The 56,884-nt window shown below is 61.0% G+C and carries 55 protein-coding genes and 1 pseudogene (2 of these 56 cut by a window edge); 26 read left to right on the top strand and 30 right to left on the bottom strand.

The features are described 5' to 3' along the window. From FNL56_RS20100 to FNL56_RS20085, 4 genes are all read left to right on the top strand, one after another. Positions 1–1,309: the 3' portion of a hypothetical protein gene (locus FNL56_RS20100; protein ID WP_143582282.1), read on the top strand. 329 nt of this gene lie to the left of the window's left edge; the window shows 1,309 of its 1,638 coding nt (coding positions 330–1,638); the start codon falls outside the window, past its left edge; the stop codon is at positions 1,307–1,309. A gap of 100 nt (positions 1,310–1,409) precedes the next feature. Then, positions 1,410–1,997: an SIS domain-containing protein gene (locus FNL56_RS20095; RefSeq protein WP_143582281.1), complete on the top strand. Its 588-nt coding sequence runs from the start codon at positions 1,410–1,412 to the stop codon at positions 1,995–1,997. An 86-nt stretch (positions 1,998–2,083) separates the two neighbouring features. Further along, entirely contained in the window at positions 2,084–3,025 is a 942-nt protein-coding gene (locus FNL56_RS20090) for a lysylphosphatidylglycerol synthase transmembrane domain-containing protein (protein ID WP_143582280.1), read from the top strand. A gap of 125 nt (positions 3,026–3,150) precedes the next feature. Continuing rightward, on the top strand, positions 3,151–3,954 hold the full coding sequence (locus FNL56_RS20085) for a class I SAM-dependent methyltransferase (protein WP_168204680.1): 804 nt from the start codon (positions 3,151–3,153) through the stop codon (positions 3,952–3,954). Between the two features lie 35 nt (positions 3,955–3,989). On the opposite strand, the pseudogene FNL56_RS28630 reads toward FNL56_RS20085, so the two are convergent. From FNL56_RS28630 to FNL56_RS20055, 5 genes and pseudogenes are all read right to left on the bottom strand, one after another. After that, positions 3,990–4,742 (bottom strand): annotated as a pseudogene (locus FNL56_RS28630) (class I SAM-dependent methyltransferase). Positions 4,743–5,188: 446 nt separating this feature from the next. Then, positions 5,189–5,983: an IS21-like element helper ATPase IstB gene (istB, locus tag FNL56_RS20070; protein ID WP_143582276.1), complete on the bottom strand. Its 795-nt coding sequence runs from the start codon at positions 5,981–5,983 to the stop codon at positions 5,189–5,191. Further along, positions 5,980–7,479 (bottom strand): IS21 family transposase, encoded by a 1,500-nt coding sequence (istA, locus tag FNL56_RS20065; RefSeq protein ID WP_143582564.1) that lies wholly within the window; start codon positions 7,477–7,479, stop codon positions 5,980–5,982. The genes istB (FNL56_RS20070) and istA (FNL56_RS20065) overlap by 4 nt, the downstream gene beginning before the upstream one ends. Before the next feature lie 79 nt (positions 7,480–7,558). Then, positions 7,559–8,425, bottom strand: a complete 867-nt coding sequence (locus FNL56_RS20060; protein WP_143582275.1) for a hypothetical protein — start codon at positions 8,423–8,425, stop codon at positions 7,559–7,561. After that, positions 8,425–9,087 (bottom strand): acetyltransferase, encoded by a 663-nt coding sequence (locus FNL56_RS20055; protein ID WP_143582274.1) that lies wholly within the window; start codon positions 9,085–9,087, stop codon positions 8,425–8,427. The genes FNL56_RS20060 and FNL56_RS20055 overlap by 1 nt, the downstream gene beginning before the upstream one ends. A gap of 138 nt (positions 9,088–9,225) precedes the next feature. On the opposite strand from FNL56_RS20055, the gene FNL56_RS20050 reads away from it, so the two are divergent. Next, positions 9,226–9,588 (top strand): EamA family transporter, encoded by a 363-nt coding sequence (locus FNL56_RS20050; protein WP_168204679.1) that lies wholly within the window; start codon positions 9,226–9,228, stop codon positions 9,586–9,588. Between the two features lie 135 nt (positions 9,589–9,723). On the opposite strand, the gene FNL56_RS20045 is transcribed toward FNL56_RS20050, so the two are convergent. From FNL56_RS20045 to FNL56_RS20020, 6 genes are all read right to left on the bottom strand, one after another. Then, the gene (locus tag FNL56_RS20045) at positions 9,724–10,506 is read right to left on the bottom strand and encodes a class I SAM-dependent methyltransferase (RefSeq protein WP_143582272.1); all 783 of its coding nucleotides are present in this window, start codon (positions 10,504–10,506) and stop codon (positions 9,724–9,726) included. Between the two features lie 597 nt (positions 10,507–11,103). Further along, a complete protein-coding gene (locus FNL56_RS29010; protein ID WP_441351307.1) occupies positions 11,104–11,523 on the bottom strand; it encodes a DUF968 domain-containing protein in 420 nt (139 codons plus the stop codon). Positions 11,524–11,648: 125 nt separating this feature from the next. Next, complete coding sequence (gene istB, locus FNL56_RS20035) at positions 11,649–12,458, bottom strand: IS21-like element helper ATPase IstB (protein WP_143581712.1); 810 nt, start codon at positions 12,456–12,458, stop codon at positions 11,649–11,651. Next, complete coding sequence (gene istA / locus FNL56_RS20030; protein ID WP_143581927.1) at positions 12,455–13,963, bottom strand: IS21 family transposase; 1,509 nt, start codon at positions 13,961–13,963, stop codon at positions 12,455–12,457. Before istA (FNL56_RS20030) ends, istB (FNL56_RS20035) begins: the two co-directional genes overlap by 4 nt. Before the next feature lie 144 nt (positions 13,964–14,107). Further along, on the bottom strand, positions 14,108–14,977 hold the full coding sequence (locus tag FNL56_RS20025) for an ERF family protein (RefSeq protein WP_143582271.1): 870 nt from the start codon (positions 14,975–14,977) through the stop codon (positions 14,108–14,110). Beyond that, positions 14,964–15,770, bottom strand: a complete 807-nt coding sequence (locus tag FNL56_RS20020; RefSeq protein ID WP_143582270.1) for a YqaJ viral recombinase family protein — start codon at positions 15,768–15,770, stop codon at positions 14,964–14,966. Before FNL56_RS20020 ends, FNL56_RS20025 begins: the two co-directional genes overlap by 14 nt. Before the next feature lie 487 nt (positions 15,771–16,257). On the opposite strand from FNL56_RS20020, the gene FNL56_RS20010 reads away from it, so the two are divergent. The 5 genes from FNL56_RS20010 to FNL56_RS19990 all read left to right on the top strand — a co-directional run bounded on the left by FNL56_RS20010 (position 16,258) and on the right by FNL56_RS19990 (position 20,338). Further along, on the top strand, positions 16,258–16,635 hold the full coding sequence (locus FNL56_RS20010; protein WP_168204678.1) for a transposase: 378 nt from the start codon (positions 16,258–16,260) through the stop codon (positions 16,633–16,635). A 235-nt stretch (positions 16,636–16,870) separates the two neighbouring features. Further along, positions 16,871–17,272, top strand: coding sequence for a sugar 3,4-ketoisomerase (locus FNL56_RS28870; RefSeq protein WP_168204677.1), 402 nt, complete (start codon positions 16,871–16,873; stop codon positions 17,270–17,272). A 2-nt stretch (positions 17,273–17,274) separates the two neighbouring features. After that, positions 17,275–18,375 (top strand): DegT/DnrJ/EryC1/StrS family aminotransferase, encoded by a 1,101-nt coding sequence (locus tag FNL56_RS20000; protein ID WP_143582266.1) that lies wholly within the window; start codon positions 17,275–17,277, stop codon positions 18,373–18,375. After that, positions 18,372–19,028, top strand: coding sequence for an acetyltransferase (locus FNL56_RS19995; RefSeq protein WP_143582265.1), 657 nt, complete (start codon positions 18,372–18,374; stop codon positions 19,026–19,028). Before FNL56_RS20000 ends, FNL56_RS19995 begins: the two co-directional genes overlap by 4 nt. Further along, the gene (locus FNL56_RS19990) at positions 19,028–20,338 is read left to right on the top strand and encodes a glycosyltransferase (protein WP_143582264.1); all 1,311 of its coding nucleotides are present in this window, start codon (positions 19,028–19,030) and stop codon (positions 20,336–20,338) included. Before FNL56_RS19995 ends, FNL56_RS19990 begins: the two co-directional genes overlap by 1 nt. Before the next feature lie 204 nt (positions 20,339–20,542). On the opposite strand, the gene FNL56_RS19985 is transcribed toward FNL56_RS19990, so the two are convergent. Continuing rightward, entirely contained in the window at positions 20,543–21,025 is a 483-nt protein-coding gene (locus FNL56_RS19985; RefSeq protein ID WP_143582263.1) for a hypothetical protein, read from the bottom strand. Between the two features lie 150 nt (positions 21,026–21,175). On the opposite strand from FNL56_RS19985, the gene FNL56_RS19980 reads away from it, so the two are divergent. The 4 genes from FNL56_RS19980 to FNL56_RS19965 all read left to right on the top strand — a co-directional run bounded on the left by FNL56_RS19980 (position 21,176) and on the right by FNL56_RS19965 (position 24,295). Beyond that, positions 21,176–21,838: a hypothetical protein gene (locus FNL56_RS19980; protein WP_143582262.1), complete on the top strand. Its 663-nt coding sequence runs from the start codon at positions 21,176–21,178 to the stop codon at positions 21,836–21,838. 5 nt (positions 21,839–21,843) lie between these two features. Then, entirely contained in the window at positions 21,844–22,272 is a 429-nt protein-coding gene (locus tag FNL56_RS19975) for a hypothetical protein (RefSeq protein WP_143582261.1), read from the top strand. Between the two features lie 272 nt (positions 22,273–22,544). After that, positions 22,545–23,627, top strand: coding sequence for an AGE family epimerase/isomerase (locus tag FNL56_RS19970; RefSeq protein WP_368039314.1), 1,083 nt, complete (start codon positions 22,545–22,547; stop codon positions 23,625–23,627). Between the two features lie 26 nt (positions 23,628–23,653). Then, on the top strand, positions 23,654–24,295 hold the full coding sequence (locus FNL56_RS19965) for a TVP38/TMEM64 family protein (protein WP_143582259.1): 642 nt from the start codon (positions 23,654–23,656) through the stop codon (positions 24,293–24,295). Here the strand turns inward: FNL56_RS19965 and FNL56_RS19960 are convergent. After that, on the bottom strand, positions 24,240–24,635 hold the full coding sequence (locus FNL56_RS19960) for a GtrA family protein (protein WP_246661593.1): 396 nt from the start codon (positions 24,633–24,635) through the stop codon (positions 24,240–24,242). The genes FNL56_RS19965 and FNL56_RS19960 overlap by 56 nt on opposite strands. 767 nt (positions 24,636–25,402) lie before the next feature. On the opposite strand from FNL56_RS19960, the gene FNL56_RS19955 reads away from it, so the two are divergent. Then, on the top strand, positions 25,403–26,044 hold the full coding sequence (locus FNL56_RS19955; RefSeq protein WP_143582257.1) for a hypothetical protein: 642 nt from the start codon (positions 25,403–25,405) through the stop codon (positions 26,042–26,044). Positions 26,045–26,058: 14 nt separating this feature from the next. Further along, the gene (locus FNL56_RS19950) at positions 26,059–26,460 is read left to right on the top strand and encodes a hypothetical protein (RefSeq protein ID WP_143579120.1); all 402 of its coding nucleotides are present in this window, start codon (positions 26,059–26,061) and stop codon (positions 26,458–26,460) included. Between the two features lie 133 nt (positions 26,461–26,593). Here FNL56_RS19950 and FNL56_RS19945 read toward each other — a convergent pair whose 3' ends face one another. From FNL56_RS19945 to FNL56_RS19880, 14 genes are all read right to left on the bottom strand, one after another. Further along, complete coding sequence (locus FNL56_RS19945; RefSeq protein ID WP_143582256.1) at positions 26,594–27,817, bottom strand: phenylacetate--CoA ligase family protein; 1,224 nt, start codon at positions 27,815–27,817, stop codon at positions 26,594–26,596. A gap of 112 nt (positions 27,818–27,929) precedes the next feature. Continuing rightward, positions 27,930–28,772, bottom strand: a complete 843-nt coding sequence (locus FNL56_RS19940; protein ID WP_143579118.1) for an ABC transporter ATP-binding protein — start codon at positions 28,770–28,772, stop codon at positions 27,930–27,932. 219 nt (positions 28,773–28,991) lie between these two features. Next, a complete protein-coding gene (locus FNL56_RS19935; protein WP_143579117.1) occupies positions 28,992–30,272 on the bottom strand; it encodes an ABC transporter substrate-binding protein in 1,281 nt (426 codons plus the stop codon). A gap of 58 nt (positions 30,273–30,330) precedes the next feature. Continuing rightward, entirely contained in the window at positions 30,331–31,404 is a 1,074-nt protein-coding gene (locus tag FNL56_RS19930; RefSeq protein WP_143579116.1) for a branched-chain amino acid ABC transporter permease, read from the bottom strand. A gap of 5 nt (positions 31,405–31,409) precedes the next feature. Further along, a complete protein-coding gene (locus FNL56_RS19925) occupies positions 31,410–32,303 on the bottom strand; it encodes a branched-chain amino acid ABC transporter permease (RefSeq protein WP_143579115.1) in 894 nt (297 codons plus the stop codon). Between the two features lie 247 nt (positions 32,304–32,550). Continuing rightward, on the bottom strand, positions 32,551–34,479 hold the full coding sequence (locus tag FNL56_RS19920) for a long-chain fatty acid--CoA ligase (protein ID WP_143582255.1): 1,929 nt from the start codon (positions 34,477–34,479) through the stop codon (positions 32,551–32,553). Next, entirely contained in the window at positions 34,476–35,294 is an 819-nt protein-coding gene (locus FNL56_RS19915) for an ABC transporter ATP-binding protein (RefSeq protein WP_143578145.1), read from the bottom strand. Before FNL56_RS19915 ends, FNL56_RS19920 begins: the two co-directional genes overlap by 4 nt. 223 nt (positions 35,295–35,517) lie before the next feature. Then, positions 35,518–36,213 (bottom strand): ABC transporter ATP-binding protein, encoded by a 696-nt coding sequence (locus FNL56_RS19910; protein WP_143578608.1) that lies wholly within the window; start codon positions 36,211–36,213, stop codon positions 35,518–35,520. A gap of 14 nt (positions 36,214–36,227) precedes the next feature. Further along, complete coding sequence (locus FNL56_RS19905; protein ID WP_143578144.1) at positions 36,228–36,992, bottom strand: ABC transporter ATP-binding protein; 765 nt, start codon at positions 36,990–36,992, stop codon at positions 36,228–36,230. Further along, positions 36,989–38,290: a branched-chain amino acid ABC transporter permease gene (locus FNL56_RS19900; protein ID WP_143578143.1), complete on the bottom strand. Its 1,302-nt coding sequence runs from the start codon at positions 38,288–38,290 to the stop codon at positions 36,989–36,991. The genes FNL56_RS19905 and FNL56_RS19900 overlap by 4 nt, the downstream gene beginning before the upstream one ends. Continuing rightward, entirely contained in the window at positions 38,287–39,234 is a 948-nt protein-coding gene (locus FNL56_RS19895; RefSeq protein WP_143578142.1) for a branched-chain amino acid ABC transporter permease, read from the bottom strand. Before FNL56_RS19895 ends, FNL56_RS19900 begins: the two co-directional genes overlap by 4 nt. A 228-nt stretch (positions 39,235–39,462) precedes the next feature. Next, positions 39,463–40,695 carry a branched-chain amino acid ABC transporter substrate-binding protein gene (locus tag FNL56_RS19890; RefSeq protein ID WP_143578141.1) on the bottom strand — a complete coding sequence of 411 codons (1,233 nt, stop codon included), beginning with the start codon at positions 40,693–40,695 and terminating at the stop codon, positions 39,463–39,465. A 216-nt stretch (positions 40,696–40,911) separates the two neighbouring features. After that, positions 40,912–43,350, bottom strand: a complete 2,439-nt coding sequence (locus tag FNL56_RS19885) for a CaiB/BaiF CoA transferase family protein (RefSeq protein WP_143578140.1) — start codon at positions 43,348–43,350, stop codon at positions 40,912–40,914. Positions 43,351–43,410: 60 nt separating this feature from the next. After that, positions 43,411–44,253, bottom strand: a complete 843-nt coding sequence (locus FNL56_RS19880) for a uroporphyrinogen-III synthase (protein WP_143574698.1) — start codon at positions 44,251–44,253, stop codon at positions 43,411–43,413. Positions 44,254–44,397: 144 nt separating this feature from the next. Between FNL56_RS19880 and purU the strand changes: the two genes are divergently transcribed. Then, entirely contained in the window at positions 44,398–45,261 is an 864-nt protein-coding gene (purU, locus tag FNL56_RS19875) for a formyltetrahydrofolate deformylase (RefSeq protein WP_143574697.1), read from the top strand. Between the two features lie 57 nt (positions 45,262–45,318). Here purU and FNL56_RS19870 read toward each other — a convergent pair whose 3' ends face one another. Continuing rightward, the gene (locus tag FNL56_RS19870) at positions 45,319–45,591 is read right to left on the bottom strand and encodes a hypothetical protein (protein WP_143574696.1); all 273 of its coding nucleotides are present in this window, start codon (positions 45,589–45,591) and stop codon (positions 45,319–45,321) included. A gap of 499 nt (positions 45,592–46,090) precedes the next feature. Between FNL56_RS19870 and FNL56_RS19865 the strand changes: the two genes are divergently transcribed. The 6 genes from FNL56_RS19865 (at position 46,091) to FNL56_RS19840 (ending at position 52,008) form a co-directional block, all read left to right on the top strand. After that, positions 46,091–47,245, top strand: a complete 1,155-nt coding sequence (locus FNL56_RS19865; protein WP_441351306.1) for an ABC transporter substrate-binding protein — start codon at positions 46,091–46,093, stop codon at positions 47,243–47,245. Between the two features lie 222 nt (positions 47,246–47,467). Next, positions 47,468–48,334: a branched-chain amino acid ABC transporter permease gene (locus FNL56_RS19860; RefSeq protein WP_143574694.1), complete on the top strand. Its 867-nt coding sequence runs from the start codon at positions 47,468–47,470 to the stop codon at positions 48,332–48,334. Between the two features lie 7 nt (positions 48,335–48,341). Beyond that, positions 48,342–49,382 carry a branched-chain amino acid ABC transporter permease gene (locus FNL56_RS19855; RefSeq protein WP_143574693.1) on the top strand — a complete coding sequence of 347 codons (1,041 nt, stop codon included), beginning with the start codon at positions 48,342–48,344 and terminating at the stop codon, positions 49,380–49,382. Next, positions 49,379–50,131 carry an ABC transporter ATP-binding protein gene (locus FNL56_RS19850; protein ID WP_143578139.1) on the top strand — a complete coding sequence of 251 codons (753 nt, stop codon included), beginning with the start codon at positions 49,379–49,381 and terminating at the stop codon, positions 50,129–50,131. Before FNL56_RS19855 ends, FNL56_RS19850 begins: the two co-directional genes overlap by 4 nt. Beyond that, entirely contained in the window at positions 50,124–50,840 is a 717-nt protein-coding gene (locus FNL56_RS19845) for an ABC transporter ATP-binding protein (protein WP_143574691.1), read from the top strand. The genes FNL56_RS19850 and FNL56_RS19845 overlap by 8 nt, the downstream gene beginning before the upstream one ends. A gap of 49 nt (positions 50,841–50,889) precedes the next feature. Then, on the top strand, positions 50,890–52,008 hold the full coding sequence (locus FNL56_RS19840) for a cobalamin-independent methionine synthase II family protein (protein WP_143582254.1): 1,119 nt from the start codon (positions 50,890–50,892) through the stop codon (positions 52,006–52,008). A gap of 215 nt (positions 52,009–52,223) precedes the next feature. On the opposite strand, the gene FNL56_RS19835 is transcribed toward FNL56_RS19840, so the two are convergent. Both FNL56_RS19835 and FNL56_RS19830 read right to left on the bottom strand, forming a co-directional pair. Continuing rightward, on the bottom strand, positions 52,224–52,661 hold the full coding sequence (locus FNL56_RS19835) for a universal stress protein (RefSeq protein ID WP_143582253.1): 438 nt from the start codon (positions 52,659–52,661) through the stop codon (positions 52,224–52,226). Between the two features lie 52 nt (positions 52,662–52,713). Further along, the gene (locus FNL56_RS19830; RefSeq protein WP_143574688.1) at positions 52,714–53,241 is read right to left on the bottom strand and encodes a SixA phosphatase family protein; all 528 of its coding nucleotides are present in this window, start codon (positions 53,239–53,241) and stop codon (positions 52,714–52,716) included. Between the two features lie 113 nt (positions 53,242–53,354). On the opposite strand from FNL56_RS19830, the gene FNL56_RS19825 reads away from it, so the two are divergent. From FNL56_RS19825 to FNL56_RS19815, 3 genes are all read left to right on the top strand, one after another. Then, the gene (locus FNL56_RS19825; RefSeq protein WP_143574687.1) at positions 53,355–54,752 is read left to right on the top strand and encodes an NAD(P)/FAD-dependent oxidoreductase; all 1,398 of its coding nucleotides are present in this window, start codon (positions 53,355–53,357) and stop codon (positions 54,750–54,752) included. A 114-nt stretch (positions 54,753–54,866) separates the two neighbouring features. Beyond that, on the top strand, positions 54,867–55,370 hold the full coding sequence (msrB, locus tag FNL56_RS19820; protein ID WP_143574686.1) for a peptide-methionine (R)-S-oxide reductase MsrB: 504 nt from the start codon (positions 54,867–54,869) through the stop codon (positions 55,368–55,370). Between the two features lie 217 nt (positions 55,371–55,587). Continuing rightward, positions 55,588–56,884, top strand: the 5' portion of a protein-coding gene (locus FNL56_RS19815) for a flagellar hook-basal body complex protein (RefSeq protein WP_143574685.1). The gene runs 551 nt beyond the window's last position; only the first 1,297 of its 1,848 coding nucleotides appear in the window; it begins with the start codon at positions 55,588–55,590; its stop codon lies off the right edge, out of view.

Below are 56,884 nucleotides of genomic sequence, written 5' to 3'. Positions count from 1 at the left end.
ATTGATCGTGCTCTTTTCAGCGTGGCTCTTCCTGTTCAGGTTTGGCGCCGGGAAGGTAATCGCGACAGTGGCCGTTGCCGCGATTGCGCTGGACCCGACTTTTGTCTTCAGCTTCCGGACGCAATTCAATATCAACGTCCTGCCGATCGCCCCGCTGCTTCTCAGCTTCGTGCTTGCTGCCAGTTTGCCAGAACGGCCGACCATTGGCCGTGCCATTCTGGCCGGATATCTGGCCGGGTTGGCAGTGTATGGCTACTTCGTTTTCTTTTTTGCATTTTTCATCGCATTCTTGTACGTCATCCATGTCGTGCGTCAGGTGGACAGAACGCGTGCGATCGTGCTCGGCTGGATGTTCGGCGCGGCCCTGGCGCTGTTGCCCTTTTTCATCTTTCTTCTGCTGCTGACCTGGGAGGTCGGTGGCCCGACGCAAGCACTCCAATACTTCCAGGGAAACTGGCAGGGCCTGACGCCGGCGAGCTCGCGATTGAGCCTGGGCGGGCGTTTCGCATGGTACTGGACCTTGTTGACCGGAATGCTTGAGAACGGGTCCATCGCAATGATGCTGGATCCCCTTCCGAAATTCGATTCCATCTCGATCAGAAACTGGATCGCTGTTATGCTGGCGGCATCGGGCCTGTTGTGCAGCATTGCATTACGATCGCGTATCGCAGGTTCGGTGCTGGCGCTGGGCGCCCTGTTCAGCTTTCTTCCCACCGTGCTGGTGTTCGGCGATCGTCTCAGTTTCCATCATCTGGCGCCTTCCGGCGTCCTGTTCGCGCTTGTGCTGGGGTTCGGCGCTTCGTCCCTCGTTCAAGTACTAAGCCAGAAACTCAAACTGTCTCAGCGAAGTTCCTATGCGCTGATCTGTCTGCTGATCCTACCCATACTGGTGATCAATTCGATCAACAGGCAGCATGTACTGCTTGCTCTCAGGGCGACGGGTGGTAACGGCCTCGCGTCCGATGCGATCCTGAATTTCTCCGAGGCAAGTCTTGGTGATCTCCGCCAGAGAGTGGTGTTCATGCCGGACTGGGGGATATTCATGTCGTTTGTTATGGTAACGGGAGGTACCATTGCGACTATCACAGACTTCCATCCCGAAGTGGCGAAGCGGACGCTTTGCGGCGGAAAGGATGCGGAGCTTGCCATTCTGGTCGCGCAAGGCGAGCCGAGGGTCGCGCGCTGGGTGCGGGACATCGGCTGGTCATCCCCCGAACTGCGGTACTTCAATCAACGGGATGGAAAGCCGATTGTGCTGTCCGCAAAATTGAGGGCGGATCAGAAGCCGGATGGCTTTAACTGCCATTGACACAGGAAATATCGAGCCCTAAGACCCGTGCGAAATTCCGGTCCTGCGATCTTGCCTCGCCGAGCCGTGGAATTGCGGATTTGCCGCAGGAGACTTTGCCGTGAGTGCATCAAGCCACTACCTAGCCAGGCTCTCCAGCGTCATTTCGCGAGTAGACAGGGACCAGGTCGACGCCGCCGTCGAACTGGTGAAAGCCGCATGGCGTGGTGGGAAACAAACCATCACGTTTGGCAATGGAGGAAGCGCGCTCACCGCGGCGCACTTCATCACCGACTGGAACAAGGGGATATCTCTTGCCAGTGGTACGCCATTTCGGGGGCGTTCGTTGCTCGATAACATCGGCCTTCTTACAGCTCATGCCAATGATCAAGGCTATCAGGATGCGTTCGCGGAGCAGGTGAAGAACGTTGCTCAGCCTGGCGATCTCGTCATCGCCGTATCGGGCAGTGGAAACTCCGAAAACGTCATTCGGGCGATTGACTGCGCCAATGGGCTGGGGTGTGTGACCCTCGGTCTGTGTGGTTTTTCTGGAGGCCGACTGAAAGCCGCCGCCCGGCATCATCTTTGGATCGACGTCGACGACATGCAGATCGTTGAAGATCTCCATGCTGTGTTCGGACACATCGTGATGCAGTCGCTGTGTGGAACTCTCCAGTGCTTGCCTGAAATTGCGCAGCCGAGTGTTTAGGCGGCTTCAACCAAAGTGTGCCCGTCGATTCTCCGGGGCGGCCCTCATGTCCGTCCCTGTGCGAGGCGGCAAGGGCTGATACGCATATGGGAGCAATCCTCATCCGAAAGTGGGCGGCGTTGGTTGGCAGCCTCCTGCTGCTGGGGGCGGTCTATCTGTTTGCCCGTGGAACCGGCGCGGCATCGCTGGTCGCGGTCTGGCAAAAAATAAATGGCTTCGATCTGTTCCTTGCGACGCTGCTGGTATTTGTAGTCCAGGTCGCCACCGCCTGGCGCCTGCAGATCATCTTCTTGATGGTTCGGGTGCCGGCGTCCTTGTTCAGCCTGCTACGTGTCCAGCTCATTGTTCTGTTCGTCGCGCACGGATTGCCGGTGTCCGCCCTTGCCGATATCGCGAAGGTCGCCATGATGAGCCTGCGGTTTGGGCTCCGGGCACGAGATTCGACACGGATTGTCGTCTACGAGCGCCTGATCGCTGCGGGCGGACTGGTTGCGCTGGGTATCATCGCAGTCTTCGTGAGCTGGCTTGCAGGCCTCCTGTCCGGAGGCTGGCAGATCGAAGCGGCGGTCTGGCTGGCCAGCTTCATTGGACTTGTGGGTCTGGTCGGTCTATCGCAATATAAGTGCACGGTAAGGATCGCCGTCGTTGACGGAATCGTGCGAGAGGCCAACGATCTGGGACGGGAATTGGCCGACCTGTCGGTAGCGGGCTTGTTGCTAGTGTCGTTGGTTGTTCAGCTTGGACTATCCGCCTTGGCGTTCCTGGTTCTGTCTCACTCGGCCGGTTTGCCCCTTACCATTTGGCAGCTCGCACTTGCCATGCCGTTCGTTACATTTGTTGCCTCGCTGCCGATCTTCTATCTCGGCTGGGGCGGGCGGGAGGCTGCTGTCGTGATGACTTTGGGAACGGTGAGCGGGGTTAGCCCGGCCGAGGCGGGAGCTTTGTCTGTCGCGTTCGGCGTATGCGTGCTGCTGGCGGCGATGCCGGGTGGCCTGTTGTGGCTGCTGCGTCCTTCCTTGCACCGGTAGATGGGATCGTTGTGAAAATAGGTCATAGGCCATCGAAGATTTTAGGCAAAGTGGTAAATCGTCTCCGCTCGCACGCGCGAACGGCGCGGAGTAAGGTTTTTTCTGGCCCAAAGAGGAAACTGGCTGTGATTGAGCTTGGTGCAAATCTTTCTGACCGTTCGCCAAGTCGTCATCTGACGATCAGGAAGCAGGATTTCAGCCCGTCCGGTATTGTATACACCGAGTTTTTTGCATTTCTGGATCAGCATCTTCGCCCCACCAGGTACTTCGAGATCGGTACCCATCTGGGTAATTCCCTGAAGGCTTTCCGCTGCGATGCCGTCTGCGTGGATCCCGAATTCAAGCTGGCGCAGGATGTGCTGTCCGGGCGCCGCCAGACGCATTTTTTCCAGATGACGTCAGACGACTTTTTCGCTGAGCAGGATCTGCAGGCCATATTGAAAGGCCCGCCGGACATTTGTTTCCTCGACGGCATGCATCGGGCCGAGTACCTGCTGCGCGACTTCTACAACACCGAGCGCGCGTGCGGTCCGGGGTCGGTCATTTTCATGCACGACTGTCTGCCGTCGAATTTCCGGATGACGCTGCGGACCCACGAGATGGGGGACGACAACGAAGGCCCCTGGAAACATGCCTGGACCGGCGACGTCTGGAAGATCGTTCCGCTCCTGAAGGCTCACCGCCCGGATCTCGATATCAAGATATTCGATTGTGCGCCGACGGGATTGGTTGCCGTTTCAAATCTCGATCCGGGTTCGACCAAACTGAAAGACATGTATTTGAGTCTTGTCGGTGAACTCAGGGCGCTCGATCTGGAGAAGCACACGATCGAACGGCTGTGGTGCGAAGTGCCTGTCGTTTCGTCGCGTTCGCTGGTCGAATTTCCCGAAGACCTGACCCTGTTTGTTGACGCACGGTCACGTCTCTAAAGAGGGCCGGACGGCGGTGCGGCGTTCGCCGCACGTCAGCCCTGGCGATCAGCCGTCAGCTTTGCCAGGACGAAACGCGAGCCGCCGATCGGGAAACTGACGTTTGCCTGAATCAGGCGTCGCTCCAGGTCGAGCGCGATCTCGAAGGCGCGGTCCACGCCGAGCGGCAAAGTGTGCTCTTGCAGCGGATCGAACTTCGAATTGTTCCGCTCGCTCAGCCGCTTGATGAGCATGAGTGGCAGCAGCGAGAAAACGAACGAGGTATCGCGAACAATGGTGAGCCCGGCCGCCTTGCATTTTGCCGTGAGTTCGCCGGTCCGGTAGCGCCGTTTGTGGTGTGAGTAGGTGTCCACCTGGCTCCAGAGCGAGGGATGCTGAGGGACCGACAGCATCACGCCGCCACCGGGTTTCAGGGCATTGATGATGCGGTCGATGACCAGCTTGTCATTGTCGATGTGCTCCAGAACGTCGAAGGCGCAGACAAGGTCGAATTCCTCCTTGTAAGGAATTTCCTAGGCGTCCATTTGCAGAAATTCGACATCGTTACCCAGACGCCGTTTAGCATATTCTAGGCCATTGGCGTAAATTTCGCTAGCCGTCGTGGTTGCCAGAGGCAGCGCGCTACGAAGTGCTCGCGTCACATAGCCCGTTCCACAGCCCACTTCGAGAACACGGCGCGCGCCGGGGAAGTGGCAGCGCGCGAGGTCCTGAATCAGCCGGTTTCGGGCGCGAAACCAGAAGCTTTGATCCTGAAGCGCGTCCAGATGGATATGGGAATCTGCCGCCATCCCATCGTTCTGAAGGGCGAGGTCTACTGCAAAGCAGGGGATTTCACCGATCCAGGTCGGTGAAAAGCCGCAGGAAAGGCAGCGCCAATCTTCGTCAATAAGCGTGTCTTGGCATTTTAAGCAAAGTCGCATGAATTTGGGGCGCGCTTCTGTGTGAAAGGCATCCACTGGCTTGCGAATATTTTGGGGCTATTTGCGCAACCGGTCAAGCTCGACATCGACGTTTGAGGGTGCGGCCCCATGGCGGGCCGGTACTAACAGGCAGATCGTCTTCAGGAGCAAGCCATTGCACGTGAAGTTCGTGCACCGTAGGGTGCCCGGCGATCGATGCAGCGGCCCGATATGTCAACGCCGGAGAGATTTTACAGCGGGTGGCCGGAGTAAAAGTGCAGCACGGACGCAAGCAAGAAGGCCCCCCGATCGGGGGCCTTCTTGCTTGTCGCGTTTTATTCCTGAGGGGCCGCGTCCGCCGGCGGTTCTGACCGCGCTCGGCGTGATCGGCGCCTTGAGTCAGCGAGCCTGAAGCTATCGCCGTTCATCTCGAGGATATGGACGTGATGCGTGAGGCGGTCGAGGAGCGCGCCGGTGAGCCGCTCGGAGCCGAACACGGACGTCCACTCGTCGAACGGCAGATTGCTCGTGACCAGCGTGCTGCCTCGCTCGTAGCGCTGGCTGAAGACCTCGAACAGCAGCTCGGCCCCGGTCACAGAGAGTGGTACATAGCCGAGTTCGTCGACGATCAGCAGCTTGTAGCCGGCGAGCTGACGCTGAAGACGCAGTAACCGTTTTTCGTCGCGCGCTTCGAGCAGTTCGTGGACGAGAGCCGACGCCGTGATGAAGCCAACCGATAGGCCCTTCTGGCAGGCCGCCAAGCCGAGCCCGAGCGCGATGTGGCTCTTGCCCGTGCCGCTGTTGCCGACGGCAATGATGTTTTCGCGCCGCTCGACGTAGTCCGAGCGCGCCAGTTCCAGCACCAACATCTTGTTCAGCGATGGCAACGCCAGGAAGTCGAAGCTGTCGAGGCTTTTAACGGTCGGGAACCGCGCCGCCTTGATCCGGCGCTCCACCATACGTCGCTCGCGATCAATCATCTCCATCTCGGCCAGCCGCATCAGGTAACGCGGATGGTCGACGCCTTCAGCCGCACACAGCCGGGCGACCTTGTCGTACTCTCGCAGGAACGTCGGCAGCTTCAACGCCTTCAGATGGTGGGCGAGCAGGATCTGCGGCGCGTCGGTCATGTCGCCACTCCGGCCAACAGATCCATGTACGACCGCGCCGATGTTGTCGCGACCGTCGCTTTGGGCAGATACGGATAGATCGTCATGTCGAGGCGTGGCGGACGCCGCTCGATACGGCACAGCACCAGATGCTTCACGGCATCGAAGCCGACCGCACCGCGCGCGATTGCGTCGCGCACAGCGGCGGCCACGTCGTCGACCTTGAACACCTCGATCAGCCGCAGCACCTGCACAAACTCGCGCTTGCCGGACCTGCCCATACGGGCCTCAAGCAGGCGGCGCAACGTCGCGAACTCCTCGGGCAACTTCCAATCGGCGAGCGGGGCTGCCTGGTCGTGCGCATTGGTTTTCTGCTCGATGAGCGCCAGGTAATGCAGTGGATTGAACACGAAGTCCTCGCGCGCGTAGGAGCGGGGATGGCGCGCAATCACCTCGGCTCCGCAGGCGATGATGACCTCGTGCACATAGCCACGGACCAGCACCTTCTGGTGCCCATAGGCCGTCGGCACCGAGTAGTCATTCAGCCGATAGCGCACCAGCGAGAGCGAGTTGACGCTGCCCGGCTTCTTGTCGCAAGCGTCGTAGGGCGCCGGCAGCGGCTTCTGGAACGCGGCGAGATCGTGCTGCAGCCGCTCGCCGATCGTGCCGTCATGGCCGCGCAGCCGGTCCGCAAGGCGCTTCCGGCACCCCTCCAGAAGATGCCCGTTCAAGGCCTCGAAGTCAGCGAACACGGGGATCGGCACCAGGAAGTTCCGCCGCGCATACCCCACAAGCCCCTCGACCTTGCCCTTGTCGTTACCCTTGCCAGGGCGGCCAAACCGATCCGTGAACAGGTAATGCGATTGCAGCTCGCTGAACACGCGCGTGCGCTGACGCTTGCCATCGCCGAGAATGCGGGCAACCGCGATCCTGGTGTTGTCATAGAGAATCGACTGCGGCACGCCGTCGAAGAACGCGAACGCTCGCACGTGTCCGTCGCAGAACGCTTCCGTCGTCTCCGCTGGATAGCCCACCACGAAGATCGCGTCGGAGTGCGGCAAGTCCATCGCGAAGAAGTGGATCTTGCACTCGACGCCGCCGATGACGCCGATCGCTTCGCCGAAATCGGCCTGGGCATGCCCTGGCGGATGTGCCAGCGGCACGAACATCTCCTGCGTCCGCTGGCGCCAGCCGGCAACGTAGTCCTTCACGATTGTGATTTTTCCCGTAAATCCGTGCTCGTCGCGGAGCCGCTCGAAGATCCGCTTCGAGGTATGCCGCTGCTTCTTCGGCCGGTCCTTGTCGGTCGCCAGAATCGCATCAATAACACCGCTGAACTCGTCGAGCTTCGGCCGTAAAGGCGGCTTCCTGCGCACGTACCCGGGCGGCACCGAGAACTTCAGCATCTTCGAGACCGTCCTGGCGTTGATGCCGAACCGGTCTGCCGCAGCGCGCTCGCTGATCCCCTCGATCAGAACGGCGTGCCGGACCCGCGCGTAAAGCTCCACTGTCTTCATCCCCCGCCCCCTGCCGTTCCAGACAAAGGACTCTAACTGCCGCAGTTTTACTCCGGCGCAGCCAATCAAATCGGCCGCTTCAGTGAGGCAGTATTGCTCCGGCTTTTACAGCAGGGTAGGTGAGGGCGTTGCCTTCCCAACCGGGGCCATCCGGGACAATGCCTGCGTCCACGCGATGCCATCGGTGACCGTCGACACCCGTTGCCTTACCGATGGAGTATGGCGTGTTCAACCCGCGTAGAGCGAAATACATTTCAAATGCGTGAGGGGCGATGCGCATGACGCTGGGGCGCACGGTCGCGATCTCGTCGCCCTGCGGGGCCATGCAGATTTTCTCGTCCGGTCTCCATTCGAGCCCATCGGTGGAGGTGGCCGCGCGGATTGCATGGCTCATGTCTGCTTGAGTAGAGCCCCACTGTAGATGGGTCCCGTACCACATTCGCCATTCCCGTGGGCCAAGTTGCAGAACATTGGGATACGATAGGCTGTACGGATCCAATATTGACCGGTCCAGGATTGGTCCCAGAAAGCGCTTTTCGAAACGGCCTTCCCGAGCGTTTCCAAAGGCGACACCGATAGAATTGCGCCAAGGCACTGCGCCTCCAACGTTCCAGCCCATGTAATAAAGGCGGTCTTCCTGCTTGCCAGGGACGATGCAGCCGATGCCGATGCCGGCATCGTCGAACCCGCCCGTTTCACCTGGCATCAGAACAGGCGCCGTACTCTGGTCTTCCACGCGGGGAGTTTCGCCAAGACGAGCAACTATTGTGCCTACAGATGAGCGGTTGGCTGCATCGCGGCCGCTGTAGAAGATGCGGACCAGATCCCCTTCCAGCGTATAGGGAACAGGAAGTGCTGCGTGACTTACTAAGGCGTGATGGCCTTTGCTTGGCCCGGCGAACAGCAGGCCCAGTTTACGCCAGGCGCCCCGGGTTTGCCCCGCCATCAGATGCGCCGCAATCGGGAGCTGGGCACGCGTGAAATCTCGGTGCCCCGCGGCGCTAACACACTGCCCGGGGGAAGATTTTCGAGAACCAGCGCACCGGCACCGAGCACACAATGATCTCCGATGGATACATGGTCACGCAAAGTGACGTTGACACCTACAAAGCTAGCTTCACCTACGGTCACGCCGCCGGAGACCACTACATGCGAGGCCATGAATACGTTGTCCTTAATAGTCGAGTGATGCCCTATGTGATTTCCGCTCCACAGCGTCACATTGTTTCCGATCTTCACATAGGGCTGGATTACATTGTTCTCCAGAATGAAACAGTTGTCGCCATGTGTCAGGTCGGGAAATACCGTCGCCCGGCTGCTGACGTAGCTCACCAAATGGTAGCCCATGGCCCTCGCTGCGCTAGCCTTGGCTGTTCGCGTTCCGTTCAGCTTACCGTAGCTGACGGCAACAAACAGATCATAGGTATCCGGGGGGTAGCTGGCGGCCAACTCCTCGAAACTCACCACTGGCTTGTCGAGGTAGGTGCGCTGCTTCATGAAGGCAGCGTCTACGGTAAAGGCGGCTACCCGTCGGGACGAATCGTGCGTGAGGTAGAAATCTGCAAGCACTGCAATCTCGCCCGTGCCAAAAATAACAACCTCGTTCATACTCGTTCACCTTTCAAATAGCTGGGTCGGCGCTGCGCAGGATACCTGAAATTATATAAGTCCGGCACGCTTGTCATGTACACGCCGGCACGGCATGAGTGTGCGCAACACACACACGGCACGGCTTGCAGGTATCACATGGCAAAGTATTTTTACATAAGCGCAACTCTAGCGCTGACGATCTACGCCCAGATCATGCTGAAATGGCGTGCCGTGACGTTGGCTCCTTCTGTGCCGGGGCGAAAAATTGACTATTTGATTGCCATGTACACCGATCCGTTCGTGCTGTCGGTCTTTGTCTGCGCATTGGGCGCAAGCGTCTCTTGGGCGTTGGCCATCGAGCGCATGCCGCTGACGCTTGCCTATCCATTTATGGCGCTGACCTTTGTCTTGGTACCGCTGGGCAGCGTTCTGCTATTGCGCGAGAGCTTTTCGCCGATGCAGATTCTTGGCTCGGCGCTGATCCTCGTGGGCATTACGCTGAGCGTCTATAAATATTAACCGGACCTGTCGCGTTTTGAGCTATTGAGCAGCTTTGTTCATCATTCAGTTTAGATGCAGCGCATCCGTGTCTCTTGCTTCAGCTTGCTCCGGACGACCGAATTCGCTCCAACTCATGTCGGCGGACTCAGAGTGTTACGATCTGGGTAATTCACCCGCCCCCATCATCGTTACTCCAAGTCCTGTGCGATAGAAAAGTCGCTGAACGATAAACAGCGGCCACAGCGTTGTTCGATTAAGAATTATCTTTACCCAGGGCGGGAAAACTGTTTTCCAGGGAATGTCTCGAATTCCGCTGGTTTCCGTTTGCTCCCGTTGGCTCAGGCCCACCTTAGAAACTTCACCACTCTTTGAGATCAGCCACGCCCCGATGTGAAGGAGGATATTTGCAACAAGAACGGCCACAGACCAAACGTCTCGTTGTAACAGGCCGGCCTTACGCATGACGTCATCGAGATCGGCCCGATCGTATCTTCGAAGATGACCTACCGTATCGTCTTCAATCGACCATTTGTCTCTTCGCCCTGGCACTCCAAGAATGATAACTCCTCCTGGTTTTACGTACCGAGATATGGCTTTTATGAACCCCACGTCATCTTCTACATGTTCCATTACCATGTAACTTACAGCCAGGTCGACTTTCGCAAAGTCTGCTGGAAGGTCGTGTATGTCGTCTGCTTGAAGGCGATATTTGCCACTCCTGATTTCCGTCGCCAGGTTCTCTTTCGCGATGGCTAATGCCCGTTCGGAGAAGTCTATGCCGACGCCTGTCAGGCCTTCTTCGCAAAGCAATTTCGAAATCATACCCGCGCCGCAGCCGACGTCCAGGAACGTGCTCCCTCCGCGCACTTTGAGCGCGTCTCGAAGAGCTTCGTACGTACAGAAGCTTCCGGGCGGCTCTATCTTGACGAACTTCATTTTCAGACCGTTTCGTTAGTTATGCGTGCCGTTGCGCTAAACTGGACGGACGGTTCCAGGTTTTGGCGACTCAGGCGCGGCCAACGATTCTGTTAGCTTGACGGTCGTTTTACATTGGATTGTGTTGGGTGTCGAAGATCCCCCGGCCGATCGGTTGGACTGACGCGAGGACTGGCCCACCGTCCATCTTGTTGCCCGCGGGATGGCCCAGCCGGCTTCGTCATATGGGTGACGCTTGATTGTCCAAACCGTCGCCGTCTTTGCGCGTACATTGTGCCCAGCACCACGCTGGGCTGCATTTTGGCCTTCCTGCTGGCGCGCGGTCTCCTGGCCTCCACCTGCGCGATCGATCCCCCTTTTAACCTCTAGCTTGGCGGCGACTTCTTCATTCATGGCATCGCGACCCTTCTTGAGCGTAACCTGTGTCTTGCGAAGCGTGACCTCGCGCTTGGCGAGCTCCGACTTTTATCCGCGAGCTGCTGCGAAATTTTTTCCGGGTTTTGGCAATCAGCGGTGCGGCCAGTGATTCTGTGAGTTTAATAGTCGTCTTGCCTTTCGGGCAGATGAGCTGGGGTTCGTTGGAAGGAAATGCTTTCATCAGAAACTCGCAATCGGTTTTATGATGTTCGTTGAATTCTCGATGGGGAGATTGGTAGAGTGCGTCGATCTGGCGGGATCGCGACGGTGTGAAGCCGGTCGGATCTCGTGAATCGGGCTTGATTGCCAAAGCTGACGTGCGACGTCGGTCGGGGTGACATGCATATTGGCCCACCACGCCATCTCGTTGCCTTGCCGATGCAGATCGTGATGGTGGTCACGACATAGCGGCACCGTGAACTCGTCACTGACCTTGCGCCCGAGCGTGTTGGGCTGGGCAAACTTCAGATGGTGGGCATCGCAAGACAGCCGCTCGCAGATTAGGCAGGGCTGTTGCGCCACAAAAGCTAGATGCGCCTTGTTGCGTCGCCGGACCGGTTTGGTGATCGGGGTGACAGTCTGGTCGTGTAGCGCGTCAATCTGGATGGGAAGCGCGACAATCAGGATGGCAATTTAGCGGTCGCGGCGTGGGGATGATTGTCGCGGCCTGACGATAACGCAAGTGATAATTGCGTGTCGTGGAGTTGATTGTCGTGGAGCGACAATCAGGATGACGCTTTGATTGTCGCGCGCGTTGGCGGCCTTCCGGCTCCGCGGGCTTTGTCGACAGCCTCTTTTCGGCGATAGCTGTCGACATTCATTTCGAGGATCGTGGCGTGGTGGACGAGGCGGTCGATCGCCGCCAGCGTCATGGCTTGGTCCGGGAAGATTTTTCCCCATTCACCGAATGGCTGATTGGCGGTGATGAGCATTGAGCGGCGTTCGTAGCGGGCGCTGATCAGTTCGAACAGAACGCTGGTCTCGGCTTGATCTTTGGTCACATAGGCGAGATCGTCGAGGATCAGCAGATGATATTTGTCGAGCTTGGCTATCGCGGCTTCGAGCGTGAGGTCGCGGCGCGCGATCTGGAGCTTTTGCACGAGATCGGTGGTTCTGGTGAACAACACGCGCCAACCCTTTTCGATCAGGGACATGCCGAGCGCCGCTGCCAGATGCGATTTGCCGCCGCCAGGCGGGCCAAAACACAACAGATTGGCGCCCCTGTCGAGCCACGCGTCACCGGCGGCGAGAGCCTGCACCTGCGCCTTTGAGATCATCGGCACTGCATCGAAGTCGAATGCAGCGAGGGTCTTGCCCGGCGGCAGGCGGGCTTCATCCAGATGACGTTCGAAGCGACGACGGTTTCGCTCCACCATCTCCTGTTCAGCCAGGGCCGCCAGGAAGCGGGCGGCGGGCCAGCCTTCCTTATCGGCGGTTTCCGCCAGGGCGGCCCAGATCAGCTTGATGCCGGGCAGACGCAGTTCGCTGAGCAGCAATTCGACACGGGCGGCGTCGATCTTGACGGTCGCGTTCATGCGGCTTCTCCCACAGCCGCGGCAATCTGGTCGTAGATAGCGAGCGAGGGCAGCGTGACGACGACGACCGGTAGTGCCATGCCCTTCGGTCGGAAGCGTTCGATCAGCGCCTTGAGATCCGGCAGGATGCCGTCGTCGAGCGTGGCTTGCAGCACGGCACCGAGTTCCGCTTCGCAGGCCCGTTCATGTGCGAGCGCCAGAAGCCCGACCATCGCACGGCAGGCTGGTCTTTCGCCAATGCCGGCGAGCAAGGCGTCGAACGCACGAGCGTAAACGCGGCGGGGGAACAACTGGTCTCGATAGACCAGATTGAGCAGCGCCATCGGTTTGCGGCGCAGCGAATGGATGACGTGACGATAGTCGATGACGTGGCCGTGTTTGCCGTTGGGCTGGCTTCGCCCGCGCCGCAGGGTGACGATGTGGGTGGCGCCCTGGAAGCATTCGAGCCGGTCGTCATAGAGACGCACCCGCAGCCGGTGACCGATCAAGCGGGAGGGGACCGAGTAAAACACCTTGCGCAACGTGAAGGCGCTTGATGTCGTTACATCGACGTTGACCTCCTCATAATCGGCGGTCTTGCGGACCGGCAGTTTCTGTAGCGCCGTCCGCTCCTGATCGATGCGCTTGGCATTGCGCGCGTTGCCGCGGCCAACGATCTCGTCGACAAAACCACGCCATGCCGGAAGATCGTCGAAGTCGCGAGAGGCACGCAGCAGCAGGGCATCGGCCAGCGCTCTCTTGAGATGGCCATGCGCACTTTCGATCGAGCCGTTCTCATGCGACACGCCGGGATTGTTGCGGGTCGGCGTCATGCCGTAATGACTGCAGAACGCCTCGTAGCGCGTCGTCAAATCCTCCTTGGCTTCAGCGCCGAGATTGCGGAACGCGGCTGACAGGCTGTCGCTGCGGTGCTGCTCCGGCACCCCGCCCAGCGACCACAGCGCGTTCTGCAAGCCTTCCGCCAGCGCGACAAAACTTTCGCCACCGAGTACGACATGGGCGTGTTCGAAGCCGGAGAAAGGCAGCCGGAAGTGATAGAGCCGGCAGTCCAGCAACTGGCCCGCAATGGTGACGCCGAGATCGGCGACCTCGGTGAAGTCCGACAACCCCATGCGACCCGGCGGATGTTCCTGACGGAAGATCACCTCCCGATCCGGCCCGTTCACCGCCCGCCATGCCCGAATGCGCCGCTCGAGCGTCCGCCGCGTTCCAGAACCCAGCTCCGGATGTCGGCGGCATAGTTCCTCGAACACGGCGATCGGCCGTAAGCCTGGGGCGGCGTTCAGCATCGGGAGGATGTCGTTCTCCCAAAGATCGGCAAATGGATCAGCGCGGCGGCGTTCGCGGGGCGACTTCTTCTGGGTGGGAAGTCGGGGATCCTTTTCGAACCGGTAGGCGGCGGAGGTGCTGAAACCAGCCTTTGCAGCGGCGACGGCTGGCGAATGGTTGCGACGCAAGCTCATGAAAAGCCTCATTTGTTGATCGGTGACATGCCGGCCGGCCAAAGAATTGGTCCTCTCAAAGGAGAAACCCGATCTTTGACCAGCCGCCGTTACCGCCAAATGAGGCCCGTTCGGGCGACACGCCGCTGCTGGGCTGCCTCCGGTCGGGCTACGCCCTCCCTTCGTCAACCCAGCAGCGGCGCATTCTCATCCTGATTGTCGCGGGATTCTCATCCTGATTGTCGCGCTACACTGGTCGTGGGGTGGATTTGGCTCGACGGCGGTTGCGCTGGTCAATCCGTCGTGGAAAGAGCTTGCGACAGGAGGCGCGGGATCGACATTAATCGCCGGCCCGGTCGGCTCCGGCCCTTGCAGGTAGCCTTGCTGGCTGTCAACGAGGATCGATTGATAGGCTGCCTCTACGAGACGAGCATCGGCTTCAATCAAGGTGTTCTTTGCCGGCAGACGTCGATGTGCCCAAAGAGCTAGGTCCTCGCCGTCTGTCAACGCACGGATCTCGGCCAGAAGCTGGTCTCGAAGCTCCCCTGACGTCGCCTGATCCAACACCGGTGGCCGGTGTACGGTGCCTTTGCCCGCTTTCCTGGGCGGCTCCGGCTGCTTGGTATGCTCAGCCGGTGGCGTGTCGTTCAAGATGTCCGGCGCATCGAGGTCATCCTCGCCAGCAATGCCGACTAGGGCAAACAGTGCATATCGCCGGGCGTAGGTGAGGGCAGCTCCCATCCGGTGGGGTGCAGCCGTCTCGCTGACGGAACAGACGGGCCAGATCGACGAGATCCACTCGCCGGAAGCATGCGCCAACAGCGTCGTCAGCCGGATCTGCCCGCTGTCCTGATCGATCGCCGTCGTCTGGATCGTCGCAATTTCTTGCTGACCGAGGCTCTTGCGGACAATATCCAGCCCGCTGGCGAGCGAGGCGTAGCGGAAGGTGCGATCGGCACCTTGCGGAAACGGGGAGCGGATGGTGCCTGTGAGGCCCTTTTCAGGGTTGCTAAGCTCACCTTGGGCCTTCGCGAGCGCAGAGGCGATGGCGCCGATCGTGTCACTAGAGCTGTGCATCTGCTGCCTCCATATCCATCAGTTCGAAGCTGACTGCGCCGGTCTTGGACCTTTTGGCCCGAATGCCGTGGCCAATCGCCTCCTTGGCGTCCTCCGGCACCAGCTTCTTGAGGTCCGCTTTGGCGCCTTCATGTTCCTGAAAGGCCGGACGGGTCCGCCGGTACACGCTGGCAAACTCAGCCCAACTATTGGAGGCACTCATATCGACGACCCGGACCGCTTCCAGCCGCGGGCGAGGGGTCTCAACCCCAAAAAGGCGAGGCGTCTCGCCGCTCTGGACGCACTGCCAGAACTTCTTCTCCGCGGTCAGCAGGAGGTGCTGATATAGCGGGTCTGCAAGGATCGTCATCTCGACCCATTTGCCGCCGCCGGTGATGATCGACAGCACGGATGACCGAGCATTGGTCACCCACATATTGTGCTGCAGCTGCGCCATATGTTTATCGGCCGCTGCTTCCTCCGAGAACGTCCAGGGCAGCATGAACTTGGCTTCGAACACCGCGCCGGTCTGTTCGACCATGCCATCCAGGGTCGCTGCCATCCACTTCAGAACGGGATGAGCGACCCGCCGCTGCATATCTTTCACATTGTGACCGGTGTTCCGCTCGAACCAGCGTCGATTGAGGTCCTCGGTGACGGTTCCCAGCTGGACGATTAGGTTCCCAGAAAGATCATCCGCCGGCCGCTGGCCGCGCTTTTCCTGCCAAAGTAGAAGCAGCTTAGCCTGGTCATCACCCATGATGGTTCGGGCGTCAGAGCCGCCAATAAATCCTCGTCGCGAAACAGGCTTCATCTCAAAATCTCCACAAATGTCTAAAAACGACACTTACGACTATAATGATCATTTTCGACAGGTCAATCTTTTTCCGACATATTCGTGCAAAATAGTGAGTCGCAATGATCAGCCCAGCACAGTGTAGAGCAGCTCGAGGTTTACTTGACTGGAGCCAACAGGTTCTGGCTGCAGCAGCCGGCGTTGGCGTTGTTACGATCCGGCAGCTTGAGGGCCAAAATCAGCAGCCACGTCGCGCGACTCTCGCCGTGGTGCAGGCAGCCTTAGAAAAAGCCGGCGTTCAGTTCATTGATGAGAATGGTGGTGGCGCAGGGGTCCGCCTGAGCAAGCCAGCTCCCTAAGTCGAAGAAAAATTGCATAGTTCGTCGAGCGTTGATCTTTAGCAGTCTGTTGAAAAACTCGTCGCAGCGGCGCTGATATGCTAATTAAATTTAAAAGTGATTCTGTGGAGTGCAGCATGCGCGGAGCATTCGAGGATAGGCGCGCCGTGGAGAAGATTCTCATGGCCAGGGCCAAGCAGGCCGGCCGCCGCATCACCCTCGGCGCGGACAACGCCTATGACACCGCGGATCATGTCGCCAATCTGCGCGCCGTCGAGGTGACGCCTCATGTGACGCAGAACAATGCAATCGGCAAGACCGGCCGGAGCCGTCGTAGCGCCTTCGATGAGCGAACCGCCCGCTACCCCGGCTATGGCATGTCACAGACACAGCGCGCGATGATCGAATGCGTCTTCGGATGGGGTAAGCAACACGGCACGATGCGCGAGACCAAGCACCGCGGTATCGGCGGCGTCGCTGCCGACTTCATGCTCAACCTGATCGCTTACAATCTAATTCGCATTTCAAAACTGCTCCCCGCATAGCTCAGTCGCCGTCCAAGCGACACCGCGCGACGCCTATCACCTAACTACACCACCATCCAGCCTGCCAAATAAATAGGAAAATAGATCGATTTCGGGATTTTTTCAGCGAACTGTTACAGTAAGTCTAAAGCCGGCGTGCATTTTAAATTACAAGTCGACAAATACCGCCCCTTTATAGCAGTGCTAGAAGTTGTGCCGTGCAACGAAATCAAAAACTGCAAATAGGAACACTTCAGTGGCGCATCTGATAAACGGAGTTGAACTGCTAGATTTACAATTCAACGAAAGTAACGGAGCAACCTTACTCGCGTTGGAGGAACCAGACAGTCTTCCGTTCGCGCCTAAGCGAGTTTTTTTTCTGAAGGTTACTGGGGCAAACGTGATGCGGTCTGGACATGCTAACTCCTGCGACGAGTTCGTAGTAGCGCAAACAGGCTCAGTTTTGATCGAGGTTGATAACGGTTCCAAGCGTTCCAGCATTCGATTGCGAGCTGATGCTCACGGGCTTTGGATTAAGAGGGGTGTGTTTATCCAACTTAGCGAATTCGAACCGAACACGATTGTTCTCGTGTGTGCGTCGGAACTGTACAATGATACGATGAAATTCGACTCTCCACAGCCCAGTTTGCTAGCTTAAAGATGCAAATCAAGATTCCGCAAGCTGCGCCCTCACGCCGCATCAACCGCTTTCGCCAGGAAATTGATGCTGCAGTGTCCAACGTCATTGGAAGCGACCAATACGTATTGGGCTCCGCTGTAAGTTCTTTCGAAACGGCGTTTTCGAAGTACGTAGGGTGCTCTGACTGCGTCACTGTCGCGTCCGGAACGGATGCGCTGGCTCTATCGATGCGAGCTCTTGGTATAGGCCGAGGGGATGAAGTGATCACGACCGCGCTTACATTCTCTGGCACTGCTTTAGCGATATTACATTGTGGTGCAACGCCGCATTTTGTGGATGTTAATTTGGCCACGTATTGTATCGATCCCGATGCAATTCGAGCGGGAATCAATAGTCGCACCGCTGCAATTCTGCCGGTGCATCTGTTTGGCCATCCATGCGATATGAATGCTATAATGGAAATCGCAAGTGGCAATGGCCTTGCGGTTATAGAGGACTGCGCTCAGGCGCACGGCGCCAAGCTTGATGGCAAGAACCTCGGTACTTTCGGGAACGCCGCTGCCTACTCCTTCTATCCAACAAAGAATTTGGGCGCCATGGGTGACGGCGGTGCCGTCTTGACGAATGACCCGGACTTGACGAAGCGTTTGCGCCGTCTCAGAAATTATGGATTCGACGGTCGCGACCGGGTTAGCACCGCTATCGGCTTCAATTCCCGACTTGACGAAATCCAGGCCGCGATTCTCGAAGTTCTTCTCCTTCACCTGGACGACGGCAACATAGACCGCCGCACGGTCGCCGATCGCTATAGAACTCTCCTACGAGGCCACGCGATAGGCCTTCCCCCGGACAACTCTGGATCAATTTACCATCAGTTTGCTGTCCGGCACGACAATCGTGACGCGCTCATGCAGCATCTTGCTCAGAATCAGATTGATACTTCCGTCCACTATGCTCCAGCGGTACACAAGCATCCTGTCTTTGCGACGGGGCCGACACGGCACCTTCCTGTCACGGAGAAGCTGTCAAGAACATTACTTAGCCTCCCGATACAGCCAGAGATTGCTATGGACTCTGTCGATCGCATTGCCGACGTTGTCTTAGAGTATTTGAGAAAATGACCCGCCTTATTTTGTTCGGCGTAGGATCTCCAATTCTAATCGACGTGGCGGAGAGTGCGTTTCGCGCAGGGCTGAGCATTGAAGCCGGAATACGGAACATGCCGAGCGTCAGCTTCATGTTCGATGCGGCGAAAGTTGTACTTCCGGAAGACATTACACGCGAGATGCTAGATGTTCCGTTTATCGTTCCCATCTTTACGCCGGGATACAGACAATCCGCTGCACGAGAGGCTTCGATTTACGGCCTGAGAACTCCGTACAACCTCATAGACCCAAGCGTAGCGATACCGCGTATCTCAGAGTTCGGTCAGGGATGTTATATCAATGCGGGATGTACCTTAGGCGGCGGAAGCGTGTTCGGGTCGTTCGTGTTTATCAATCGCAGTGCCAGTATAGGTCACCACGCCAAGATCGGCTCTTTTGCTTCAATCGGGCCGGGAGTTACGATCGCTGGCCAAGTCACCATTGGAAAAGGCGCCGTTGTCGGAGCTGGAGCGACGCTTCTACCTTCGGTAACCTTAGGGGAAAATTCTGTGGTGGGTGCAGGCTCGGTCGTTACGCGCGACGTGCCTGACGAGTGTCTAGCTTTCGGCAATCCTGCGAGGGTCGTTAGCCGCGGCATTGCGGGCTACCGGGGCCAGAGGGTGACATAATGACACATTTTTCCGCTAACGACCCTCATAGAGAACCTGTCGTTTCGATTTTGATCAAGTCATACAATCATGCCTCTTACGTCAGACAGACTATAGAGAGTGTCCTGGAACAATCGTTCCAGGATTTCGAAATTGTCGTGACGGATGACGGCTCGACGGATGACACTCTCAGTATACTTCGTAGCTTCACAGATCCGCGCATTCACATCGAGGCGCTTCCGTTCAATCACGGCATTTCAACAGCTATGAACCTCACAGTCGCGCGGGCACGCGGCCGGTATCTCGCCATCCTTAATTCAGATGATTGGGCTCTGCCAGATAGGCTAAAAAAACAGGTAACTTTTCTTGACGCGAATCCAAATGTTTCACTTGTATTTGGCCTTCCGTATCCGGTCGGCGAGGCCAACGAACCCACTGCCACTTACAACGACTTTAACTTGCCTCTGAGTTTTCCAGACTTCTCGCGCACTACCTGGCTTAGACAGTTTTTACTGGGCGGAAATTGCCTCTGCGCCCCGACCGCAATGGTACGCCGCGAAGCTTATGAAGATGTTGGAGCCTATGATCCCCGGTTCACAAATTTGCAAGATTTTGACATGTGGATCCGGATGCTCATAGCCGGGCATAACATTCATTTACTTCCGGACGAAATTACTGCATTTCGAATACGAGACCGTCAAGCAAATATGAGCGCACCACGGCAGGACACAAAACTAAGAAGCTCGTTTGAACTTTCAAAGATTTTGAAGCAATTCTGTCACCTCAACGCAAGCCAATTCCGAGATATCATTGGCGAGGTCTCTGCTGACCTTCCGGCATCTGATGATGAAGTTGCGCATTGCCTAGCCCTTTTCGCGAGCAAAAGTTCCCGGGTCGAATATCAGCAATTCGCGCTGGATTATTTTTATGACGCCGCGCGGCAGCCGGAGGATTTTCGCCTATTTCAAACCCTTGCAGGCACGTTGGATCCGTTCAACATCCAAAGAATCGAGTATTTGACCGAGAGCCTCGCTGTCGCAAAGACAACTAACGATAAAGCTTTTTCAAATCTTAAGGCTTCACTCGCAACTTGCGAAGAGTCGGTCGCAGCTCTTCGTAAACAGTTACAATCTCGCGATGCTGGCTTTGACGAGATGGTTCTTAGATACGAGACGACCCTGGCTGAACTGTTTGCGCGGCATTCTTCACTGACTGCTTCACCGAGCTGGCAGCTCGTAACGAAGGTTTCAACTGCGATGCATCACCGTCCTCGTACTCTGCGCGTAATACGACGTGCGCTGAAGCTCTTAGAGCGGTCTTTTAAGCCATAGGTGAATCGCAGCTATCAAGGCTACACGACACAAAATGGAGAATTAGCGTAAAAAATACAACGAAGTTGATATGAGGCCGCGAAACTGGATCAATTATGGCGAACTGTCAGGTATCGCTCAACCGGAAAACGTAGCCTTTGATGTCATAAGTATTACAAAGTTCAGTTCATCGGCAGCGAGCTTGATCCCCCCGCGACTTATTGCTTACTCAGGCCGTTCGCGTGGGCCGGCTCCAGATTGTCGCCGCGACCGCCTTTCTCTATCCCGCTCCGTTTGCCCGGCAGCCAGTTTCGCAATAGCTTCGCGTATAGATTTTAGGTTCTGTGACTCTTCGGGATGATCTGCTTCACGTTTTTCTTCATCGTGCAATCGGAGTTTCTCGCTAGCTCGAGACTGATGATTTTCTAATTCAGTAATCAGTGGCAACAATGCGAACAGGTCCTGCAGCTTATCCGCCGACATGCGATCTATCTGAAGCGTCAGTTTTTCAAACATGTAAATATTGAAGATGCGCGATTTTTTTAGTAAATCCCGCAGTTGCGTTATCAGCGATTGATAAACATTAGCCGTTTCATTTTTTGCGAGCGGTTTTGCAGCCTCGATCAATGAGCATAGGTTTGAGATGTGGGTCGAGATCCGCTTTATCTCGAGCTTCGCTTCGTTCAAGTCGGCCAAATGCATATTCATGCCCATTCCAGAACGTGCCCGCGTTATCTTAACAGCGAGGCGTTCGCTAAATAGCTGACCCTCACTAATGCTGTGGATAATTCGGGCGCTGCCCAATTTCGGGCAGCGGCAACATTTACGTTAGATAACTAAGCTGGGGCGAGGAAGGAAATGAAACGTTCGCTGACGAAGAAGCCATCTAACCCTATCCCGAAAGCGTTAGAAAATATTTTCCGTGCCCCATCGCTCGTTGGTACGGAGCGGATTGAAGACTATAACAATCTGTTCAAGGCTGTGGCTGCATCTGTTTCTCCGAGGAACGCCATCCAGTGGATTTATGTCCGCGACGTCGTCGATTTAACCTGGCAGATTCGACGTGAACGACGGATCAAAGACGATGTTATCAAGTTGCATCAGAAGAATGTCATTCTGAAGTTGCTCAAAGATACTTATGATGATCCGAGTGAGGACGTTCCACCTGGTTATCCAACCTCTGCCGATTCGTCTGGAAATTCGAGCGGTACCGCTCCCGCAATGTATCGTGTTTTTTCGGCCGCTGATGAAGCGCAGCTATGGGGAAGTGACTACAAGGCCCGCAAAGAGATCGAGGCAAAGCTCGCTGCACGTGGTTATCGTGATTCCGAGATTCTGGCAAAAACATACATTGCGGCGGCATCGCAGATCGAGTCTTTCGATAAGCGAATTGAGAGCTGCGAGCGGCGTCGATCGGCCATCATGCGCGAAATTGAACGATGCGACGAAGCGTTCGCGCGAGCGCTCAGAAACGCGCCGCTGGATGTGATTGATGGCGAGTTTAGTGAGGCGGCTGAATAAGCGTCATGGCCACAGATCAGCAACTGAAGGCCAACCGCCTCAACTCGAAAGCCAGTACTGGCCCGAAGTCGTTGCGAGGCAAAAGCGCCAGCAAGCGCAATGCCGTGAAGCATGGGCTATCTATTAACATTGCAACGCATCCACATATTGACGAGCGGGTGAACGCGCTAGCAAAGTTGCTGTTGCCGAATGGTAGTAGTAAATATAAGCCGCAAGCCATTGAAGCCGCTATTGCACAACTGGAAATTCTCCGTATCCGAGAATATCGGGCGATGCTCTCAAAAGACCTCTCGCTGGGCGAGGGCGACAGCTCCGCTGTTAAAATTGAACTCCCCAGCAACGAGATATTAGATCGTTACGAGCGGCGGGCGTTTTCGCGTCGTGCAAGGGCGCTGCGGCAATTGGTGTCGGCATCTGGCGTAGCTGAAGCGTAAGTTCAACATTCCTAGTTATGAAGGCGCTGGACCTCAAACAACAACAATATAGGTTTATAATTCTATTCGATCCCGTCGTTGGTATTTTCATGTGTTTGGCAGAACGAGCCCAATTTTATGGTTAGGCGGGTATGGGCCGATCGCTACGGCACATGATAGAAGAGGATACGATTTTCATAGCGATAGACGGGATTGGCATGCTTGAAAGCCACAGCTCAACGACAGCCAGTCACATAGATGATGCTGACATCGTCAAGTCGTTGAAATCTCTAATGATCCACCATTGCCTTCCGCTCTGGTCCACGGAAGGGTGGGACCAAGATAACGGTGGTTTTGTCGAGCGGCTGAACATCTGCGGCCAGGCCGATCGCGACGCGCCGCGGCGGGTGCGGGTTCAAGCCCGGCAGATCTATTGCTATGCCAAGGCCGCGCAGATCGGCTGGTATCCGCAAGGCGCGGAGATCGCCCGCCGAGGGCTGGACTACCTGCTCACCAAAGCCAGATCCCCCGATGGCAAGCCCGGCTACGTGCACCTGCTGGCGCCCGATGGCAGCGTGCTGAACCCGCTGCGCGATACATATGACCATGCCTTCGTGCTGCTGGCGCTGGCGGCGCTGTACCAGCTAGATCAGGACCCGCAGATCCGCGCCGAGATCGATTCGCTGATGGCGTTTTTCGACAGCGAATTGCGCTCGCCGGACGGCGGCTATGCGGAAGGTGTGCCGGCCTCGCTGCCGCGCCGGCAAAACCCGCAGATGCATCTCTTCGAGGCGCTGATTGCCTGCTTCGATGCGACCCACGACCAGGCGTTTCAGGCCCGCGCCGGCGACCTGTTTGGGCTGTTCATCGCCAGTCTTTACGACGGCAAAAAGCAGGTGCTCGGCGAATATTTCGAGCAAGACTGGTCGCGGATCGAGCCGGTCTCGGTCGAGCCCGGCCATCAGGCGGAATGGGTCTGGCTCCTGAAGGGATTCGAGCGCATTACCGGCTGCCCGACCAAGCGTCATCGCGGCGAGCTGCTTGCCTCGGCACTGCGGTTCCGCGACGCAACCGGCTGCCTCGTAGATGAGGGCGATGCCGAAGGCCGCATCCACAAGGCGAGCCGGCGCTGTTGGCCTCAGACCGAGGTCGCCAAGGCGTGGATCGCCCAGGCCGAAGCCGGTGAAGCCGGCGCGGCCGACGAGGCGCGCGCTGCGTTGGTGCGGCTGCATACGCTATACTTGTCGCATCCCGTGAAGGGCGGCTGGTACGACCAGTTCGACGCCGAAGGGCGTTCGCTGGTGGAGGCCATCCCGGCGTCGTCGTTCTACCATGTGCTGTGCGCCGTCGCCGAAGCCGACCGGGTGCTCGGTTAGATGTATCCTCCCGCAGGCAGGGCGTCATGAATTCCGAGGTCATTGTCCGCTGGCTGGAGAGCTTTGGCCAGCTCGATGCTGCTGCGGCCGCTGTGCTGGCTGCAGTGTTCGTCGTGGCGGCGTTCGTGCCGATGCCGCGTACCTTTCTGGTGCTCGGCTCCGGCGCCGCCTTCGGCCTGCAGGCGCTGTGGGTGATCGTGCCCAGCACCACGCTGGGCTGCGTGCTGGCGTTCCTGCTGGCGCGCGGAGTGTTGCGCGGCTGGGTCGAGGCCCAGACCGGCAAGAAGCCGCTGTGGGGCGTGCTGGCCCAGGCCATCGACGACGAGGGCTGGCGGATCGCAGCCTTGATGCGGTTCTGGGGGCCGGCGCCGAATTGCGTGCAGAATTATCTGTTTGGGCTGACCCGTATTGGCCTCGTGCCCTATGCGATGATCACGCTTATCTTCACGCTGCCACAGATCCTGCTCTACACCTGGATCGGCGCCTCCGGCCGGGCCATTCTGCTCGACGATGGCGAGCTCCCGCTCAGCCTGTGGATGATGGCCATCGCGGCGACCGTGGTGCTGACAATCGTATTACTTGTATCGCGGCGAATCCGGAAGATTTTAACGTCTAGAGAGGCGGTTCTGCCGGCTTCTGCCGGAACACGACGAAGTGCGACATCGTGAAATTGACGACGAAGCTGACAAGGATCGAGAGCAGCTTGGCGTAAAGCACCGGCATAGAGTTCGATAGCACGACCAGGGTCGTGGTGGTCGCGATCATGCCGAGGATGCCGGAGGCGACGAAACTGAAATAGTCTCTGCGGCGCAGCACCCGGCCGGATTCGGCGCGGAAGGTGATCATGGTGTTCATGACGTAGGAACATGAAACCGCTCCCAGCCAAGACAGCACGTTGGACAGCACCAGCGGCAGCGCCAGCACCGTATAGGCGAAGGTGAAGATCGCCAGATCGATCAGGGTGTTGCCGATGCCGATCACGCCGAAGCTGATTATCTTGGCGACCATCGGCCGTGCTAGCCAGGTGTCGATAATTCTAGGAAAAATCAGCTTCATATTCAACGGCCGCATGCTTGGTTAGGCCGATGCTTAGCAGGAACGACGCGACAAGTCCCACGATTCTGTTGAAATTCTGGGCGTGTAAGCGATCAACTCGCCATCATGGGTAGATTGCTGGCCGCCGCGTCAATTTCCGCAGGACGCGCCGTAGTCGCAGAGCAGGGCACCATAGTCTTCTGCAATTATAAATGTGTGGCGCCTCAACCTAAGGTCAACGGGGCAACTTTCGCCCCAGGCCCGTCCTGACGGCTGGAAATTTTCCACCGCCGCTGACAATGCATGCACGCTTTTAGAAATGAACTAGCCGTTTGGCGGCACCCTTCTTCAAGCAAGGTGTGAGGTGGTCAGACGTTCCTTGCAAAGCGGCACGCTCACGAGCCGCTAGCCGAGTAGCGCTCAAAATGCGTAAAAAAATCAGGATTTGTCGATGCTACACCGTTCAAGTTGATGGTTTGGAGTTCTGGCGGACAGGCAGCTGAACCCGCGTAGTTAAAGCTACAAATCAATAGCACGAGAAACAGATTTAAATTTTGTCACTCCACGTTTTGTAGTTGCAGCAAACGTCTATCTTTCCAGTTCCAAAATGGTGAATAGACACCGTCTTAATTGATAGTTGACGGGCAGTCGAGCGCTACTAATTTGTGAGAGTGCAGAGACGATAAAAAGTCGATATGCCGTAAAACTTAACTATTTTGAGAATAGAGGAATTTTAACCTATGACTATTGGTATGGGTATGGTGAGTAAGATCGCCAAACGGAAAGAGAGGCTCGCCCGTCGAGCCGCTCACTTGGAAACATTTTTTAGCTCGACGAGAGTCCTCGGTAGCGAGAATATTCGGCAATACAATGCGCTTTACAAGACGCTTAAAAAAGAAATGCCAATGTCGAGCCTGATGGATCGAGTGCGTGTAAAACAGTTGACCGACTCTATTTGGCTCGTCCAGCGCACGCTGCGTTTGCAGGCAGGAGCTATTGAAGGCGCTCAGGTCGAGGCGCTCATCAAACTTTTGATGCCAAAATTTGGAAACTTTCTGGATGATGATAAGAGAAATCAGATTGCGATTGACTATTTCTCCGGGGCTGAGGACGTGCAGAGGAAGGCAACCCGGGTTGCGGAAAAACTCGGTATCACGCGCGACATGATTGAAGCCTTTGCGTTAGAACTGCAGAGCCCAACGGTGATGGCGCTTGATAAGATGCGGGCCCGGTGCGAGCATTCTATCGATCAGGCTGAGAAGAAGCTCACGGGCCCGACGCGCAAGAAAAGGAACAAGGCCCCTCACGACCAGACGATTGTCGATGAAGAAGATGCGAAATTTGAAACCAGGACCTCTCATACGAAGGACTCTTGGAACTGACCTGAGGTAGTGACGTGGCGACCGATCTTCAGATTGCTGCAAATCGTGCTAATGCAAAGAAGAGCACCGGACCGCGCACGCAAGCAGGGCGCGCGCGGTCCGGTCAGAATGCTCGCGTACATGGCCTGGCAGCCAATTCGGTTGACCTGCGTAGCAATCCTGAACATCAGCAAGTTGTAAACGTGTTGGTAGGGGACGTGGCTAATAAAGGTCGTGTCGATGCAGCATGGAACTTCGTCGATGCTCAAGTCAAATTACGGCGCATCGCCGAGCAGCGTTCGAAAGCTTTTGCCGAATTCGAGTCCCCAACAACCTCAATAAATTACCTTCAAGTTCGGCGGGCTGCCGCGCTGGATCGCTATGAGCGCTATGCATATTCGCAGTTGTTACGCGCTATTTTAAAATTAGAAGATTAAGCGATCAGTTTAGTGATATCTGCCAGAACGAACCCAATTTTCTGCTTCTCTTACAATAACATAGCGTGTTGCTGCTGATCGATGAGCGCTGCAAGTGGTTTTGTTGTCGTCGACGCCAGTGCCCACTTACCGACTATGCGCGCTCGTCGGCGATCACCTTGCCGTCATTGGGCAGGGAGGCCGGCGCCACCAATTCGACGGTACCGCCGAGCTTGCTGACAGCGCGCAGCGTGGCCGTGACGGCTTCCTGTAGCCCGGCATCCGCAGAGGCCGTCTCGGCCTTTAGCACCATCGCGTCGTTCTCGCCGTCGCGCGATACCACCAGCCGAAGCCGGCCGAGTTCCGGATGCCGCTGGCCGATCTCGGCCACCTGTTCCGGGCGCACGAACATGCCCTTGATCTTGGTGGTCTGGTCGGCACGGCCCATCCAGCCCTTGATCCGCATGTTGCTGCGGCCGCAGGCGCTGTGGCCGGGCAGGGTGGCCGAGAGGTCGCCGAGCGCCAGCCGGATCCAGGCGTGATGCGGGTCCAGCGAGGTGACCACGATCTCGCCGACGTCGCCATCGGGCACCGGATCGCCGGTGCCGGGCCTGACGATCTCGAGGATCAGGTCCTCATTGACGATCATCCCGTCACGGGCGGAACTTTCATAGGCGATAAAGCCGAGGTCGGCGGTGGCGAAGGCCTGGTAGGCATCGATGCCGCGCGACCGTATCTCGTCCTGCAGCGAGGGAGGAAATGCCGCGCCGGACACCGTCGCGCGCGTGATCGAGGACACGTCGCGTTTCGCCGCCCGGCCGGCGTCGAGCAGGATCTTCAGGAAATCCGGCGTGCCGGTATAGGCGACCGGGCGATAGGCCTCGATCAGCTTGAGCTGCTGCTCGACATTGCCGGGGCCGGCCGGGATCACCGCGCAGCCGAGCGCGCGCGCGGCCGAGTCGAAGATGAAGCCGCCGGGCGTCAGGTGATAGCTGAACGTGTTCAGCACCACGTCGCCCGCCCGGAATCCCGCGGCGTATAGCGCACGGGCCCCGCGCCATGGATCGACGTGTTTCGACTCCGGCTCGAAGATCGGCCCCGGCGAGGTGAACAGCCGGCCGAACGAGCCGGGCGGGCCGTTGACGAAGCCGCCGAACGGCGGCTTGGCCTTGTGCAGCGCCGGCAGCTCGGACTTGCGCAGGATCGGCAATCTGGCCAGCGCGGCGCGGTCGACGATCGCGGCGGGATTGACGCCTTTCAGATGCTTCGCATAGGCCGGCGCCTGCATCGCATGGCGCAGCGCCTCAGGCAGCCGTGAGAACAGATTGGCGTGGCGGTGCGAGGGATCGCAATTCTCGAGCGTGTCGAAGTGGGGCATCGGGTTCCTTCGCGGCCGGGGCGCAGGCGCGTGCGACTGACGCTAAGCCATTATTGCGATGTGGCCATACGTCAGATCAATCCGCAATCTTGTCCAGCTTGCGGCAGACGGGCTACAGCCAGCGCTTGCGGCGCTTGAAGCTCTTTAGATTCTTGAAACTCTTGCGCTGGTCGCCGGCGCCGCCGAGGTAGAACTCCTTAACGTCCTCATTGTCGCGCAATTCATCGGCGGTGCCGTCGAGCACCACCTTGCCCTGTTCCATGATGTAGCCCTGGCTGGCCACCGAGAGCGCGGCGCGGGCGTTCTGTTCGACCAGCAGGATGGTGACGCCGAGGTCGCGGTTGATCTTCTGGATGATGGCGAACACCTCCTTCACCAAGAGCGGCGACAGGCCCATCGACGGCTCGTCCATCAGGATCATCTTTGGCCGCGCCATCAGCGCGCGGCCGATCGCCAGCATCTGCTGCTCGCCGCCGGAGAGATAGCCGGCAAGGCCCGTGCGTTCCTTCAGCCGCGGGAAGTAGTCGTAGACCATCTCGATGTCCTGGCCGACCTCGTTGTCGCGGCGGGTGAAGGCGCCAAGCCGCAAATTTTCCAGCGAGGTCATGTCGGAGACGATGCGGCGGCCCTCCATCACCTGAAAAATGCCGCGGCGGACGATCTTGTCGGGATCGATGCCGTCGATGCGCTCGCCATCGAACACGATCTCGCCGCGCGTGACCTCGCCATCTTCGGTCTTCAACAGCCCGGAGATCGCCTTCAGCGTGGTCGACTTGCCGGCACCGTTGGCGCCGAGTAGCGCCACGATGGCGCCCTTCGGCACCTCTATGCTGAGGCCGCGCAGCACCAGGATGACGTCGTCGTAGACGACTTCGATGTTGCGGACGGAGAGCAGGGGGACGGGGACAGGCGCTGTTGCTGCGATCTTTGCGCGTGCTTGAAGTGTAGTCTGCAAAGGATTCACTCCTGATAGCCGCTCTGTCTTTTCCCTCCCCCTTGCAGGGAGGGTGGCCCGACGCAGCGCAGCGAAGCCGGGTCGGGTGGGGGGTGCCACGAACGCCGTAGCCCGTGGCACCCCCACCCAGTCCTCCACTGCGAAAGATGCTACGCATCGTCCTCCGTTCGGCCGAACCTCCCCACAAGGGGGGGGGAGGCCATTGGCGTCGTCGCTAGACTACCACCCATGCCATTCCGGCTTGCGCGGCAGATCCACGGTCTTCACCTTCTCCAGCTTGATGGCACCCTTGGCCATCAGGTCGTTGAGATCGCCATCGGTCGCGCCGGACACTTTCGAGCGGTACAGATCGACCTTGGTGGTCGGGCGGTGGTCCTTGTCGGTCCAGGTCGAGGGATTGCAGACGCCTTCCATGCCGGCCGGCACCCAGTCCTTCTTCTGGTAGAAGCCCTTGGCGACGTTCTCGCCGGTGGCGCCGCCGTTCTTGGCGGCCCATTCGATCGCTTCCTTCATGTACAACGACGTGCAGACGGCGGCGACGTAATGTACCGGGCGATAGATCTTGCCGGTGGGATCGGAAATCTTCGAGATCTCCGTCACGGTCTTCATGCCCGGCGCATTGCCGCCCCAGCTCACCGCGGTGCGCAGCGGGAAGATGACGCCGTCGGCGGCGTCGCCCGCGGCCTTCGCTGCGTTCTCGTCCATGCCCCAGACATTGCTCATGAACTGGATATCGACGCCGGCCGATTTGCAGGCCTTCATCACCGAGATGTTGGAGGCCGCTGTATTGCCGAGATAGGCGTAGTTGGCGCCCGCGCTCTTCAGGCTCAGGCATTGCGCGGAGTAGTCGCCCGGCGCCAGCGCGAACACCAGCGGCGGCAGCACCTCGAAGCCGAGCTCGACCGCGATTGCCTCGCCCGCTGCTTTCGGCGCGTTGGGATAGGGGTGGTTGGCGCCCATGTGGACGAATTTCGGCTTGCCGGTCTTGCCCTTCGCCTTCCAGTCCTCGGCCGCCCAGGTCAGCTCCGCGCGCAGCGCGTCAGAATAGGATGGGCCGTAGAAGAAATTATACGGCGCGGGCTTGGCCTTGCCGCCGGCGCCGGTCGGGTCGGTCAGGGCGGCGGAGTAGGAGCCGGAAATATCCGGGATCTTGTCCTGTGCCAGAAAGCCGGTCAGCGCTTCGGTGTCCGCGGTGCCCCAGCCCATGATGCCGGCGACCTTGTCGGCGCCCGACCACTTCTTGTACAGAGCGATGGCGCGCGGCACCTGATAGCCGTAGTCGTTGGTGTCGAGATTGACCTGCTTGCCGCCGATGCCGCCATTCTTGTTGACCCAGGCAAAGGTGTCCGCCACGCCCTGGCCATAGGGCGTGCCGACGTCGGAGGTGCCGCCGGAATAATCGGCGAGATGGCCGAGCGCAATCTGCGCCTGCGCGCTGACGCTCGCGGTGCCGAGCAGAACGGCAATGGATGCAGTACTCAACAAAGATCTGATCGTCATGAGCCTTCTCCCTGTGGTTTTTTGTTATGGCCTCAGTCTAACCGGTCCCGTCCCAACCTCAATGCGAAAACGGGTATAGTTTCCAGTAGCTCTTGATCTGTCGCCAGCGGTGGGCGAGCCCGTCCGGCTCGAAGATCAGGAAGGCGATGATGATCAGCCCGATCGCGATCTCGCGCAGGAAGGTGATGTTGTTGTTGAGCTGCAGCGCGCGGTCGATGGCGCCGCCCTTCATCTCGGCCGCGATCCACTCCATCGATTCCGGAAGCAGCACCACGAAGGCCGTGCCCATCAAGGTGCCCATGATCGAGCCGGTGCCGCCGATGATCACCATCGCCAGAAACAGGATCGAGCGCTCGATACCGAAACCTTCGTTGGAAACGACGAGCTGGTAATGGGCATAGAGCGCCCCGGCAATGCCGGCGAAGAAGGCGGCGAGGCCGAACGACAGCGTGCGGTATTTGGTCAGATTGATGCCCATGATCTCGGCGGACAGATAATGGTCGCGGATCGCCACTAGCGCGCGGCCGTCTCGCGAGCGCATCAGATTGGTGACTAAGAGATAGCTCGCCACCAGATAGGCCAGCACGACGTAGAAATACTGCCGGTCGCCGCGCAGCGTATAGCCGAAGATCGAGAACGGATTGGCCATCGCCGGCACCGAGCCTCCGGAGAACCATTCGGCGCGCGAGAAAAAATCCAGCAGGATGTATTGCGCGGCCAGTGTCGCGATGACGAGGTACAGACCCTTCAGCCGCGCTGCCGGCAGGCCGAAGATCAGGCCGATGATCGCAGTGACGATGCCTGCCAGCGGAATCGAGAAGAACACCGGCACCGGAAATTTGTTGGAGATATAGGCCGAGGTGAAGGCGCCGAGCAGAAAGAACGCGGCATGGCCGATCGAGATCTGGCCGGTGAAGCCGACTAGGATGTTGAGCCCGAGCGCGGCGATGCCGTAGATGCCGATCTGGATCAGCACTGAGAGCCAGTATTCGCTGAACAGCAGCGGCGCGAAGCAGATCGCGACGATGCCGAGGATCGCGGCGTTGCGGCTGGCGCGGGTCGGGAAAATCGTGGTGTCCGCCGCATAGGTGGTGCGGTAGTCGCCGGCGGGGATGAGGGACGGGCTTGCCATAATTCCTATACCCGCTCGATGTCTTTGGTGCCGAACAGGCCGTAAGGCTTGATCATCAGGATGATGATGAGCACGTAGAACGGCGCGATCTCATAGAGATTGCCCCAGTGCAGATATTCCGAATCGACGAACTGCGCGACATTCTCCAGTACGCCGATGATGATGCCGCCGATCACGGCGCCGCCGACGGAATCGAGCCCGCCGAGGATCGCCGCCGGAAACACCTTGATGCCGTAGATCGACAGACCCGACGAGACGCCGTTGACCACGGCGACGACCACGCCGGCGACCGCCGAGACCATCGCCGAGATCGCCCAGGCCATGGCGAAAACCGTCTTGACGGAAATGCCGAGCGACTGCGCGACCTGCTGGTTGAACGCGGTGGCGCGCATCGCCAGGCCCCATTTCGACACCTTGAAGAACCACGCCATGCCGATCATCATCAGCACGGAGACCACGAGGCTCATGACATAGACGGTCTGGATCTGCAGCCCGGCGAAGTTGACGGACTGGCTGGTGAAGACGCGAGGAAACGGCTGCGGGCTGACGCCGTAGATCCATTTCAACGACGCCTGGAATACGGTGGACAGTGCGATGGTCACCATGATCACCGAGATGATCGGCTCGCCGATCATCGGGCGCAGGATCACGATCTGGATCATGATGCCGAAGGCGAACATGAACACCAGGGTCATCGGCATGCCCAACCAGAACGGCACCTGGTATTTGGTCAGCAGCGTCCAGCACACCCAGGCGCCAATCAGGAGCAGCTCGCCCTGCGCGAAGTTCACGACCTGGGTGGCCTTGTAGATCAGCACGAACGACATCGCGACCACGCCATACAGCGTGCCGACCACGAGGCCATTGACGAGAAGCTGGAGGAGCAGGGCGGTGTTCATGATGGAGCGCTGAAAGAAACCGCGGGGATTCCCCTCTCCCCCCGCGCAGCGAAGCTGCGCGAGGTGGGAGAGGGTGGCCGCGCGTAGCGCGGACGGGAGAGGGGGAGCCACAGGCGAGAGCAGAGCGTGCGGCTCCCCCTCTCCCGAGTGAGTTTGAATTTACTGACTGAGCTACCCTCTCCCACGAGGGGAAGGGGTGCAGCTATGAGCGCCGGCGTGCGGGCTGAACACTGATCGAGGGGCATCTTCATTCCGCCGCCTCAATCGCCACATCGCGGGACAAATCCACCACCTGCAGCGTGGTCCGGATGCGTTGCGTGGTGCCGTCCTGGAAGCGGATCACGGTATCCACCGGGATATCCCGCGCGCCGCCATAGATGCCGTCGATGATATCAGCATATTTCTCGTTGATGACGCTGCGCCGTACTTTTCGGGTGCGGGTCAGCTCGCCGTCGTCGGCGTCGAGTTCCTTGTACAGCAGCAGGAACTTGGCGATACGCTGCGCCGGCGGCAGCGTCGCGTTGACGATTTCGACCTCCTTGCGAATCAGCGCATAGACTTCCGGGCGCGAGGCGAGATCGGTGTAGGTCGTGAAGGAGATGCGGTTCTTCTCCGCCCATTTCGAGATGATCGAGAAGCGAATGCAGATCATCGCGGCCAGCACGTCGCGCTGGTCCCCCAGCACGACCGTCTCGGCAATGTACGGCGAAAACTTTAGCTTGTTCTCGATGTATTGCGGCGAGAAGCGCTCGCCGCGTGCGGTCTGGGCGAGGTCCTTGATGCGGTCGATCACCACGAGTTGTTTCGCATCGTTGAAATAGCCGGCATCGCCGGAATGCATCCAGCCGTCGCGCAGATCGGCGGCGGAGGCTTCCGGCGCCTTGTAATAGCCGAGGAACATGTTGGGGTGCTGGACCACGATCTCGCCGACGCCGTGCACGTCGGGATCGCGGATCTCGATCCGGATGCTGTCGCCCATCGCGACGCCTGTAGTGTCGGGATCGACGGCGCCGGAATTGTGCAGCGTGAAGGCGCCGAGCGTTTCGGTCTGGCCGTACAAGGTGCGCAGCGGCACCCCCATGGCGCGGAAGAACTTGAAGGTGTCGGGCCCCAAAGCCGCGCCGCCGGTCGCGGCCGAACGCAACCGCGTGAAGCCAAGGCGATCGCGCAGCGCGCGGAACAGGATGAGGTCGGCCACGGCCGATGTCTTGCCGTCCGCCAGCGCCGCGAGTCCGGCCTTCATGCCGACCTCGTAGAGCTGCTGCTTCAGCGGCGAGGAATCCATCACGCGGGCACGGACGTCGGCGGCGATGCCCTCCCAGACGCGCGGCGCGAACAGCACGAAGGTCGGCGCGATCTCGCGAAAATCGTTCATCATGGTGTCGGACTGTTCGACGAAGTTGACCTTCATCCGGGCGAGCAGCCCTTTGCCGAGCGCATAGACCTGCTCCATGATCCACGGTAGCGGCAGCACCGAGACATATTCGTCGGAGGAATCCTTGGGGTCGAATGCCAGATAGACCGCGCAATGGCCGAGCACGCGCCCGGCCGCGAGCATCGCCAGCTTCGGATGCGAGGTGGTGCCCGACGTGGTACAGAGGATGGCGACGTCCTCGCCGCTTGTCGCATCGACCATGCGATCGTAGAGGTCTGGCTCGCGCGCGGCGCGGTCGCGGCCCATTTTTGCCAGCTTGTCGGCTTCGAGCAAACGCGGATCGTCATATTTCCGCATGCCGCGCGGATCGGAATAGACGATGTGGCGCAGCATTGGCACGCGGTCACCGAGCGCCAGCAATTTATCGACCTGCTCCTCGTCCTCGGCGAATACGATTCTCGCCTCGCCGTAGTTCAGTAGATAGGCGGCCTCCTCGTCGAGCACGTCTCGGTAAAGACCGAGGCTCATCGCGCCGACTGCATGTGCGGCAATCTCTGCGCTGACCCAGTCCGGCCGGTTGTCGCCGATGATGCCGACGACGTCGCCTTTGGCGATGCCTAGCTCCACCATGCCGAGTGCGAAATCCCGGACGCGCGCCTGGTAGTCATCCCAGGTGAAGACGCGCCACAGGCCAAAGTCCTTTTCGCGCAGCGCGATGTCGGCGCCATGCTCGCGGGCGTTCAGCCGCAGCACCTTCGGATAGGTATCGGCCTGTGCGACGCGTCCGGCGTAATCCATCATGCGGCACTCTCCGCAACCGGCTTATCCTCGGGATCGACCAGCAACTCGTCTTCCTCGCCGAGATAAGCGCGCTTGACGTGGGGATCGGCAAGCACGGAGGCGGGATCGCCTTCGGCGATCTTGCGGCCGAAATCCAGCACCATGACGCGGTGCGAGATGTCCATCACCACGCCCATGTCGTGCTCGATCATCATCACCGTCATGCCGAACTCCTCGTTGAGATCGACGATGTAGCGCGCCATGTCCTCTTTCTCCTCGAAGTTCATGCCGGCCATCGGCTCGTCGAGCAGGATGAGATTGGGCTCCAGCGCCATTGCGCGCGCCAGCTCGACGCGCTTGCGCAACCCGTAGGGCAGGGTGCCGGCGGTGGCCTTGCGCACGCTTTGCAGGTCGAGGAGGTCGATGATCTCCTCGACCTTGCGGCGGTGCTCCAGCTCCTCCTGGCGGGCGCCGGTCAGCCAGTACAGCGATCCGGTCAGGAAGTTGTTCTTCAGGAGGTGATGGCGGCCGACCATGATGTTGTCGAGCACGGTCATGTGGTGAAACAGCGCGAGGTTCTGGAAGGTGCGGCCGATGCCGAGACCCGGTCGCGCATTGGGCTTGAGGTCGGTGATATCTTTTCCGCGGTAGAAGAGCTGGCCTTCGGTCGGCCGGTAGCGGCCGGAGATGCAATTGACGATCGAGGTCTTGCCGGCGCCGTTCGGGCCGATGATCGAGAACAGCTCGCCGGTGCGAACGGCAAAGCTCACCTCGGTGAGCGCCCGGACGCCACCGAAGCGCAGGGACACCCCGCGCACTTCCAAAGCGTGTTCCACGCTTGATCCTCCCTGCAACGGCGCTTAGGCGCTCTGTTGGTTGGTCACTGAGCCTACACCGGTTAGCCGTTCTGCCTATTCGACTAATGACCGGCCGTTGTTCCGGGGCGCGAGGGCGAAGCCCGAGCGAACCCGGAACCTCGAGTTGTTTTCCGCACACCATCTCGAGGTTCCGGGTTCGCTCGCAGCTGGCGCTGCGCGCGCCCCAGAACGACAGTGGTTTTCACACCTCCAGCCATTCCTTGCGCACGGCGTCATTGGCTTTCAGATCCGCCGGCGTGCCTTCGAACACGATGCGGCCGTGGCCCATCACATAGACGCGGTGCGAGATACGCATCGCGATCGACAGCTTCTGCTCGACCAGCAGGATGGCCACGCCGCGCCGCGCGATCTCGGCCAGGAGATCACCGACCTGCTGCACGATGATCGGCGCCAGACCCTCGGTCGGCTCGTCGATCATCACCAGATCGGGATCGCCCATCAAGGTACGGCAGATCGTCAGCATCTGCTTCTCGCCGCCGGACATCACGCCGGCCGCGGTATCGGCGCGCGCCGCAAGATTGGGGAACATGTCGAGCATGTCCTGCAGCTTCCACTTGCCGGGCTTCTTCGGGTCCTTGATGCCGAGCATCAAATTCTGCCGCACCGTCAGGCCGGGAAAGATATCGCGATGCTCCGGCACATAGCCGAGCCCAAGATGGGCGATCCGGTAGCTCGGCAGGCCGGCGATCGGCTGGTCCTTGAAGCGGATCGACCCGTGCGGCGGCACCTCGCCCATGATCGCCTTGACGGTGGTGGACCGGCCGACGCCGTTGCGCCCCAGCAGGCTGACCACCTCGCCGGCGCTGATGCGCAGATCGACGCCCTGCAGGATATGGCTCTTGCCATAATAAGCGTGGAGGTCCGCGACCTCGAGCAAGGGGGCCCCGAGCATCATACGACTTCCTCGCCGAGATAGGCTTCGCGCACTTTCGGATCGCCGCGGATTTCCTCCGGCGTGCCCGACGCGATGATCTGGCCGTAGACCAGGACCGAGATGCGGTCGGCGAGGCCGAACACCACGCTCATGTCGTGTTCGACGATCAAGAGCGTGCGGCCCTCGGTGAGGCGGCGGATCAGAGTCACCGCGCGCTCGGTCTCGGCATGGCTCATGCCGGCGGTCGGCTCGTCCAGCAGGATGACGTCGGCGCCACCCGCAATGGTGATGCCGATCTCTAGCGCGCGCTGTTCGGCATAGGTCAAAAGCCCGGCCGGCACGTCGCGCCGTGCCGTGAGATTGATATCCACCAGGATTTTCGCGGTGCGTTCGCGCACCTCGGGCAGATTGTCGATATTCTTCCAGAACGCGTAGCGCTGGCCGGTCGCCCACAGCACGGCGCAGCGCAGATTTTCCCACACGCTCATATTGGCGAACACGTTGGTCACTTGGAACGAGCGCGACAGGCCGCGGCGGTTGATCTGGTACGGCGGCAGGCCGGAGATCACCTCGTCGCGCAAGCGCACCTCGCCGAGCGTCGGTTTCATGTAACCCGAAATCAGGTTGAACAGCGTCGACTTGCCGGCGCCGTTCGGCCCGATCAGCGCGTGGCGCTCGCCTTGCGCGACTGAGAGGGCGACGTTACGGATCACGGAGGTGACACCGAAGCTTTTCTCGATGCCGCGAAGTTCGATGACGATGCTTTTGGAGACTTGGCTCATGCCGCAATCCCCTTGCCGCGGGCCTGTGTCAAGGCGTCGTCCCAGGCTAGTGCGACGCGCGCCCAGCTGATCCGGGCGAGGTAAAACCCGCCGAGGATCAGGGCGGCGGCAAGGGCCCAGGTGACAGGGCTTGCCGCGTTGAAGCTGATGCCGAAGGCGCGGATGTTCGGGCTGTCGCCATGGCTGACGCTGTAGTGAACGACAGTTTCGATCACCATCATCAGGCCGACCACCATGGCCAGCGTCGGCACGAAGGCGATCGCGTAGCTCGGCAGCACCCGCGCCAGCGTGCCGCCCCGGATCAGCGGCCGGTGCATCATCAGAAGGCCGGTGATGCCGCCGGGCGCGAACACCACCACCGCGATGAAGATCAGGCCGAAATAAAGCTGCCACACCGGCGTGAGATCGCTGAGGCCCAGCGACAGCAGCGTCACGAAAATCGCGCCGACGATCGGCCCGATGAAGAAGCCGATGCCGCCGATATAGGTGGCGAAAAGAACGGTGCCGGATTGCACGGCGCCGAGATAGGCGGAATTGGCGATCTCGAAATTGATCGCGGCCAGCGCGCCGGCAATGCCGGCGAAGAAGCCGGAGAAGCAGAAGGCGAGGTAGCGGATCATGTGCGGATCGTAGCCGACGAACTGCACGCGCTCCGGATTGTCGCGCACGGCGTTGCACATCCGGCCGAGCGGCGTGCGGGTCAGCGCGTACATCGCGATGATCGCCAGCAGCGTCCAGGCCGCGACCAGATAATAGATCTGGATCTGCGGCCCGAAGCTCCAGTCGAACAAGCGGTACACTTTGGTGCGGTTGGCGGAGACGCCGGCCTCGCCGCCGAAGAAGGTGCGCAGGATCAGCGCCGAGGACGCCACCAGTTCGGCGAGGCCGAGCGAGATCATCGCAAACGCCGTGCCCGATCGCTTGGTCGAGACCCAGCCGAGCAGGGCCGCGAACAACAGGCCGGTAAGGCCGCCGATCAAGGGGATCAGCGGCAGCGGGATCGCCAGCTTGTTGCGGGCGACGATGTTGATGGCGTGGATCGCGAGAAAGCCGCCGAGGCCGTAATAGACGGCGTGGCCGAACGACAGCATCCCGGTCTGGCCGAGCAGGATGTTGTAGGACAACGCAAAGATGATCGAGATGCCGATTAGGCTGAACGTGGTCAGCGAGCCGCCGGAGGAGAACAGCCTCGGCAGCACGAGCAGCGCCACGATGACGGCGATCCAGAGGCCGTAGAATTTTAGCCGGTCGGCCGCCACCGGCTGCGGCGGGGCGATGGTGGAGGCGAGGTCGCTCATGTTTCGCGTGTCCCCAGCAGGCCCATCGGTCGGAAGATCAGGATCAGCACCAGCAGCAGATAGGGCATGATCGGCGCGATCTGGGCGATGGTGACGCTCCAGATGTCCGACAGCCAGGTGGCGGCATAATCCGGGCTGAGCGGCCCGAAGGCGCCGGCCAGCGAACCGTTCATGGAGACGGCGAAGGTCTGCACCAGCCCGATCAGCAACGACGCCGCAAAGGCGCCGGGCAGCGAGCCGAGACCGCCGACGACGACTACGACGAACAGGATCGGCCCGAGCAAGCCTGCCATGTTCGACTGCGTCACCAGCGCTGGGCCGGCGATCACGCCGGCAACGGCGGCGAGCGCGGTGCCGACGCCGAACACCAGCATGAAGATGCGCCCGACATTATGGCCGAGGTGACCGACCATGTGCGGATGCGTCAGCGCCGCCTGCACGATCAGCCCGATCCGGGTTTTCTTCAGCGCGACCAGGAGGCCTATGAAGATCACGATCGACACGGCCAGCATGAACATCTTGAAGGCGGGATAGTTGGTGGAGAAGATCGTGAACGCCGGAAAATCCAGCAGCGGCGGGACGCGGAAATCGACCGGGCTCTTGCCCCAGATGATCTGCACGATTTCTTCGATGGCGAAAGCCAGGCCGAAGGTAAACAGGAGTTCGGCGACATGGCCGTTCTTGTGGACGCGGCGCAGCCCGAACCGTTCAACGCCGGCGCCGATCACGCCGGCCAGCAGGGGCGCGAGCAGCAGCGCCGGCCAGAAGCCGAACCAGCGGCTGATCTGAAAGCCGAAGAACGCGCCGAGCATGTAGAAGCTGGCATGGGCGAAGTTCAGCACGCCGAGCATGCTGAAGATCACGGTCAACCCGCTAGCCATCAGGAACAGCAGCATGCCAAACAGCACGCCGTTCAGAGTGGAGATGACGATCAGTTCAAGCACGGATTTCTCTCAAGCCATTGAGTGAGCGCGAGATACCCTCGGCCGTCATTGCGAGGTCAGGGAAGACCAAAAGGCTTTCCCGTTAGCCAAGCGACGCGACAATCCAGAAGGCCGAAAGCGAAGACTGTATTGCTTCGTCGCAAGGGCTCCTCGCAATGACGGCCGTGACGGTCGTCGTGGTCGTAGGGCGGGCACGCATCGCTGTGCCCACCCTACGCTTCCCGCGACTTACGGCCGGTCCATCTTGCAGGTGGTCGGGAGCATGGTCTGGGCCGTTTCGATCTTGGCTGCCAGCTTCCAGCCCCAGCCGGTCTTCTCTTCGTCGAACGGCTCCTTGTCGGTGCGCTCGCCGAACGAGGCGATGTACATCGGCTGGAAGAACTGATGATCGTCCTTGCGCATCATGCCCTTGCCGCCGTTGTAGACGTCCCACTCCATGCCCTCGAGGGCGGCGGCGACCTTCGCCGGATCGAGCGACTTGGCCTTCTCGGCGGCCGCGGCGAACATCCGCATCTCGTTGACGGCGCGCGGATAGAACAGGCTGAAATCATATTTGGCGCGCAACGCCTTTTCGAACGTATCGGCCGAGGCGTAGCCGAGGTTCGGAATGCCTTCGGCGACCTGGAAGACCTGATGGTTGAGGGCCGCCTGCTTGACGGCGGTGGGGCCGCCGGTGCCGCCAGCATAATAGGTGAACCAGCTCACTTTCAGGCCGGCGTCGGCCGCGGCCTTCAGCAACAGCGCAAAATCCTGCCCCCAATTGCCGGTGATGACGCTGTCGGCGCCCGACGCCTTGATCTTGGCGATATAGGGCGCGAAGTCGGTGATCTTGAGCAGCGGATGCAGTTCGTCGCCGACGATCTTGACGTCGGGGCGCTTGGTGCCGAGCATGGCGCGGGCTTGGGTGCGCACTGACTGGCCGAACGAATAGTCCTGGTTGATCAGATAGACGTTCTTCACCGTCGGCACGGTCTTGATGTAGTTGGTCAGCGCTTCCATCTTGATGTCGGAATTGGCGTCCCAGCGGAAATGCCAGAAGCTGCATTTCTCGTTGGTGAGCACCGGGTCGACCGCGGCATAGTTGAAGTACAGGACTTCCTTGCCGGGGTTGCGCTCGTTGAATTTGGTGACGAAGTCCGAGAGCGCGCCGGCCACCGAGGAGCCGTTGCCCTGGGTGATGTAGCGCACGCCGCTATCGATCGCCTTTTGCGCCTGGATCAGGCTTTCCTGTGGATTGGTCTTGTTGTCGAGCGGCACGATCTCGACCTTCTTGCCGAGAATGCCGCCCTTGGCGTTCAACTCGTCGGCGAGAAACTGAAAGGTCTTGAGGCCCACCTCGCCGACGCTGGCGCCGCCGCCGGACAATGGATCGATATAGCCGATCTTCACGGTTTCCTGGGCCAGCGCCGCGGTGCCGAACAACGGCAAGGCCACTGCCGCAATCATCGCAAGTCTGCGCATGCATTCTCTCCCTGAGCGTTTTTGTCGCGTGACCGTTGTTGAAGCGCCAGGCTTTTACCCGTCCGCTTCCGGTCTTGTAGTCGGGATTGTGGTCTAACGCCGCGGAAGTCGCAAGCGTCCAATAGTTAAACGCTCAACGTCATCCTCAGTCACGCCAATCGAAGTAACCGAGGTTCGCTCGCGCTGGCGCGCGCTCGCCCCGGAATGCCAGTGTGCCTATTTTACAGCCGCCTTCGGCTTCGCCGATACCGCAGTGTCGCCGATGATTTCCGCTGCGCGCAATTCGTCGATTTCGACATCGGACAGGCCAAGCAACTCTCGCAGTACTTCGGCATTGTGCTGGCCGAGCGTCGGCGCCAGGCGGGTAATGGTGTAGGGCATCTTGGAGTCGCCTTCGCGATAGGCGACCGCGGGCAGCAGATGCGGTCCCATGAACGGCCGCACCGCCGGCTGCCAGTGTCCGACCTGCATCAGATGCGGATCGCCGGCGAGGTCCATCGGCAGCCGCGCGGTGCCGGCCGGCACGCCATGCGCCTGCAGCGTGACCATCGCCAGATCGGGCCGCACCGTCATGGTCCAGTGCCGGATCGCGACCTCGATGCGGTCCTCTTCGGCGCGGCGGCCCGGAGCGGTGGCCAGCGCGGGGTCGGCGGCCAGGTCGGGGCGGTGCATCACGGTGCATAGCGCCTGCCACTCGGCATCGCTGCGCACCGCCAGCGTCACCCACTGGTCCTCGCCGAGGCAGGGAAAACAGCCGTTCGGCACGAAGCGTGGATGGCGGTTGCCGATCCGCGGGCCGCTTTTGCCGGTCGCGGATTGCTCGATCACCGACGGTGCGACCAAAGGCAGCAGGGCTTCGACCGCGCTGAGGTCGATGTGCTGGCCGGCGCCGGTGTTTCTCTGCTGCATGAAGCCGAGCATCAGGCCCGCCGCGGCGCTGACGCCGCCGAACGGATCGCCGAGGGCTGCGTGCAGCATGGTCGGCGCGTCGCCTTCGCGGCCGGTCACAGAGGGCAGGCCGCAGGCCTGCTCTAGCGTCGAGCCATAGGCGCGCACGCCGCTCCACGGCCCGCTCATGCCGAAGGCCGGCATGGTCACGACGATGAGGCGCGGATTGATCTTGAGCATCGCCTCGGGGCCGAGGCCCATCCGCGGCAACACGTCGGCGGCGTAGTTGTCGATCACCGCGTCGGCGTCTTTGAGCAGGCGCTTGAGCAGGCTGCGCCCGGTTTCCGTGGTGAGGTTGAGCGTGATGCCGCGCTTGTTGCGGTTCATCTGCTGAAACCAGTAGGTCTTCTCATAGGTGCGTTCGGGATGGTACGGCCCGCGCGGATCGGTGCCGCGAAACCAGTCGGGATACTGGCAGGATTCGACCTTGATGATTTCGGCGCCGAGATCGCCCATCTGCCGCGTCGCTGACGGTCCGGCCCATCCCATGGTCAGATCGATGATGCGCAGGCCCTTGAGCGGGAGCGGATCGTCCGGCGTGGCGGCGCGGTTCGCCGTTCGCGTGCGCTCCGCGAAAGCTTTGCCGTCATGCTCGCCGGCGAACGGCGCCGTGCCGTTCGGCAGGGGACGGGACTGCGTGAGATATTGCGGCAGCACCGGCGCATCGAACGCGGCCGTGCCGATCCGCACCGGCGCAAACGCCCCGCGCTCGCGGTAATAAGGCTGCTGCAGCAGCGTCGCCATGTCCGGCACCACGGCCAGCGGAATCCGCAGCTCGATGCCACGCTCGAACCAGTGCCGTGCGCTGTGCTGCATCAGCACCGGCTGGAAGATCTGCAGTAGTTCGGCCGAATGCACCGTGCGCAGCAGGCTGTCGGAAAAATGCGGCTCGTGCTCCAGTTCGGGCAGGCCGATCATCGCGGTGAAGGCGGCCCATTGCGCTGGCGTCACCACGGTGACGCCGAGCCAGCCATCTTTGGTCTGGAACGTGCCGACCGGGTAGCCGCGACCGAAGCGGTTGATTGCGGTACGCGGCCGCGTGAAGCCCGCTTCCAGCGCCAGGCCGGTGTCGAATTCGCTGATCTGCAGCATCGCCTCCTGTGCGCTGACGGCAAAGCGCCGCGCCCCGGTGGCTGCGCCGAACAGGCCGGCGAGGGTGGGGATGAAGGCGGTGAGCCCGGCCATCACGCTGACTTGGCCATCGCGCGGCAGCACCGGCGGGCCCTCCTGCGGGCCGACCAGCTTGACGCTGCCCGACAGCGAGCGGCACACCGAATCGGTCGCCTGATAGCTGCTGTAGGGGCCGTGCTCGCCGAACCAGGAGATCGCCGTGATGGCGAGGCCGGGCTGCGTGTCGCGCAAGGAATCATGCGACAGCAGCGAGGTCGGGATGGCGGCGGGCGGTCGCGCGTCGAGCAAGAGGTCGCTGTGCATCAGCAGCGCGCGAACCTTGACGACGTCTTCGGGGCGATCGAGATCGGCGCTCACGCTGCGCTTGTTGGTGTTGAGCCAGGCGAAATAGCCGCTCTCATGGCGGCCGTCGCCGGCATCGACCAGCGGCGGATACTGCCGCGCCTGATCGCCACCGGGCGGTTCGATCTTGATGACGTCGGCGCCAAAGTCAGAAAACAATTTGCCGCAATAATCTAGCGTGTCGCCGGATCCGACGGTCACGACGCGCAAATTCGACAGTGGCAAGCTTGGCATTTCCGCCCGATCTTTTTGTTGTTCGGGCGGCATCTTGTCGGGATCGGTGCGGGCGTCAAGTCAGCCGGCGCGGACGCGCGGCGCGGATGTGGCGAGCGACAGCGACATCGCCGAAATCAGCGGCTTCATGAAGAAGGCGTCGTTGGCGGGGTAGATGTCGGTAGGCAGTCCGTGCGCCTTCAATTCGTCCGACACCACCGGGCCTACCGACGCAATCGGCGTAATGGCCAGCGCTGCGCGCAATTGCTGATCGCGGCCGTGTGCGGCGGCGGCCTCGAGCAGGCGGCGGACCTGGCCCGAACTGGTCAGTGCGATGGCATCGACGCGCCCCGCCGCCATTTCGTCGATCGCCGACAGGATGTTGGCCTCGGCCGCCTTGGAGTCATAGACATAGGGCAGCACCGTATCGACCTCGGCGCCGCAGGCTTCGATCGCGCCGATCAGGACGCTGTGGTCCTTTTCCGGATATAATTGCAGGCCAAGGCGGTGGCCCTTCAGGTCCACGCCCGACAGCATGGTGGCGATGCCTTCCGAGGTCGGCGTCTGCGTGGTGGCGTCCGGTTCCAGCCCGATTTCGCGCAACGCGCGGCCGGGCTTCGGGCCGCGGGTGAATTTGCGCGACGGGCGCAGCGCGGCGACGAATTCCGCCTCGACGCCGAGTCGGCGCACCACCGTCATGATTCGGCGCAGGCCTTCGCCGGTCATCAGCACCAGATCTTCGAACGGACGCGCGATCGCACGGCCGATCCAGGCTTCCACGGGGGTTGGATCTGGCACGTCGTTGATGGTGAACATCGGGCATTGCAGCACGTCGGCCCCCTGTTCGGCGAGCAGTCGGGCAAATTGCGCTTCTTCGCGGGTCTCCAGGATCAGGATGCGATAGCCGTTGAGCCTGTCAGCCATATCGTTCACTCCCGTTTGCCCTTTTGCCCGTTAACAGGGTGGCAATGACGTCCATATTGCGGCGCAAGGTGTGATTGGCGCAAGACCGCTGCGGATGCTAGAGCAGGGCTCGATCAACCGGTTTCCTGCGAGCAGATCAGCCTTATGCCCCACCACCAGTTCGTCCTGACCCTGTCCTGCCCCGACCGCCCGGGCATCGTCTCCGCGGTCTCCACCTTCCTCGCGCATAACGGCCAGAACATCCTCGACGCGCAGCAGTTCAACGATGTCGAAACCGGGCATTTCTTCATGCGGGTGGTGTTCAACGCCGCCGACGTCAATGTCGATCTGCCGGCGCTGCAGACCGGCTTCGGTGCCATCGCCGAACGCTTCAAGATGGACTGGCAGATGCGCGACCAGGAGACGCGGCGCCGGGTGATGCTGCTGGTGTCGAAGTCCGACCATTGCCTGGTCGACATCCTGTACCGCTGGCGCACTGGCGAGCTCAACATGATCCCGACCGCGATCGTCTCCAACCATCCGCGCGAGACCTACAAGAATCTCTATTTCGGAGATATCCCGTTCCACTACATGCCGATCACCAAGGAAACCAAGCGCGAGCAGGAGCTGGCGATCTGGGAACTGGTGCAGTCGACGCAGACCGATCTGGTGGTGCTGGCGCGCTACATGCAGATCCTGTCGGACGAGATGTCCGGCAAGCTATCGGGCAAATGCATCAACATCCACCACTCGTTCCTGCCGGGCTTCAAGGGCGCGCGGCCCTATCACCAGGCGCATGCGCGCGGCGTCAAGCTGATCGGCGCCACCGGCCACTACGTCACCAGCGATCTCGACGAAGGCCCGATCATCGACCAGGACGTCGAACGCATCAGCCACCGCGACACGCCGGAAGACCTGGTCCGCAAGGGCCGCGACATCGAGCGTCGCGTGCTCGCCCGCGCCATGCGCTATCACCTCGAGGACCGCGTGATCCTCAACGGCAAGAAGACCGTTGTGTTCGTGAACTGAGGTTGCTTCTCTCGCCCCGCAAGCGGGGCGAGAGAAGTCCGTGCATGTTGGCACGGTCTACCGCATCATTTCCGCGGAGGGCGATGTGGCCGGGTCGGGCCCGGGCTTCGCCGCTGGCAGTACCAGCTTTTCTTCGCGCTCTTTCATCATGGCGTCGTATTCCGGCGTGCCCGGGCGTGGCGGCGCGTTGGCCGGCAGGCCGCCGGCCCAGGCCGGAATCAGGTCGGCCATGCCACCGGCAACAAATGAACTGATCGAGCCGCAGCCAGCGAGGCTGTGACTCATCAGGATGATGCCGACCAGGACGGCGACATGGCGTGGAACGGGCATGGATCACCGGACGATAAGGGCCGGCCGAATGTATCAGCTCGGCAAATCGATGCAGGCCTAATCTTGAGGCACGGGCCACAGGAGGAGCATATATGCAAAGAGATGCCGTATTCTGCAAAAACAATCATTTGTTTCATATAACCGGATTGCATTAGCTATCTCTGCGAACGATGACAGCTTTCTTCGTCGGCGGAGGCCGCAGGCAGAACGGTGCTAACGGAGAAACCATACCGGAAACCTTTGCAAGGTACTAAAATACCTGGTGTTTTGTTGCGCGGAATGACATTTCACGCCGGCTTGGGGCGACCGGGGACGTTGCAGTAATACTTTTGGCCGCGGGATCAGGCCCAAAGTTGCGATTGACGGCGGCCCGCGCAACTGAGACGTGATACTTCGTCATGATGTAACGACTGAATTTCGAGGGTCGCCGCAAGAACCGGAAAACGCGGTTCGGCGACCGGACCGACCAGGGGAGAGTAAGATGTCCAGGATGAGCAAGATGATGCTGTCGGCGGTGGCCGGCATCGTGCTTGGGGCGGCGACGGCGGCGCAGGCGCAGGAGACCGTCAAGATCGGCCTGATCGTGCCGATGACCGGCGGCCAGGCCTCAACCGGCCAGCAGATCAACAATGCGATCAAACTTTACATGCAGAAGAACGGCGACACCGTCGCCGGCAAGAAGATCGAGATCATTCTCCGCGACGACGCGACGCTGCCCGACAACACCAAGCGGATGGCGCAGGAATTGATTGTCAACGAGAAGGTCAATGTCATCGCCGGCTTCGGCGTGACGCCCTCCGCGCTCGCCGCAGCACCGCTGGCGACCCAGGCGAAGGTCCCGCAGATCGTGATGGCCGCCGGCACCTCGATCATCACCGAGCGCTCGCCCTATATTGCGCGCACCTCGTTCACGCTGGCGCAGTCCTCGACGATCATCGGCGACTGGGCCGCCAAGAACGGCATCAAGAAGGTCGCCACGCTGACCTCGGACTACGCGCCTGGCAATGACGCGCTGGCCTTCTTCCGCGAACACTTCACCGCCGGCGGCGGCCAGATCGTCGAAGAGGTCAAGGTGCCGCTCGCCAACCCGGATTTTGCGCCGTTCCTGCAGCGCATGAAGGATTCCAAGCCGGACGCGGTGTTCGTGTTCGTACCGGCCGGGCAGGGCGGCAACTTCATGAAGCAATATGCCGAGCGCGGCCTCGACAAGTCCGGCATCAAGGTGATCGGGCCGGGCGACGTGATGGACGACGATTTGCTCAATGGCATGGGCGACGCAGCCCTCGGCGCCGTTACCGCACACATTTATTCCGCGGCGCATCCGTCGCCGATGAACAAGGAATTTGTCGCCGCCTACAAGAAGGCCTATGGCACCCGCCCGGGCTTCATGGCTGTCGGCGGCTATGATGGCATTCACCTGATCTACGAAGCGCTGAAGAAGACCGGCGGCAAGGCCGACGGCGATTCGCTGATCGCGGCGATGAAGGGCATGGCCTGGGAGAGCCCGCGCGGCCCGATCTCGATCGATCCGGAGACCCGCGACATCGTGCAGAATGTCTATGTCCGCGAGGTCAAAAAGGTGGACGGCGAATTGTACAACGTGGAGTTCGCGACCTTCGAGGCCGTCAAGGACGCCGGCAAGACGAAGAAGTAAGTATAGTTAAGCGACGCTGATGATGGCCCCCTCCCCCTTGTGGGGAGGGTCGGCCGAACGAGTGACGATGCGACAGCATCGTCGGGAGTGGAGGCCGGGGTGGGGGTAGCCACGGGCTCCGGAATTTGTGGCACCCCCACCCGTCACGTTTGTTCGCTCCGCTCTCAAACGCGCCACTCTCCCCGCAAGGGGGAGGGTTAAGAAAGAAAGCGCTCCGACTACATGACTCTTCTCACCATCCTGTTCGACGGCGTCGCCTATGGCATGCTGCTGTTCGTGCTGGCCTGCGGCCTGGCGGTGACGCTGGGGCTGATGAATTTCGTCAATCTGGCGCATGGCGCCTTTGCGATGGTCGGTGGTTACGTCTGCGCGGTGCTGGTCAACCGCTCCGGCCTGCCGTTCTTCGCAGCACTTCCGATCGCCTTCCTCGCCAGTGCTGCGATCGGCGCGGTCGCGGAGCGGACGCTGTACCGGCATCTCTACGCCCGCAGCCACCTCGACCAGGTGCTGTTCACCATTGGTCTCGTTTTCATGTCGGTGACGGCCTGCGACTATTTCATGGGATCGTCGCAGGTCTTCATCCAGTTGCCGGCCTATCTGCAGGGCCAGATCGACATTTTCGGCCTCAATGTCGGCCGCTACCGGCTCATGATCATCGTGATCTGCGGTTTGCTGACGATCGCCTTGCAGATGATCCTGTCAAAGACCCGGTTCGGCAGCCGCTTGCGCGCCGCGGTGGATGATCCGCGCGCGGCCTCGGGCCTCGGCATCAACGTGCCGCAGGTGTTTGCGCTGACCTTTGCGTTCGGCTGCGGCCTTGCCGGCATGGGCGGCGCGCTCGGCGCCGAGATCCTCGGCCTCGATCCGTACTTCCCGCTGAAATTCATGATCTACTTCCTGATCGTCGTCACCGTCGGCGGCTCTTCCAGCATCACCGGGCCGTTCTTGGCCTCGCTGCTGCTGGGCATCGGCGACGTTGCCGGCAAATACTACGTGCCGAAGCTCGGCGCCTTCGTGATCTACACCATGATGATCGTGATCCTGATCTGGCGCCCGAACGGCCTGTTCGGCCGCACCAGTGCACGGTGAGGACGCCATGACCGTGAATGAATCCCTGCGCGCCCAGGTGGGCACCTTCGCCATCCAGCGCGGCCGCTGGCATTGGGGCGAGGCCGTGTTCTGGCTGCTCGCCGTGGCCTGCGTATTCCTGTTTCCTAACCGCTATCTGATCCTCACCGAGATCGCCTGGCTGGCGCTGTTCGCGATGTCGCTCGATCTGATCCTCGGCTACGCCGGCATCGTGTCGCTCGGCCATGCCGCCTTCTTCGGCTTCGGCGGTTATGCCGCGGGGCTTTTGGCGTTGCATCACGTCGTCGATGAGCCGGTGCTGGCGCTCCTGGTCGCAGGGCTTGCCGCGATGGCGCTCGGCTTCGTGACCTCCTTCCTGGTGATGCGCGGCACCGATCTGACCCGGCTGATGGTGACGCTGGCGATCGCGCTGTTGCTGCGCGAGCTCGCCAACCGTTTTTCCAACATCACCGGCGGCTCCGACGGCCTGCAGGGCATCGAGATGGCGCCGATCCTCGGCCAGTTCTCGTTCGATATCTTCGGCAAGGTCGGCTTCATCTATTGCCTGGCCGTATTGTTCGTCCTGTTCCTGCTGGCGCGACGGATCGTCCACTCGCCGTTCGGCCTGTCGCTGCGCGCCATTCGCAACAATCCTCTGCGCGCCTCGGCGATCGGCATTCCGGTCAACCGCCGCCTGATCGCGATCTATACCATCGCGGCGTTCTATGCCGGTGTTGCCGGCGCACTGTCGACGCAGACCACGGCGTTGGCCTCATTGGACGGCTTCGCCTTCGACCGCTCGGCCGACCTGATGCTGGTGCTGATCATCGGCGGTACCGGCTATCTCTATGGCGGACTGATCGGCGCGGTGATCTTCAAGTTGCTGCAGGAGCTGTTTGCAACGCTCACGCCGCAATATTGGATGTTCTGGATCGGCCTGGTGTTGGTGGCGATCGTGCTGATAGGCCGCGAACGCCTGCATCGCTGGGTGCTGTACGTGCCCAACCTCGTGCTGCGCCGGTTCGGGGCGAAAACCCCGATCGCGCTGGCAGAAGGGGACCGGCCATGACCATCGCGCTGGAAACCGTCAACCTGGAAAAGAAATTCGGCGGGCTCAGGGTCACGAGCGATCTCAGCCTGAAGATCGAGTCGGGCGCGCGGCACGCGCTGATCGGTCCGAACGGCGCCGGCAAGACCACGGTGATCAATCTGTTGACCGGCGTGCTGACGCCGGACTCCGGCCGCATCCTGCTGGAGGGCCAGGAGATCGGCAGCCTGCCGGTGCACAAGCGGGTGCTGCGCGGGCTGTCGCGTACCTTCCAGATCAACCAGCTCTATGCGGATCTCACGCCGCTGGAAACCATTGGCCTCGCCGCCTCCGAACATCTCGGCCACGGCGGCGACTGGTGGCGCCGCATGGGCACCCGCGCGGACGTCAATGACGAGATCGCGGAAAATCTGTCGCGCTTCCATCTGCTCGACGTGATGAATGAGCCGACCGCCACGCTACCCTATGGCAAGCAGCGTCTGCTGGAGATCGCCGTGGCGCTGGCCACCAAGCCGCGCGTGCTGTTGCTCGACGAGCCCGCCGCCGGCGTGCCGGAGAGCGAGCGCCACGACATCCTCTCCGCGGTAGCCTCGCTGCCGCGCGACGTCACCGTGCTTCTGATCGAGCACGACATGGATCTGGTGTTTTCCTTCGCGGACCGCATCTCGGTGCTGGTCGCCGGCGCCCTGCTGGTGGAGGGGTCGCCCGACGAAGTCGCGCGCGATCCCCGCGTTAAGGCGGTCTATCTGGGCGAGGGCGCCGATGTCTGATCTGTTGACCATCGACCAGCTCTGCGCCGGCTACGGCCAGGCCGTGGTGATCCCGAAAATGACGCTTGCCCTCGGCGAGGGCCAGGTGCTGGCGCTGCTCGGCCGTAACGGCACCGGCAAGACCACGCTGATCAATTCCATCGTCGGCGTCACCCGCCGTTTCAGCGGCTCGCTGTCGCTCGGCGGCCGCGACCTCACCGCGATGCGCGCCGACCAGCGCGCCCGCGCCGGCATCGGCTGGGTGCCGCAGGAACGCAACATCTTCAAGTCGCTCACCGTGGAAGAGAACATGACCGCCGTGGCGCAGCCCGGCGAATGGACGGTGCGGAAAGTCTACGAGATGTTTCCGCGGCTGGAAGAGCGCAAGGCCAATTTCGGCAACCAGTTATCCGGCGGTGAACAGCAGATGCTCGCCGTCGGCCGCGCTTTGGTGCTCAATCCGCAGGTGCTGCTGCTCGACGAGCCGACCGAGGGCCTGGCGCCGATCATCGTCGAGGAACTGCTGGCGGCGCTCGGCAAGATCACCCGCGCCGGCGGCATCTGTTCGATCATCGTCGAGCAGAATGCGCAAAAGATTCTGGGCCTCGCCGACCGCGTCGTGATACTGGAGCGCGGCAGCATCGTGCATGATGCCGCCAGTGCCGCGCTGAAGGCCGATCCCACCGTGCTGGAGCGCTTTCTCGGCGTGGCCGGGGCCGCGAAACATTGAACCGGTCACGCCGGGCCGACGATGCAAACGAATATCTGGGAGTGAGACCATGCTGAGAACCACCGCCCCGTTCCGCGCCGACGAAGTCGGCAGCCTGCTGCGCCCGCAGAAGATCAAGGACGCCCGCGCCAAGCTCGAAAAGGGCGAGATCACCGCCGACGACCTGCGCAAGATCGAAGACTCGGAGATCGAGAAGGTCGTGCACAAGCAGGCCGCGATCGGCCTCAAGCTGGCGACCGACGGCGAGTTCCGTCGCTCCTGGTGGCACTTCGACTTTCTCAGCCTGCTGACCGGCTGCGAGCTGTATCACCCCGACCATGGCATCCAGTTCGCCGGTGTGCAGACCCGGCAGGATTCCGTGCGCGTGATCGGCAAGCTGGATTTCCCCGACGACCATCCGATGCTGGCGCATTTCAAGTTCCTGAAGCGCCATGCCGACATCGCCGGCGTCACCGCCAAGATGACCATCCCGTCGCCCGCCGTGCTGCACTTCCGCGGCGGCCGCAAGGCGATCTCGCCGAATGTCTATCCGGATCTCGACGTGTTCTTCGAGGATCTCGCCAAGACCTACCGCAAGGCCGTCAAGGCGTTCTATGACGCCGGCTGCCGCTATCTGCAGTTCGACGATACGGTGTGGGCCTATCTGTGCTCCGAGGATGAACTGGCCAAGCTGCGTGCGCGCGGCGAAGAGGCCGATGGCCTGCAGCAGATCTATGCCCGCATCATCAACTACGCGATCGCCGAGCGCCCCGCCGACATGGTGATCACCACCCACGTCTGCCGCGGCAACTTCCGCTCGACCTGGATCTCTTCGGGCGGCTACGAGCCGGTCGCAGAAACGCTGCTGGCCGGCACCAACTATGACGGTTACTTCCTGGAATATGATTCCGAGCGCGCCGGCGGCTTCGAGCCGCTGCGCTTCCTGCCCAAGGGCAAGAAGGTCGTCGTGGTCGGCGTCATCACCTCGAAGTTCGGCGAGATCGAGAAGAAGGAAGCCGTCAAGGCACGCCTGATGGAAGCCGCCAAATTCGCGCCGCTGGAGCAGCTCGCGGTGTCGCCGCAATGCGGCTTCGCCTCGACGGAGGAGGGCAATCTGCTCAGCGAGGAAGAACAATGGGCCAAGCTGACGCTCGCCGTCGATGTGGCGAACGAAGTCTGGGGCAAGTAAGCGCTTGCAATTTACGAGGGCCCATGTGGCGCTCCTAAATACCATGGGTCCCCGCGAACGCGGGGACCCATACCCTCCGACGCCGTAATAGAAACGCAGGCAGAGCCACGCTGCCTCGTGTCTGTCATAGCTACAGCGTGTATGGGTCCCCGCGTTCGCGGGGACGACGCGGCGGGTGTGGCTTCGACTGAGCGTCGCTGCAAACGCGCGAGAGATCAACGCCCCTGCGGCGGTCGCACCACCAGCACCGAGCATTTGGCGTAGCGCACCACATGGCCGGCGTTGGAGCCCAGGAAATAGGTCCGCATGGCCGGGCGGTGCGAGGTCATCACGATCAGGTCGGCCTTGATTGCCGCGGCTTCCTCGAGAATCTCGTGATAGATGCCGCCCTGTCGCACGACATGCGAGACGCTGGCGGGGTCGATGCGGCAGTTTAGCGCCACCTGCGCCAGGGCTTCTTCGGAGGACTCGCGCTGCTGGGCGTCGAAATCCGCCGGGACATATTCCGCTAGCATCACCGGCGTCATCGGCAGCACGTTCAGAAGCCGTACCTTGGCGCCGAACGTCTGCGACAGCAATGCAGCCTGGGCGATCGCGGGCTGCGCGAGTTCGATCTCTGACAGATCGATCGGAACCAGAATGGACGTGAACATGGGCGCCTCCGTCGTGCCGGAGCATAGCACGACAGCGCCCGGCCGCGTGCGGCTATTCGCCCTTCAGCAGCTTCGGGGTGACGAACTGCGCGAGCTGGCCGCCGCGGAACGCCACCTCGTTCCAGTCGGCGATGGCGAAGTCGATGATGACGATGCTGCCGGTCGGCAGGTTGCGCGCGATGGCGTGGCGGCCATCGGCGTCGCCGCCGTCGATAAGGCCAAGCGCCAGCTCGTGCAGGCCGGGATTGTGACCGACGATCACCAGCAGCTTTGGGTCCTCGACCGCCGCGTCGCGGATCACTTGAAGCAGTTCGGCAGGGCCCGCGCCGTACAGCTCTTCGAGATGCGCGACCACCGGCCGGGCATCCGGCAGTTCGGCGGCGACGAGGTCCCAGGTCTGCCGGGCGCGTGCGGCGGTGGAAACGCAGACGAGGTCGGGCAGCGGCGGGTGCCGGTTTAGCCAGGCGCCCATCGCAGCGGCGTCGACCAGACCGCGGTCGTCGAGCCGGCGGTCGAAATCCTTGCCGCTCGGCGCGTCCGTTTCGGTCTTGGCGTGACGCAGCAGCAGCAATCGACGCATGGCGCGGTCTCGATTCGGCAAGAGGGCGCCGGGGCGCCGGATGCTCAGCGGATTAATCGACCTGCGCGGCGAGGACAAGGTGACAAGCACCGAACGGATCCGTAGAAAACGACATGACCGAAGCTTCCGCAAGTACGACCGATCGCCCAGGCGCCGCAGGGCCGGAGCGCACGCGGCTGGGCGTCGATCTCGACGTCGACATTTGCGTGGTGGGCGCCGGGCTGGCGGGCCTCTCGGTGGCGCTGGCGGCTGTGCGCATGGGCGCCAGCGTCGCCGTGCTGGAAGGCCGCCATATCGGCTGGAACGCATCCGGCAACCAGTTCGGCACCGTGATGCCCGGCTTCGGCCTGCCGCTCGCCGACCTGATTGAGCGGGTCGGGCTGGAAGATGCCCGCGAATGTTGGGCGTTGTCGCAGGAGGGCGCGGAAGCCGTGCGCGCCTATGCCGCGGAAGACAGCATGCCGGGCCTCGCGCGTAGCGATGGCGCGCTGGAGGTCTCCAATGTCGATGTCGGGGACCGGCTGATTGCGCGGCTGCAGATGCTCGGCGAGGATTTCGATACCGAGGTCGAAGGCTGGCAGATCGACCGCGTCCGCGACGTGCTCAAGACCAAACGCTATTTTCATGGCGTGTATTACCCTCGCGCGTTCCAGATCGACGGCCCGGCCTATCTGCAGGGGCTGGCGGCGCTGGCGCGCGCAGCCGGGGTGCGGATTTTCGAAGATACGCCGGTGGTCAACCTGGACGCCGCCGGCATCCGCAAGCGCATCGTGACCCCCTCAGCGCGGCTGCGGTCCTCGCAGGTCGTGCTGGCCGGCAACGTGCATCTCGGCGAACCCGCGCCGCGGCTGGCGCAGACCCTGCTGCCGGTGTGGCGCTATGGCGCGATCACCGAGCCGCTCGGCGAGCGCCTGGCGGAGGCCATCACCTTCACGGGTTCGGTGACCGATACCGACGGCATCGACCAGTTCCGCATCGTCGGCGGCGACCGGCTGATGTGGTCGGGGCCGGAGACCAGTTGGGAGGCCCGGCCGCAGCGCTACGCTGGCGCCATTGCGCGGCGGATCCGCACGGTGTTTCCGCAGCTTGGCCGCGTCGCGATCGCCGAGACCTTCGGCGGCGCCATCGGGCAGACCGTGCACGGCATGCCGCAGATCGGCGAATTGCGCCGCGGCCTCTGGGTCGCCAGTGGCTTTGGCCGCCAGGGCCTTAACACCACGGCGATGGCCGGGCAGTTGATTGCCGCCGGGATGCTGCACCGCGACGACCGCTGGAAGCTGTTCTCGCCGTTCGAACTGGTCTGGGCCGGCGGCCGCACCGGCCGCATCGCCGGCTACGGCGTCGGCATCTGGAACCGCCAGAGTGCGGCGTTGGCCGGCACGCTGGCGCGCTACCGCGAAGGCGCGCGGGCTAGGGAACGGGTTCGCCAACGTCGGCTGGCGGAGGCCAATCTGCGGGCCGGCACAAGCGGGCCGCAGCCGCGCCCGTCGGGCGAAGATTCCACCGGATGATCTGCACCTCGCAGCAATGTGAGAGAAATCTCTGGCGGCGGGTGTAACTTCGCGGTGCTTCGCCCGTATCTTTGGGCGAACGAGGTCACGTCTCGACCTCCCAGGGAGACCATCATGATCGACCGCCGATTTTTTCTCACCACTGCAGCCGGACTGGGGGCGCTGATGACGTTCAAATGGCTCCGCGTGTCGCCGGCCGAAGCCGCCGACGAGAAGTTTGAAGTCACCAAGACCGATGCCGAGTGGCGCGCACAACTGACGCCGCAGCAATACGAGATCCTGCGCAAGGAGGGCACCGAAAGGCCGTTTTCCAGCCCGCTGAACAAGGAAAAGCGCAAGGGCACCTTCGCCTGTGCAGGCTGCGACAACGTGCTGTTCTCGTCGGAGACCAAGTTCGAGAGCGGAACAGGCTGGCCGAGCTTCTGGCAGCCGCTGCCCAACGCGGTCGGCGAGCGCAAGGATTCGACGCTCGGCATGGTACGCACCGAGATCCATTGCCGGCGCTGCGGCGGTCATCTCGGCCACGTCTTCGACGACGGCCCGAAGCCGACCGGCCTGCGCTACTGCATGGACGGCTTTGCGATGATCTTCAAACCGGCGACCCCGTCGGCGAGCTGATTTCGCTTACGAACGGACCGGCGATATCAGGCGCTGGTACCGGCAATTATTTCCGCGCTAGGCAATTGTGCCCCGGTCGAAAGACCGGGGCTTTTCTTTATTTCATTGAAAACATGGCGTTATTTGTCTTGGCACGGGGCTTGCGACACTCACTTCGAATGCGGCCATCAGTTTTGGCAACCGGCGGGCCGCCCGGATCGAAGTTGGAGACAATGTTATGGGTATCTTCGGCGCGCTGACTACCTCCGTTGCGGGCCTGCGGGCAAACTCCTACGCGCTGGAGAACATTTCCGGCAACATCGCCAACTCTCAGACCACCGCCTTCAAGCGCATCGACACCAGCTTCCTCGATCTGATCCCTGATACCGGCAATTCGGCGCAGCTCGCAGGCTCTGTCAAAGCAGGCTCGCGCAGCACCAACACCATCGCCGGTTCGGTGACCTCGTCATCGGTGGCGACCTACATGGCGATCAATGGCGCCGGCTTTTTCGCGGTCCAAAAGCCAGGCAGCGTCTCGGATTCCACGCCGGTGTTCGACGGCGTCAACAAATACACCCGTCGCGGCGACTTCACGCTCGACAAGAACGGCTACCTGGTGAATGGCGCCGGCTATTACCTGCAGGGCGTCAAGATCGATCCGTCCACCGGCAATCCGGCCGGCAGCACGCCGGCAGTGATGCGCTTCCAGAACGACTTCCTGCCGTCGCAGCCGACCACCAAGATCGACTACCGCGCCAATCTCGCCAGCTATCCGCTGACCACCAAGCACAACACCGCGGTGGTCGGCTCGGAACTTCTGCGCTCGGCTGACTTCGTGTCCAACCCGCGACCGCTGGGCACGCCGGCGACGCCGTTCGGCAATACCGCCACCACCGGCAATGCGCGGACCAACTTCGAGACCCCGGCCGTCGCGATCAAGGCGGCCACCAAATTGCTGAGCGCAACGGGAACGGATTCGCTTCCTGCCGGCTTCATCGCCGGCGACACAATGACGCTCAAGGTCACCAATGCCGGCGTCACCACGACCAAGACAATCTCGTTTTACAACGGCGGCGCCGCGCCGGCGCCGGTCACTGGTACCACTTTCATCGATCTCTCCGCCGCGGGAAGCACCGTCGGAAGCCTGCTGTCCACGATCGACGGCCTCACCGGCACGACGACACCGTCGAGCATTTCGGCGACAGGCGCCGTCACGCTGAATACCGGCACCGCCAACGACTTCTCCCTGACATCCTCGTCCGCAGCAGGCTTCGGCTCGCTGGGCTTCTCCGGCACGGTCACGGCGCTGCGCACCGGCGGCGGCACTGCCGGCACCGGCGTGGTGATCGGCAGCGACAACCAGACCTTTCTCAACGAGTCGATAAGCGGCGGCGCGGCCACCGCCTATGACGGCAACGGCGCGCCGGTCAGCCTCCAGTTCCGCTGGGCCAAGGTTGCCTCGGCCACCACAGGCGGCACCGATACCTGGAACCTGTTCTACCAGACCAATCCCGCCGCCACCGGCTCCGCCATTG

It is taken from the genome of Tardiphaga sp. vice304, assembly GCF_007018905.1.
In the GTDB taxonomy this organism is placed as follows: domain Bacteria; phylum Pseudomonadota; class Alphaproteobacteria; order Rhizobiales; family Xanthobacteraceae; genus Tardiphaga.
The sequence above is the reverse complement of the archived record's forward strand: the minus strand, read 5'-3'. Positions and strand labels throughout refer to the sequence as shown.

Coding starts and splice junctions, on each gene's coding strand:
- FNL56_RS19840 (WP_143582254.1), top strand. CDS start 50,890: ATGCTGAGAACCACCGCCCCGTTCCGCGCCGACGAAGTCGGCAGCCTG.
- FNL56_RS19880 (WP_143574698.1), bottom strand. CDS start 44,253: ATGGCTGACAGGCTCAACGGCTATCGCATCCTGATCCTGGAGACCCGC.
- istA (WP_143582564.1), bottom strand. CDS start 7,479: ATGAAGACAGTGGAGCTTTACGCGCGGGTCCGGCACGCCGTTCTGATC.
- FNL56_RS19865 (WP_441351306.1), top strand. CDS start 46,091: ATGATGCTGTCGGCGGTGGCCGGCATCGTGCTTGGGGCGGCGACGGCG.
- FNL56_RS20020 (WP_143582270.1), bottom strand. CDS start 15,770: ATGAAGCCTGTTTCGCGACGAGGATTTATTGGCGGCTCTGACGCCCGA.
- FNL56_RS19995 (WP_143582265.1), top strand. CDS start 18,372: ATGACCCGCCTTATTTTGTTCGGCGTAGGATCTCCAATTCTAATCGAC.
- istB (WP_143582276.1), bottom strand. CDS start 5,983: ATGACCGACGCGCCGCAGATCCTGCTCGCCCACCATCTGAAGGCGTTG.
- FNL56_RS19920 (WP_143582255.1), bottom strand. CDS start 34,479: ATGATGGATTACGCCGGACGCGTCGCACAGGCCGATACCTATCCGAAG.
- FNL56_RS20025 (WP_143582271.1), bottom strand. CDS start 14,977: ATGCACAGCTCTAGTGACACGATCGGCGCCATCGCCTCTGCGCTCGCG.
- FNL56_RS19935 (WP_143579117.1), bottom strand. CDS start 30,272: ATGACGATCAGATCTTTGTTGAGTACTGCATCCATTGCCGTTCTGCTC.
- FNL56_RS19835 (WP_143582253.1), bottom strand. CDS start 52,661: ATGTTCACGTCCATTCTGGTTCCGATCGATCTGTCAGAGATCGAACTC.
- FNL56_RS19990 (WP_143582264.1), top strand. CDS start 19,028: ATGACACATTTTTCCGCTAACGACCCTCATAGAGAACCTGTCGTTTCG.
- FNL56_RS19945 (WP_143582256.1), bottom strand. CDS start 27,817: ATGCCCCACTTCGACACGCTCGAGAATTGCGATCCCTCGCACCGCCAC.
- FNL56_RS19955 (WP_143582257.1), top strand. CDS start 25,403: ATGACTATTGGTATGGGTATGGTGAGTAAGATCGCCAAACGGAAAGAG.
- istB (WP_143581712.1), bottom strand. CDS start 12,458: ATGAACGCGACCGTCAAGATCGACGCCGCCCGTGTCGAATTGCTGCTC.
- FNL56_RS19860 (WP_143574694.1), top strand. CDS start 47,468: ATGACTCTTCTCACCATCCTGTTCGACGGCGTCGCCTATGGCATGCTG.
- FNL56_RS20055 (WP_143582274.1), bottom strand. CDS start 9,087: ATGAACGAGGTTGTTATTTTTGGCACGGGCGAGATTGCAGTGCTTGCA.
- purU (WP_143574697.1), top strand. CDS start 44,398: ATGCCCCACCACCAGTTCGTCCTGACCCTGTCCTGCCCCGACCGCCCG.
- FNL56_RS19885 (WP_143578140.1), bottom strand. CDS start 43,350: ATGCCAAGCTTGCCACTGTCGAATTTGCGCGTCGTGACCGTCGGATCC.
- FNL56_RS19900 (WP_143578143.1), bottom strand. CDS start 38,290: ATGAGCGACCTCGCCTCCACCATCGCCCCGCCGCAGCCGGTGGCGGCC.
- FNL56_RS19870 (WP_143574696.1), bottom strand. CDS start 45,591: ATGCCCGTTCCACGCCATGTCGCCGTCCTGGTCGGCATCATCCTGATG.
- FNL56_RS19905 (WP_143578144.1), bottom strand. CDS start 36,992: ATGAGCCAAGTCTCCAAAAGCATCGTCATCGAACTTCGCGGCATCGAG.
- FNL56_RS19825 (WP_143574687.1), top strand. CDS start 53,355: ATGACCGAAGCTTCCGCAAGTACGACCGATCGCCCAGGCGCCGCAGGG.
- FNL56_RS20090 (WP_143582280.1), top strand. CDS start 2,084: ATGGGAGCAATCCTCATCCGAAAGTGGGCGGCGTTGGTTGGCAGCCTC.
- FNL56_RS19890 (WP_143578141.1), bottom strand. CDS start 40,695: ATGCGCAGACTTGCGATGATTGCGGCAGTGGCCTTGCCGTTGTTCGGC.
- FNL56_RS19975 (WP_143582261.1), top strand. CDS start 21,844: ATGGCCACAGATCAGCAACTGAAGGCCAACCGCCTCAACTCGAAAGCC.
- FNL56_RS19925 (WP_143579115.1), bottom strand. CDS start 32,303: ATGAACACCGCCCTGCTCCTCCAGCTTCTCGTCAATGGCCTCGTGGTC.
- FNL56_RS19970 (WP_368039314.1), top strand. CDS start 22,545: ATGATCCACCATTGCCTTCCGCTCTGGTCCACGGAAGGGTGGGACCAA.
- FNL56_RS19985 (WP_143582263.1), bottom strand. CDS start 21,025: ATGAATATGCATTTGGCCGACTTGAACGAAGCGAAGCTCGAGATAAAG.
- FNL56_RS19980 (WP_143582262.1), top strand. CDS start 21,176: ATGAAACGTTCGCTGACGAAGAAGCCATCTAACCCTATCCCGAAAGCG.
- FNL56_RS19930 (WP_143579116.1), bottom strand. CDS start 31,404: ATGGCAAGCCCGTCCCTCATCCCCGCCGGCGACTACCGCACCACCTAT.
- FNL56_RS19845 (WP_143574691.1), top strand. CDS start 50,124: ATGTCTGATCTGTTGACCATCGACCAGCTCTGCGCCGGCTACGGCCAG.
- FNL56_RS19855 (WP_143574693.1), top strand. CDS start 48,342: ATGACCGTGAATGAATCCCTGCGCGCCCAGGTGGGCACCTTCGCCATC.
- msrB (WP_143574686.1), top strand. CDS start 54,867: ATGATCGACCGCCGATTTTTTCTCACCACTGCAGCCGGACTGGGGGCG.
- FNL56_RS20060 (WP_143582275.1), bottom strand. CDS start 8,425: ATGGCGGGGCAAACCCGGGGCGCCTGGCGTAAACTGGGCCTGCTGTTC.
- FNL56_RS20050 (WP_168204679.1), top strand. CDS start 9,226: ATGGCAAAGTATTTTTACATAAGCGCAACTCTAGCGCTGACGATCTAC.
- FNL56_RS20045 (WP_143582272.1), bottom strand. CDS start 10,506: ATGAAGTTCGTCAAGATAGAGCCGCCCGGAAGCTTCTGTACGTACGAA.
- FNL56_RS20000 (WP_143582266.1), top strand. CDS start 17,275: ATGCAAATCAAGATTCCGCAAGCTGCGCCCTCACGCCGCATCAACCGC.
- FNL56_RS19965 (WP_143582259.1), top strand. CDS start 23,654: ATGAATTCCGAGGTCATTGTCCGCTGGCTGGAGAGCTTTGGCCAGCTC.
- FNL56_RS19830 (WP_143574688.1), bottom strand. CDS start 53,241: ATGCGTCGATTGCTGCTGCTGCGTCACGCCAAGACCGAAACGGACGCG.
- FNL56_RS19960 (WP_246661593.1), bottom strand. CDS start 24,635: ATGGTCGCCAAGATAATCAGCTTCGGCGTGATCGGCATCGGCAACACC.
- FNL56_RS19850 (WP_143578139.1), top strand. CDS start 49,379: ATGACCATCGCGCTGGAAACCGTCAACCTGGAAAAGAAATTCGGCGGG.